Source organism: Nonomuraea wenchangensis (genome assembly GCF_900111685.1).
GTDB lineage: Bacteria > Actinomycetota > Actinomycetes > Streptosporangiales > Streptosporangiaceae > Nonomuraea > Nonomuraea wenchangensis.
This window is the reverse complement of record NZ_FOHX01000008.1, coordinates 1-55,568: the sequence shown is the minus strand read 5'-3', so window position 1 is coordinate 55,568 and position 55,568 is coordinate 1. Positions and strand designations below refer to the sequence as shown.

The 55,568-nt window shown below is 72.5% G+C and carries 56 protein-coding genes; 22 read left to right on the top strand and 34 right to left on the bottom strand.

Features of this window, described 5'->3' with window-relative positions:
• Positions 1-131: 131 nt before the first annotated feature.
• Positions 132-977 (top strand): helix-turn-helix transcriptional regulator, encoded by an 846-nt coding sequence (locus tag BMW85_RS24400; RefSeq protein WP_091085519.1) that lies wholly within the window; start codon positions 132-134, stop codon positions 975-977.
• A gap of 79 nt (positions 978-1,056) precedes the next feature.
• On the opposite strand, the gene BMW85_RS24395 is transcribed toward BMW85_RS24400, so the two are convergent.
• The 4 genes from BMW85_RS24395 to BMW85_RS24380 form a co-directional block, all read right to left on the bottom strand.
• The gene (locus tag BMW85_RS24395) at positions 1,057-1,572 is read right to left on the bottom strand and encodes a GyrI-like domain-containing protein (protein ID WP_091085516.1); all 516 of its coding nucleotides are present in this window, start codon (positions 1,570-1,572) and stop codon (positions 1,057-1,059) included.
• Positions 1,573-1,671: 99 nt separating this feature from the next.
• On the bottom strand, positions 1,672-2,520 hold the full coding sequence (locus BMW85_RS24390; protein WP_245775036.1) for a cytochrome c biogenesis CcdA family protein: 849 nt from the start codon (positions 2,518-2,520) through the stop codon (positions 1,672-1,674).
• A gap of 5 nt (positions 2,521-2,525) precedes the next feature.
• Entirely contained in the window at positions 2,526-3,107 is a 582-nt protein-coding gene (locus BMW85_RS24385) for a redoxin domain-containing protein (RefSeq protein WP_143082389.1), read from the bottom strand.
• Between the two features lie 73 nt (positions 3,108-3,180).
• Positions 3,181-3,534 (bottom strand): ArsR/SmtB family transcription factor, encoded by a 354-nt coding sequence (locus tag BMW85_RS24380; RefSeq protein WP_177240855.1) that lies wholly within the window; start codon positions 3,532-3,534, stop codon positions 3,181-3,183.
• Positions 3,535-3,586: 52 nt separating this feature from the next.
• On the opposite strand from BMW85_RS24380, the gene BMW85_RS24375 reads away from it, so the two are divergent.
• Together BMW85_RS24375 and BMW85_RS24370 are read left to right on the top strand one after the other, a co-directional pair.
• Positions 3,587-4,378, top strand: coding sequence for an SDR family NAD(P)-dependent oxidoreductase (locus BMW85_RS24375; protein ID WP_245775035.1), 792 nt, complete (start codon positions 3,587-3,589; stop codon positions 4,376-4,378).
• Positions 4,379-4,492: 114 nt separating this feature from the next.
• Positions 4,493-5,326 (top strand): alpha/beta fold hydrolase, encoded by an 834-nt coding sequence (locus tag BMW85_RS24370; RefSeq protein ID WP_091086306.1) that lies wholly within the window; start codon positions 4,493-4,495, stop codon positions 5,324-5,326.
• A gap of 25 nt (positions 5,327-5,351) precedes the next feature.
• Here the strand turns inward: BMW85_RS24370 and BMW85_RS24365 are convergent, their stop codons facing one another.
• From BMW85_RS24365 to BMW85_RS24335, 8 genes are all read right to left on the bottom strand, one after another.
• Positions 5,352-6,506: an NADH:flavin oxidoreductase gene (locus tag BMW85_RS24365; protein ID WP_091085509.1), complete on the bottom strand. Its 1,155-nt coding sequence runs from the start codon at positions 6,504-6,506 to the stop codon at positions 5,352-5,354.
• Between the two features lie 64 nt (positions 6,507-6,570).
• A complete protein-coding gene (locus tag BMW85_RS24360; protein WP_143082388.1) occupies positions 6,571-6,990 on the bottom strand; it encodes a hypothetical protein in 420 nt (139 codons plus the stop codon).
• An 89-nt stretch (positions 6,991-7,079) separates the two neighbouring features.
• A complete protein-coding gene (locus tag BMW85_RS52020) occupies positions 7,080-7,202 on the bottom strand; it encodes a hypothetical protein (RefSeq protein WP_281249599.1) in 123 nt (40 codons plus the stop codon).
• A 119-nt stretch (positions 7,203-7,321) separates the two neighbouring features.
• Positions 7,322-8,197: a neutral zinc metallopeptidase gene (locus BMW85_RS24355; RefSeq protein WP_091085502.1), complete on the bottom strand. Its 876-nt coding sequence runs from the start codon at positions 8,195-8,197 to the stop codon at positions 7,322-7,324.
• Between the two features lie 81 nt (positions 8,198-8,278).
• Complete coding sequence (locus tag BMW85_RS24350; RefSeq protein ID WP_177240861.1) at positions 8,279-9,265, bottom strand: LLM class flavin-dependent oxidoreductase; 987 nt, start codon at positions 9,263-9,265, stop codon at positions 8,279-8,281.
• Positions 9,266-9,384: 119 nt separating this feature from the next.
• Positions 9,385-10,605 carry a L,D-transpeptidase gene (locus BMW85_RS24345; protein WP_091085498.1) on the bottom strand — a complete coding sequence of 407 codons (1,221 nt, stop codon included), beginning with the start codon at positions 10,603-10,605 and terminating at the stop codon, positions 9,385-9,387.
• A 144-nt stretch (positions 10,606-10,749) separates the two neighbouring features.
• Positions 10,750-11,358 (bottom strand): dihydrofolate reductase family protein, encoded by a 609-nt coding sequence (locus BMW85_RS24340; protein ID WP_091085494.1) that lies wholly within the window; start codon positions 11,356-11,358, stop codon positions 10,750-10,752.
• Entirely contained in the window at positions 11,355-12,194 is an 840-nt protein-coding gene (locus BMW85_RS24335) for a metalloregulator ArsR/SmtB family transcription factor (protein ID WP_091085491.1), read from the bottom strand. Before BMW85_RS24335 ends, BMW85_RS24340 begins: the two co-directional genes overlap by 4 nt.
• A 91-nt stretch (positions 12,195-12,285) precedes the next feature.
• On the opposite strand from BMW85_RS24335, the gene tsaA reads away from it, so the two are divergent.
• The gene (gene tsaA / locus BMW85_RS24330; protein ID WP_091085488.1) at positions 12,286-12,687 is read left to right on the top strand and encodes a tRNA (N6-threonylcarbamoyladenosine(37)-N6)-methyltransferase TrmO; all 402 of its coding nucleotides are present in this window, start codon (positions 12,286-12,288) and stop codon (positions 12,685-12,687) included.
• Between the two features lie 123 nt (positions 12,688-12,810).
• On the opposite strand, the gene BMW85_RS24325 is transcribed toward tsaA, so the two are convergent.
• On the bottom strand, positions 12,811-14,973 hold the full coding sequence (locus BMW85_RS24325) for a TerD family protein (protein ID WP_091085486.1): 2,163 nt from the start codon (positions 14,971-14,973) through the stop codon (positions 12,811-12,813).
• 99 nt (positions 14,974-15,072) lie between these two features.
• Between BMW85_RS24325 and BMW85_RS24320 the strand changes: the two genes are divergently transcribed.
• The gene (locus BMW85_RS24320; RefSeq protein WP_091085484.1) at positions 15,073-16,302 is read left to right on the top strand and encodes an MFS transporter; all 1,230 of its coding nucleotides are present in this window, start codon (positions 15,073-15,075) and stop codon (positions 16,300-16,302) included.
• Here BMW85_RS24320 and hydA read toward each other — a convergent pair.
• The 14 genes from hydA to BMW85_RS24250 all read right to left on the bottom strand — a co-directional run bounded on the left by hydA (position 16,274) and on the right by BMW85_RS24250 (position 32,339).
• Positions 16,274-17,677: a dihydropyrimidinase gene (gene hydA / locus BMW85_RS24315; RefSeq protein ID WP_091085481.1), complete on the bottom strand. Its 1,404-nt coding sequence runs from the start codon at positions 17,675-17,677 to the stop codon at positions 16,274-16,276. The two genes, BMW85_RS24320 and hydA, sit on opposite strands and share 29 nt — an antisense overlap.
• Positions 17,678-17,697: 20 nt before the next feature.
• The gene (locus tag BMW85_RS24310) at positions 17,698-18,087 is read right to left on the bottom strand and encodes an allophanate hydrolase-related protein (protein ID WP_091085480.1); all 390 of its coding nucleotides are present in this window, start codon (positions 18,085-18,087) and stop codon (positions 17,698-17,700) included.
• Between the two features lie 11 nt (positions 18,088-18,098).
• Entirely contained in the window at positions 18,099-18,893 is a 795-nt protein-coding gene (locus tag BMW85_RS51295; RefSeq protein WP_245775034.1) for an ATP-binding cassette domain-containing protein, read from the bottom strand.
• Positions 18,890-19,735, bottom strand: a complete 846-nt coding sequence (locus BMW85_RS51290) for an ABC transporter ATP-binding protein (RefSeq protein ID WP_091085474.1) — start codon at positions 19,733-19,735, stop codon at positions 18,890-18,892. Before BMW85_RS51290 ends, BMW85_RS51295 begins: the two co-directional genes overlap by 4 nt.
• Positions 19,732-20,601, bottom strand: a complete 870-nt coding sequence (locus BMW85_RS24295) for an ABC transporter permease (protein WP_091085472.1) — start codon at positions 20,599-20,601, stop codon at positions 19,732-19,734. Before BMW85_RS24295 ends, BMW85_RS51290 begins: the two co-directional genes overlap by 4 nt.
• Positions 20,598-21,644 (bottom strand): ABC transporter permease, encoded by a 1,047-nt coding sequence (locus tag BMW85_RS24290; protein WP_091085469.1) that lies wholly within the window; start codon positions 21,642-21,644, stop codon positions 20,598-20,600. The genes BMW85_RS24295 and BMW85_RS24290 overlap by 4 nt, the downstream gene beginning before the upstream one ends.
• Positions 21,645-21,670: 26 nt before the next feature.
• Complete coding sequence (locus BMW85_RS24285; protein WP_177240859.1) at positions 21,671-23,266, bottom strand: ABC transporter substrate-binding protein; 1,596 nt, start codon at positions 23,264-23,266, stop codon at positions 21,671-21,673.
• A 124-nt stretch (positions 23,267-23,390) separates the two neighbouring features.
• Entirely contained in the window at positions 23,391-25,124 is a 1,734-nt protein-coding gene (locus BMW85_RS24280; protein ID WP_091085465.1) for a hydantoinase B/oxoprolinase family protein, read from the bottom strand.
• The gene (locus BMW85_RS24275) at positions 25,121-27,172 is read right to left on the bottom strand and encodes a hydantoinase/oxoprolinase family protein (protein ID WP_091085462.1); all 2,052 of its coding nucleotides are present in this window, start codon (positions 27,170-27,172) and stop codon (positions 25,121-25,123) included. Before BMW85_RS24275 ends, BMW85_RS24280 begins: the two co-directional genes overlap by 4 nt.
• Positions 27,169-28,458: an amidohydrolase family protein gene (locus tag BMW85_RS24270; RefSeq protein WP_177240858.1), complete on the bottom strand. Its 1,290-nt coding sequence runs from the start codon at positions 28,456-28,458 to the stop codon at positions 27,169-27,171. Before BMW85_RS24270 ends, BMW85_RS24275 begins: the two co-directional genes overlap by 4 nt.
• A gap of 8 nt (positions 28,459-28,466) precedes the next feature.
• Complete coding sequence (locus BMW85_RS24265) at positions 28,467-29,624, bottom strand: NAD(P)/FAD-dependent oxidoreductase (RefSeq protein ID WP_218155911.1); 1,158 nt, start codon at positions 29,622-29,624, stop codon at positions 28,467-28,469.
• Positions 29,621-31,111 carry an FAD/NAD(P)-dependent oxidoreductase gene (locus BMW85_RS24260; RefSeq protein ID WP_091085457.1) on the bottom strand — a complete coding sequence of 497 codons (1,491 nt, stop codon included), beginning with the start codon at positions 31,109-31,111 and terminating at the stop codon, positions 29,621-29,623. The genes BMW85_RS24265 and BMW85_RS24260 overlap by 4 nt, the downstream gene beginning before the upstream one ends.
• Positions 31,108-31,395, bottom strand: a complete 288-nt coding sequence (locus tag BMW85_RS24255) for a (2Fe-2S)-binding protein (protein WP_091085455.1) — start codon at positions 31,393-31,395, stop codon at positions 31,108-31,110. The genes BMW85_RS24260 and BMW85_RS24255 overlap by 4 nt, the downstream gene beginning before the upstream one ends.
• Positions 31,392-32,339 (bottom strand): dihydrodipicolinate synthase family protein, encoded by a 948-nt coding sequence (locus BMW85_RS24250; protein ID WP_091085452.1) that lies wholly within the window; start codon positions 32,337-32,339, stop codon positions 31,392-31,394. Before BMW85_RS24250 ends, BMW85_RS24255 begins: the two co-directional genes overlap by 4 nt.
• 217 nt (positions 32,340-32,556) lie before the next feature.
• On the opposite strand from BMW85_RS24250, the gene BMW85_RS24245 reads away from it, so the two are divergent.
• The gene (locus tag BMW85_RS24245; RefSeq protein ID WP_091085450.1) at positions 32,557-33,603 is read left to right on the top strand and encodes a LacI family DNA-binding transcriptional regulator; all 1,047 of its coding nucleotides are present in this window, start codon (positions 32,557-32,559) and stop codon (positions 33,601-33,603) included.
• Here BMW85_RS24245 and BMW85_RS24240 read toward each other — a convergent pair.
• The 3 genes from BMW85_RS24240 to BMW85_RS24230 form a co-directional block, all read right to left on the bottom strand.
• A complete protein-coding gene (locus tag BMW85_RS24240) occupies positions 33,557-34,957 on the bottom strand; it encodes a hypothetical protein (protein ID WP_091085448.1) in 1,401 nt (466 codons plus the stop codon). The genes BMW85_RS24245 and BMW85_RS24240 overlap by 47 nt on opposite strands.
• A gap of 160 nt (positions 34,958-35,117) precedes the next feature.
• A complete protein-coding gene (locus BMW85_RS24235) occupies positions 35,118-35,999 on the bottom strand; it encodes a hypothetical protein (RefSeq protein WP_091085446.1) in 882 nt (293 codons plus the stop codon).
• Entirely contained in the window at positions 35,999-36,553 is a 555-nt protein-coding gene (locus BMW85_RS24230; protein ID WP_091085444.1) for an RNA polymerase sigma factor, read from the bottom strand. Before BMW85_RS24230 ends, BMW85_RS24235 begins: the two co-directional genes overlap by 1 nt.
• A 102-nt stretch (positions 36,554-36,655) precedes the next feature.
• Between BMW85_RS24230 and BMW85_RS24225 the strand changes: the two genes are divergently transcribed.
• Positions 36,656-37,501 (top strand): pentapeptide repeat-containing protein, encoded by an 846-nt coding sequence (locus BMW85_RS24225; RefSeq protein ID WP_091085441.1) that lies wholly within the window; start codon positions 36,656-36,658, stop codon positions 37,499-37,501.
• Here BMW85_RS24225 and BMW85_RS24220 read toward each other — a convergent pair.
• Together BMW85_RS24220 and BMW85_RS50445 are read right to left on the bottom strand one after the other, a co-directional pair.
• Positions 37,467-37,859 (bottom strand): hypothetical protein, encoded by a 393-nt coding sequence (locus BMW85_RS24220; protein WP_091085440.1) that lies wholly within the window; start codon positions 37,857-37,859, stop codon positions 37,467-37,469. The two genes, BMW85_RS24225 and BMW85_RS24220, sit on opposite strands and share 35 nt — an antisense overlap.
• Positions 37,860-37,901: 42 nt before the next feature.
• Positions 37,902-38,303, bottom strand: a complete 402-nt coding sequence (locus BMW85_RS50445) for a phytase (protein ID WP_245775033.1) — start codon at positions 38,301-38,303, stop codon at positions 37,902-37,904.
• On the opposite strand from BMW85_RS50445, the gene BMW85_RS50440 reads away from it, so the two are divergent.
• From BMW85_RS50440 to BMW85_RS24140, 15 genes are all read left to right on the top strand, one after another.
• A complete protein-coding gene (locus BMW85_RS50440; protein WP_425434365.1) occupies positions 38,280-38,933 on the top strand; it encodes an ATP-binding cassette domain-containing protein in 654 nt (217 codons plus the stop codon). The two genes, BMW85_RS50445 and BMW85_RS50440, sit on opposite strands and share 24 nt — an antisense overlap.
• Positions 38,930-39,697, top strand: coding sequence for an HAD family hydrolase (locus tag BMW85_RS24205; protein ID WP_091085437.1), 768 nt, complete (start codon positions 38,930-38,932; stop codon positions 39,695-39,697). The genes BMW85_RS50440 and BMW85_RS24205 overlap by 4 nt, the downstream gene beginning before the upstream one ends.
• A complete protein-coding gene (locus tag BMW85_RS24200) occupies positions 39,685-40,497 on the top strand; it encodes an inositol monophosphatase family protein (RefSeq protein WP_091085435.1) in 813 nt (270 codons plus the stop codon). The genes BMW85_RS24205 and BMW85_RS24200 overlap by 13 nt, the downstream gene beginning before the upstream one ends.
• Entirely contained in the window at positions 40,494-41,099 is a 606-nt protein-coding gene (locus BMW85_RS24195) for an HAD family hydrolase (protein WP_218155910.1), read from the top strand. Before BMW85_RS24200 ends, BMW85_RS24195 begins: the two co-directional genes overlap by 4 nt.
• A gap of 148 nt (positions 41,100-41,247) precedes the next feature.
• Entirely contained in the window at positions 41,248-42,522 is a 1,275-nt protein-coding gene (locus BMW85_RS24190) for an ABC transporter substrate-binding protein (RefSeq protein WP_143082387.1), read from the top strand.
• A 157-nt stretch (positions 42,523-42,679) separates the two neighbouring features.
• Positions 42,680-43,066 (top strand): hypothetical protein, encoded by a 387-nt coding sequence (locus BMW85_RS24185; protein ID WP_091085429.1) that lies wholly within the window; start codon positions 42,680-42,682, stop codon positions 43,064-43,066.
• On the top strand, positions 43,063-43,959 hold the full coding sequence (locus tag BMW85_RS24180) for a hypothetical protein (protein ID WP_091085425.1): 897 nt from the start codon (positions 43,063-43,065) through the stop codon (positions 43,957-43,959). The genes BMW85_RS24185 and BMW85_RS24180 overlap by 4 nt, the downstream gene beginning before the upstream one ends.
• 120 nt (positions 43,960-44,079) lie before the next feature.
• Positions 44,080-47,595 (top strand): CHAT domain-containing protein, encoded by a 3,516-nt coding sequence (locus tag BMW85_RS24175; protein ID WP_091085423.1) that lies wholly within the window; start codon positions 44,080-44,082, stop codon positions 47,593-47,595.
• A 142-nt stretch (positions 47,596-47,737) separates the two neighbouring features.
• Positions 47,738-49,564 (top strand): serine hydrolase domain-containing protein, encoded by a 1,827-nt coding sequence (locus BMW85_RS24170; protein ID WP_177240856.1) that lies wholly within the window; start codon positions 47,738-47,740, stop codon positions 49,562-49,564.
• A gap of 18 nt (positions 49,565-49,582) precedes the next feature.
• Positions 49,583-50,719: a sensor histidine kinase gene (locus BMW85_RS24165; RefSeq protein ID WP_091085418.1), complete on the top strand. Its 1,137-nt coding sequence runs from the start codon at positions 49,583-49,585 to the stop codon at positions 50,717-50,719.
• On the top strand, positions 50,716-51,381 hold the full coding sequence (locus BMW85_RS24160) for a response regulator (RefSeq protein ID WP_091085416.1): 666 nt from the start codon (positions 50,716-50,718) through the stop codon (positions 51,379-51,381). Before BMW85_RS24165 ends, BMW85_RS24160 begins: the two co-directional genes overlap by 4 nt.
• A 78-nt stretch (positions 51,382-51,459) precedes the next feature.
• A complete protein-coding gene (locus BMW85_RS24155) occupies positions 51,460-51,792 on the top strand; it encodes an ArsR/SmtB family transcription factor (RefSeq protein ID WP_091085414.1) in 333 nt (110 codons plus the stop codon).
• Positions 51,792-52,259 (top strand): SRPBCC family protein, encoded by a 468-nt coding sequence (locus BMW85_RS24150; RefSeq protein ID WP_091085412.1) that lies wholly within the window; start codon positions 51,792-51,794, stop codon positions 52,257-52,259. The genes BMW85_RS24155 and BMW85_RS24150 overlap by 1 nt, the downstream gene beginning before the upstream one ends.
• Positions 52,260-52,285: 26 nt before the next feature.
• The gene (locus BMW85_RS24145) at positions 52,286-52,672 is read left to right on the top strand and encodes a DUF6069 family protein (protein WP_091085411.1); all 387 of its coding nucleotides are present in this window, start codon (positions 52,286-52,288) and stop codon (positions 52,670-52,672) included.
• A gap of 85 nt (positions 52,673-52,757) precedes the next feature.
• Positions 52,758-53,750, top strand: coding sequence for a hypothetical protein (locus BMW85_RS24140; protein WP_143082386.1), 993 nt, complete (start codon positions 52,758-52,760; stop codon positions 53,748-53,750).
• Between the two features lie 25 nt (positions 53,751-53,775).
• Here BMW85_RS24140 and BMW85_RS24135 read toward each other — a convergent pair whose 3' ends face one another.
• Positions 53,776-54,768 (bottom strand): aldo/keto reductase, encoded by a 993-nt coding sequence (locus tag BMW85_RS24135; RefSeq protein ID WP_091085405.1) that lies wholly within the window; start codon positions 54,766-54,768, stop codon positions 53,776-53,778.
• Positions 54,769-54,792: 24 nt separating this feature from the next.
• Positions 54,793-55,392, bottom strand: a complete 600-nt coding sequence (locus BMW85_RS24130; RefSeq protein ID WP_091085402.1) for an NADPH-dependent FMN reductase — start codon at positions 55,390-55,392, stop codon at positions 54,793-54,795.
• Positions 55,393-55,568 lie beyond the last annotated feature (176 nt).

Here is a 55,568-nt window from a genome sequence, read left to right as displayed (position 1 = left end):
AGCACACCACCCCGTGACCCCTCGCCAGAGGGCTCGGACGCGCCCTGACCAGGCAGGTTCCCGGGAGGCAGGTACTGACAGGGCCACCCGCGGCGCGGTCCGCCGGTCGCCGTCCGGCGACAATGGGAGGCATGGACCGTAGCCGCGAGCTCGCCGACTTCCTGCGCTCCCGACGTGCCCGGATCACTCCCGACCGGACGGGGCTCCCCGCCGACGGCCGGGCCCGGCGGGTGCCCGGGCTGCGCCGCGACGAGGTCGCCCGGCTGGCCGGGGTCAGCACCGAGTACTACACGCGCCTCGAACAGGGCCGCGCGGGCAACCCGTCGCCCGAGGTCGTCGAGGCGCTCGCGCGGGTGCTCGAACTCGACCTCGCCGAGCGTGAGCACCTCAGCGACCTGCTCACCCGGCCGGCCCGGCGGGCGCCGGTCAGCCCGCAGCGCGTCCGGCCTGGGCTTCACCTGATGTTGCGGACGCTCGACCATGTGCCCGCGTTCATCGTGGGGCGGCGTACGGACATTCTGGCCGCCAACCGCCTGGCCCGGACCGTCCTGACGGACTTCGACGCCCTGCCGGTCCCGCAGCGGAATCTCGCCCGTTACTACCTGCTGGATCCCGCCGCCCGGGAGCGTACGGGGGACTGGGAGCGCATCGCCGCCGAGACCGTCGCCATGCTGCGGCTCGAAGCCGGCCGTTACCCCGGGGACCGCCGGCTCGCCGACCTCGTGGGGGAGCTGACGTTGCGCTGCCCGGAGTTCAGCGCCTGGTGGAACGACCATCGGGTGCTGCGGCGCACGCACGGCTCCAAGCACTACCATCATCCGCTGGTCGGGGAGCTGCACTTCTCGTACGAGTCCCTGCAGCCTCCGGGGGACCCCGACCAGACGTTGTGCGTGTACAACGTGGAGCCGGGCTCATCGACCGAGCAGGCCCTGCGCCTGCTCGCCGACTGGACGACTCCTTATGAATCTACAATGTAAAGGCGTCGGGGCCGTACAAAAACCTAAAGATCAACAATGGAACGGGCTTCGCCCGTGCACATTCAACAAGAAGAAGGGCTTATCGTCGCGCAACCGGCTGCCTGAGCAGAGTCTTGGGCTCAGGGTCGGTGAAGTCGGTCAGATAGATCTCGTGGTGCAGGCCGTTGCGTACCAGGCCGTGCTCGGCCATGAAGGCGTCCATCACGTCGAGCGACACCTTCTCCTCGCTGTAGGGCCCTTCGTGGAGCAGCTCCACGCACTCGCCCTCGGTGAAGACGACCACCTGGACGCGGTCGACGGCGGCGCCGGACGCGCGGGCCTGCTCGCGCGCCGCCTCGACCGTTCCGGGTTCGGGTACGTCGGGCAGGGGCAGCAGTAGATGCCATCGCCACTGGTCGCGGGGCACTTCCAGTGGCGGCAGGGTGGTGTCCTCCACCCACCAACGGCCTTCGAGGGGGCCGGCTGGGCCGCCCATGGCGGCGGCGACGGCGTGGAGGGCTCGGATGGCCGAGAGGTGTTCGGTGCCGCCGGGTTCGCCCATGCCGGTGACGTTGAGGCAGGTGGTGGGGTCGTGGTGGACCAGTTGCGGTGTCATGGGTCCCTTCTGGGGGATCGTCGGCTGGCCGGGCGGGGATGGTTGCCCGGGTTGGAGTCCTCAGCATGGGGTCTCACTGTGTGGGGAGAGTCCAGTCGTTCAGCGGGCTGGGTCGCGGCGGCGTGCCGTGCGCAGGATGAGCGTCGCGAGGGCGAGCAGAAGGGCGAGCGCGAGGGCGAGCCGTCCTGGGCCGAGTTCGGTCACCCAGCCGGCGATGGTGGTCTGTGCTGTGGTCACGGTGCCCACGATCGGGTCGTCGGCGTTCTGGCCGGCGAAGACGCGTAGTTCGTACCAGCCGTAATACAGCACGTACAGGCCTGCGAGGGTGAGCAGGGCGCCGCTGGCTCTGGAGACGTATGGGAGCAGTCGCCGTAGCCGGGTCACGACGGCGGCGCGGGCCAGCGCGACCGCCAGCGACAGGATGGCGATGATCAGGCCCATGCCCAGCGCGTACGCGGTGAAGGCCGCGGCCCCGCCACCGATTCCTTGTCCGGACAGTGCGGCCGAGGTGACGGCCAGGAACGGTCCGGCTGTGCATGACAGGGAGGCGACGGCGTACGACAGGCCGTAGCCGTACAGGGACAGTGGTGAGGTGGTGGGGCGGCCGGTGGCGAGCCCTGGGAGGCGCAGCATGATCTCGCGGCCGGACAGCAACCACAGGCCCAGTGCGACCAGGATTGCGCCGATGGCCAGGGTCGCCCATGGCAGGTGGCTGCCTGCCGATACCGCCAGTATGGTCACGACCAGTCCGAACAGGCCGAAGACGGTGACGAATCCGGCGGTCATCGCGGCTGCCAGGACGAGTGCCCGGCGGATGGGACGGGTCTGCTTGTCGTTGATGAGGAGGGTGAGGTAGGCCGGGAGCATGGCGAAGCCGCATGGGTTGAAGGCGGCCACCATGCCGGCGGTGAGCGCCAGGGCCAGGGGCGTCTGGGTGAGGGTGGTCACGGCGTCTACTGGGTGGTCAGTGTGCGAAGGTGTTTCTCCAGCCCGTCCTGGCCGAGTGGTCCGGATGCCTTTTGGAGTGAGCCGTCCGGTTTCATGAAGACGAAGGTGGACTGTTGGCTGACTCCGAGTTTCGTCCAGACGGCGCCTTTGGTGTCGGACAGGTGGACGAGATCACTGGTGTCCGTGCGCTGGACGAATTCCTTCATCGCGGCCTCGGTGTCCAGGCCGGCGATGCCGATGAAGGTGACGTCTTTGTGCTGGGTGGCCGCTGCTTTGACGGCGGGTGCGTCGGAGAGGCATGTGGGGCACCAGGGTGCCCAGAACCAGAAGGCGATGGGCTTGCCGGCGAGGCTTTCCCCCTGGAAGGTTTTGCCGTCCAGTGTCTGGGCGGTGAAGCGCAGTGCGGCGGGCGTGGTGGCCTTGCCTGTCTCCTCGGTCCTGCCGTTGGGTGAGGTCGGCGGGGTTGCCGTGGACACGGAGGTGTCCGTGGCCGCGTGTTCCGGCTCGTCGCGGGTTGTGGTGCCGCATGCGGCGGTCAGCAGGGTGAGCGTCATCATGGCGGCGGCCGCGCTTCGCAGGTTGCTCATGCCGACCACCGTAGATGTGCTCGGCTGCGTCACTTCTTACGAGGTGATGATGGTCGCGGTGGTGCGGTGTGGTTCAGGTGGGTTGTGGGTCGCCGGCTACTGTGACGTGGGCGCCGACGTCGTCGTTGTGGGCCGCTTCCAGCACTGCGTCCAGGAGTCCGGGGAAGCGGGCGTTCAGGTCGTGGTGGCGTAGTTCGACGAAGCAGCGGGTGCCTTCCTGGCGGGTTCGGGTGAGGCCGGCGTCGCGTAGGACGCGTAGGTGGTGGCTGAGTGTCGATTTGGCGATGGGTGCGCGGAGTTCGCCCCAGCCTCGTTCGCGGCCGTCGGCCAGTATGCGTACTAGTCCGACGCGGATCGGGTCGCTGAGTGCGCCCATCACCGTGACGAGTGTCATCTCCTCGGGGCTGGGATGGCTTGCTTGCTTCACGATCACCCATGCTACCTTGTTCGATGTTTCACGAACAACGAACATAGGGGGCGTGGTGCACGATCGGCCGCACACGGATCTCAAGGAACACCTCGACGCGGACTTCACCGGCAAGGTGGTCATCGTCACCGGCGCCGGGTCGGGCATCGGCCGTGCTGCGGCCCGCGCCTTCGCCCGCGCCGGATCTCATGTGCTCGGCGTCGCCCGCCGCGGCCGATCGCTGGAGGAGACCGCCGCCGGCCATCCGCGGATCGCCGTGCACGCCGCCGACCTGCGCGATTCGTACGCGCCTCAGGGCGTGATCGACGCCGCGATCAGCTTGTGGGGCGGGGTGGACGTGCTGGTCAACAACGCGGGCGCCACCAAGGTGATGCCGCTGGGCGAGGTCACCGCTGACGGCATCGCCGACCTGTTCGCCCTCAACGTCACCGCGCCCAGCCTGCTCGCCGGGGCGGCTCTGCCGTACCTGCGGGTGAGACGCGGCACGATCGTCAACGTTTCCAGCACCTACGGTCACCGTCCGCTGCCCGGCGCCGCCCATTACGCCGCCTCCAAGGCCGCCCTCGAACAGCTCACGCGCAGCTGGGCCCTGGAACTGGCCGGTGAGGGCATCCGCGTCAACGCCCTGGCGCCCGGCCCCACCGAAAGCCAGGCTCTGGCCGCCGCCGGTCTGCCCGAGACCGTCGTTGCGCAGATCAAGCTCGACGAGGCCGCGCGCATCCCGCTCGGCCGCCGCGGCGAACCCGACGAGGTGGCCACGTGGATCCTGCGCCTGGCCGATCCCGCCGCGACCTGGCTGACCGGTCAGATCCTCACCGTCGACGGCGGGTTGGAGCTCACCTAGCACGCGGCCGACGAACGGCTTCGCCCTGAGGGAAAGGCGGACTCGTATGGCGGTACGCCGAGTGCGAACCCGGCCGGCGAGTGCGGGGTGCGCTCCTACGCTGGGGGCGTGGTGATGATCGATGGTCTGGCGTGTGAGGAGGCCGGTGAGGGGCCCGCGCTGGTGCTGATTCATGCGGGGATCGCTGATCGGCGTATGTGGAGGCATCAGCGTGAGGTGTTGTCCGCTCGTCATCGGGTGATCAGTTACGACTGGCGGGGGTACGGCGAGTCGGCTGATCCGGTGGGCGAGGTCGTTCATCACCGGGATCTGCTGCGGGTGATGGATGGACTCGGCGTGGAGCGGGCGGTGCTGGTGGGTGATTCGATGGGCGGCTCGCATGCGGTGGAGGCGGCGTTGGTGGCGCCGGGCCGGGTGGCGGGGCTGGTGCTGATCGCCTCGGGGTTGTCGGGTCATGTGTGGCCGGAGGAGATGCTGGCGCAGGCGCGGGAGCGGGTGCACGGGACGGTTCCGGCTGATCGGCTGGCTCGTTACCGGGACGGCACGGCGGAGAAGGTGCTGGCCGAGGATGTGGAGGCGTTCGCCCGTGCGCATGTGTTGTGGCAGGTGGCGGGGCCGGATCGGGGTGTGGATGATCTGGATCCGCGGGTGTGGGAGCTGGCGCTGGCGATGATGCGTCGGGTGTTCGAGCGCTCGTGGAGTGGTCCGCCGGTGCCGGAGCGGCATCTGCAGGCGAAGGAGCGGCTGGGTGAGGTGGGCTGTCCTGCTTTGGTGATCAATGGGTTGGCTGATGTGCCGGGGATTCAGGCGGTGTCGGGGTTGCTGGCGGAGGGGATCAGGGGTGCGGGGCGGCTGGATCTGCCGGGGACGGGTCATCTGCCGCCGTTGGAGCGGCCGGCGGAGGTCAATGCCGCGCTGACGGGTTTTCTGGCGGGTGTGGGCTGGTGAGGCGGTTCGTGGCGGGTCGTCGGGCTCAGGCCAGTACGCAGCGGGTGCCGGTGTAGATCGTCGGCATGCACTTGTTGCAGTGGACGCACAGTGAGCGGGTCGCGGGGTCGGTGCGCAGGCGGTTGACGAGGTCGGGTTCGCGCAGGAGGGCGCGGGCCATGGCGACGAACGCGAAGCCTTCGGCCATGGCGAGGTCCATGGTGGCGCGCTGGCTGATGCCGCCGAGCAGGATCAGGGGTGTCTTGAGGGTGGCGCGGAAGCGGCGGGCGGAGTCGAGGAGGTAGGCCTCCTGGTAGGGGTAGGCGCGGATGAAGCGTTCGCCGGCGAGTTTGATGCCGAGGCGGGCGGGTTGTTTGAAGTTCGCGGCGAACTCGCGGATCGGGGCGTCGCCGCGGAAGAGGTACATGGGGTTGAGCAGGGAGCTGCCGGCGGTGAGTTCGAGGGCGTCGAGGCTGCCGTCGCGTTCGAGCCATTGGGCGACCTGGAGGCTTTCCTCGATGCCGAGGCCGCCGCGTACGCCGTCGTCCATGTTGAGTTTGGCGAGGATGGCGATGCGGTCGCCGACGGCGTCGCGGACGGCGCGGGCGGTGCCGAGGGCGACTTTGGCGCGGTTGGTGAGGGGGCCGCCGTATTCGTCGTCGCGTTTGTTGAGTCTGGGGGAGAGGAAGGCGCTGGCGAAGTAGTTGTGGCCGAGGTGGATCTCGACGGCGTCGAAGCCGGCCTCGATGGCGAGCTTGGCGGCGGTGGCGTGGGCGGCGGTGATGCGTTCGATGTCGGCGGTGGTGGCGCGCCGGGTCATGGCGATGGCTTGTGGGTTGAACGCCGCGGATGGGGCGAGGGCGGGCAGGCGGTTGGATTTGCTGTTGGCGACGGGGCCGGCGTGGCCGATCTGGGCGGAGGCGGCGGCGCCTTCGGCGTGGACGGCGTCGGTGAGGCGGCGCAGGCCGGGGAGGGCGTCGGGGCGCATCCAGATCTGGCGGCGTTCGGTGCGGCCTTCGGGGGCGACGGCGCAGTAGGCGAGGGTGGTCATCGCGGCGCCGCCGGCGGCGTGGGCGCGGTGGAAGGCGATGAGGTCGTCGCTGACGAGGGCGTTCCTGGTCATGCCTTCGAAGGTGGCGGCCTTGATGATGCGGTTGCGCAGGGTGAGGGGGCCGAGCTTGGCCTGTTGGAACACGTCCATGTCGGGTCTCCGAGCGTCGGGGCCGTTTCCAGTCAAGCACTGACGGGGCGTTCCCTCGACCCCCTCACGGGGAGCGCGTGTGGTGTCCTTCGAGGTGTCCTCCGACCTGGGCCTGCAGTTCGGTCAGGAGGTCGGGTGCGGCGATGACGGTCCATCGGTCGCCGACGAGGTAGGTGCCGCCGTACGGTTCGGCTTCGTCGAGCCAGGCGCGGGTCCCGGTCTGGGTGGTGAAGGTGAGGATGGTGTAGCGGCCGGCGGGGGCGTGGCAGATGACCTGGCGTAGTTCGGCGGCGTCGACCTGGACCTGCGGGTCGGTGCAGGCGATGGCTCGCAGGAGTTGGTCGGCGCCGGCCTGGGGGAGGGGTTCGTCGCGGGGCGGCTGTGGGGGGTGCTGGTGTGCGGGCGCGCGGTGTGCGGTGGTGGCGTGGGCGGTCGCGGTGAGGGCCGGGTCGGGGGTGAGGAAGGTGGAGACGGCCAGGCTCACGCCGATGAGGATGAGGCAGGATGCCGCGATGGACCGTACACGTTGGAGCTGGCGCATGTGGCCAGGTACGCACGTGGCGGCCCTTTGGTTCAGTTCCCGCGTGTTTTGCTGTGGCGGATCGCGGTCCGTACGGCGGTGTAGATGACGACCCACAGGACCACGACGGGGATCAGGAACAGGAAGACGATCTCGTAGATGCCGATGTTGACCATGGCAGGACGTTAGGGCGTCGTGGTTGAGAAGAGCTTGATGATCGATGGATTGCCTGTTCGGGGGGCCGGGCCCGGCCGGTGAGGAGGGCCGGCCGGGCGCGGTTCGGGGGTGGTGCGGGTCAGGTGGTGGTGCGGGGGGAGGCCGCCCAGGTGTTGCAGGCTCCGGGGGAGCCGCTGTTGTAGCCGCGGGTCATCCAGGCGGCCTGGGTGGGGCCGCGGCCGTGGTCGTTCTGGGGCCAGGTCTTGGCGCCGTTCTTGCGGAACCAGTCCACGGTGTAGTCCCACTCGGCGTCGGTGAACAGCGAGCTGCCCTGCTGGGTGGAGATGAAGACGGAGGAGAAGCACTCGGCCTGCAGCTCGGAGTTGCGGGAGAGCTGGAGGCGCTGGGCCTTGCCGGCCCTGGCCTGGGCGGCGGTGTAGTAGGTCCAGATCTTGGAGATGTTCTGGACGTGGTGGCCGTATTCGTGGGCCATGAGCCGGGCGATGCCGAGGGGGAAGGGCTGCCGGAGGTCGTTCTTGGTGATCAGCATGTACATGGTGCGGTCGGCTGAGCAGTAGAAGCCGGCGGCGCCGGTGGCCCAGCCGCCGCAGGCGTTGCCGACTTTTCTGGTGATGATGCGCAGCCGCGGCTTGCTGAAAGGCATTCCGGCCTTGCGGAACTGTGTGCCCCATGCCCGGTTGAGGCAGTCGGTCACGCGGGTCAGGAAGCGCCGGTAGGCGTTGGTGCTTCCGGCGGGCAGGGCGCCGGGGGAGCAGTTGACCCGGGCCAGGCGGCCGGTCCGGTAGATCCGGTTGTTGGTGGCCAGCCCTTTGTTCATGGCCGTGGTGGTGCCTGCCGCGCCGGTGGTGGCCTGCTGGACCTGCGTCACCGAGCTGGTGGCTTGGGAGCTGGTCGAGGCGGTCGCGACGCCGGGGAAGGCGAGCACCTGGGAGGTCGCGGCAACCGTGAGTGCCAGAGCGGCAGTTTTGAGTCTTCTGTGGTGGTTGTGATCCATAGGACCCAAAAGACTAGGCCAAACGTTGACCAAGCGGTGCGCACTTCGTAAAAGTGACAGCCAACCCGAGGCCGCGCCGTGTCAGGTGGTGAGCTGGGGGAGGACCTTCTCGCCGAGCAGGCGGATCACGCCGAGCACCTCGTCGTGGGGGAGCCCGCCGATGTCGATCAGCAGCAGGTGCGTGTCGAGGCCCAGCAGCTTCTGCTGGGCGTTGAGCCGGTCGGCGACCTCGCTGGGGTCGCCGCAGATCGCCGCGCCGGCCATCAGCTCGTCGAGGTCGATCGGCGCGCCGTCGCCGCGCCAGCGGGTGGCGAAGGAGGCGTAGGCCCGCAGGTGGGGCCGCCAGCGTTCCCGGGCGTCGCGTTCGGCGACGAAGACGTGGCTGGGCAGTCCCACGCGGCCGGGGGCGTGGCGGCGGTAGTGGGTCACCAGGTCGAGGTGGACGGCGGGGTCGCGCAGGGTGCTGGGCAGCATGAGCGGCATGCCCAGGGTGGCGGCGAGGTCGGCCGAGGCCCGCGAGCCGCTGCCGATCCACACGGTGGGGTGGGGGCGCTGCACGGGCCGCGGCGCGGTGGTCACGTTCTCGAGGGGGCCGCGGTAGGTGCCGCGCCAGGTGACGTTCTCCTCGCGCAGCAGTTTCAGCAGCAGCCGCAGGTTCTCGTGGAAGCGCGGCCGTAACTCGGAGGGGGAGATGCCGAAGGCGGCGTCGGTCTCCCTGGAGACGCCGCGGGCCGCGATGAGCTCGGCCCGTCCGTCCGACAGCGCGTCGAGGGTGGCGAGTTCCTCGGCGACGCGTACGGGATCATGGTGGGCGAGCAGGGTGACGCCGGTGGACAGGCGCAGGGTGGTCGTACGGGCCGCGATGGCGGCGAGCAGGAGTTGCGGCGCGGAGACGATGTAGCGGGTGAAGTGGTGCTCGCCGATGGCGACGCCGGTGAATCCGGCCTGCTCGGCGGCGACGGCCTGCTCGACCACGGCGCGCAGGCGTTCCCGTTCGGGCGGTGAGACGCCGGTGCGCGGATCGGGCAGGTGGTCGCCGAGAACCAGCAGATAGACCGATGCGGTCATGGGAGCCCCCGTCAGCATGGGCGGTCGTCAGGCACCGGGACCGATCTGTGTGGATTGATCCCGGTGGGCCGCTGATTGTGACTATAAGAGCCGACGGGGCGGGTGTGCGGGCGTGGCGGTCAGGCGTCGCTCGGCCGGTGCGAGTCGTCCGGTGCGGCCGGCGTGGCCGGCGCGTCCGGGGTGTACAGGGCGCTGCCCGCCCGCCATTGGTCCCACGTCTTGGTCCACGGCGTCGGCCCGTTGCCGAACTGGAGCTTGTGCTTGGTTCCGACGATCTTGATGATGTCGCCGCGCTGGGTGAAGTTGTAGAACCAGTGGGCGTGGGAGGTGCTGGCGTTGACGCAGCCGTGGCTGACGTTGCGGTGGCCCTGGTCGCCGACGGACCAGGGGGCGGCGTGGAAGAACATGCCGCTGTAGGTCATGCGGATGTTCCACTTGGTGCGGGTCCGGTACAGCCCGGGCAGGCCGATGGTGGCGGAGTCCATGAGGATGTCGGGAGCCTTCTCCTGGGCGATCATGGTGCCGGACCAGCTCTCGAAGCCCGGTTTGCCGAGGCTGATGGGGATGGTCCTGACGACCTTGCCGTTCTTGCGCACGACGGCGCGGTGGGTGCCGTTGCGGATCTTGGTGATGTGCTCGGCGCCGACGGTGAAGGTCACCCGGCGGTCCTTGACGCCCCACGTGCCGCGGCCGACGCGCAGCCCGGCCAGGTGCGCGACCACGGTGACCTCCTCGCCGGACGGCCAGTACGACCGCGGCCGGTACTGCACCTCCCGGTCGCTCACCCAGCTCCAGGAGCCCTCGACGGGTTTGGACATCTCCACCGTCAGCGCGCGCTCGACCGCCGCGCGGTCCTCCCGCGCCGCCACCGGCTTCGTCAGTATGAGCTGGATGGGCATCCCGACGCCGACCCGCTCCCCGTCCACCGGTGACAGGCCGCTGTCCAGTACGCGCGCCGGTTTCAGGGTGGTGAACGTGGCCCGCTCGGTGACCTGCCGGCCGTCGGTGCCGACGGCCCGCACGCGCACGGTGTACGCCGTGGAGGGCTTGAGCGGCCACTGGGGCCGCCAGGTGCCGTCCGCGCCGGCGCCGCCGCTGATCTGGCGGCCGTCGGCGTCGGTGACGATCACGCCGGTGACCTGGCCGTCGGTGACCTTGACGCTGATGCCGGTGTCCGGGGCCACCTTCCGCGCGCCGTGGGCGGGCGTGATCAGGAGCCTGGCCGGTGCGCCCGGCTGCCCCTGCCGCTGCGGTGTGCCGGGCTCGCCCGGGGCGCACGCGGCGGTCAGGAGCAGCACCGCCGTGCAGGCGCTGAGGAGTAGGGTGCCGCCGGTCCGCATCGTGTGCCTCCAGTTCCCCGCAAGTAGGCATAAGTCGGGCTAGGTAGCCTCTTAGTGATACGGATAGCGGCATTCCCACTACTGACAGTAATCATGCCGAGATGTCGCAAACGACCAATGATCGTGCCTTATCGGCGGGCCCCTCTAGCGGATGCGGTCGTAGACCAGGGCGAGCTCGCCCAGCTCGCCGCTCTCCCGGTGGGCGAGCCTCCACCGGGAGGCCGGCAGGCCGTCGTCGAACAACCGCTGCCCGCCTCCGGCGATCTCGGGGAGGATCAGGAGGTGGAGCCGGTCGAGCAGGTCGGCCTTCAGGAGCGGTTTGATGACGCTGGCGCTGCTGTTGACGAGGATGTCGCCGGCGCCGGTGGCCTTCAGTTCGGTGACGACGTCGGCGGCGGGGGCGTTCACCACGCGGGTGCGCTCCCACGGCGCCTCGGTCAGGGTGGTCGACAGGACCACCTTCTCCGTGCCGATCAGCCACTGGGCGTATCCGCGATCGCGCGGGTCGGCGTCGTCGTCGGCGGCGACCGAGGACCAGTAGCCCATGAACCCCTCGGCGTTGACGCGGCCGAGCAGCGCCGTCGTCGCGCTCTCCCACATGCGGTTCATGTGGTCGCGCGCGACGTCGCTGGTCACGTAGGGGGCGAACGCCGCGAAGTCGCCCGGCCCGCCGGGGCCGTGGTAGCGCCCGTCGAGGGTGAGGCTGAGGTTCGCGGTCACCCTGCGGCCGGTCAGGCCGGTGGGCTGGGTCATGTCGTACTCCTGGTGGTGTGGGGGTCGGCGAGGGTCGCGGCGAGCTTGTCGAGGCTCTGGCCGAAGCCGATCTCGATGCCCGCGACGAAGTCCGCGGACTCGACCGCGCTGTCGGTGATCCGGAAGGTGACGTCGAGCTCCGTGCCGCCGCTGCCGGTGGGCCGGAGGCCGAGGTCGAGGTGGGCGGTGAAGGCGGGGGCGCCGTCGGGGAGCTCGGGGGAGAGCCGGTAGGCCAGGTGCTCGCCGGGCCGTACGTCGTCGACGACTCCCCGCGCCCGGCCGACGACAAGGTCGGAGCCGTCGACGTCCTCGGCGTCGCGGTACTCGTGGACGATCCGGCCGCCCGGCCGCGCCTCGAAGACGAGCTCGGAGACGCGCAGGTCCTGCGGCGTCCACCAGTGGGCGAGCAGGGCGGCCTCGGTCAGGTGCCGCCACACCTGCTCCGGGCTGCCCGCCAGGGACCGGTGGAAGGTGAACGAGCGGCCGTCGGCCCACCCCGGCTCCCGGGCGGCGAGCCGTTCGGCGTGGAGGTTGAGCCCGTAGCGGTCGTAGGTCTCGTGGGAGCCGCCGGCCTGGTCGGCGGTGTCGGCCAGGCGGGTGAGCGCGGCCGCCAGCTCCCGCAGCGGCCCGGGCCGTAGCGCGTAGACGCGGCGCTGGCCGGAGCGCTGGGAGGTGACGAGGCCGGCGCGTTCAAGGCTCTGCAGGTGCTTGGTCGTCTGGGGCTGGCGGGCCCCGGCGAGCTGGGCGAGGACTCCGACGGGCCGGGGCCGTTCGGCCAGCAGCGTGACGAGCCGCCGGCGGGCCGGGTCGGCCAGTGCGGTGAGGATCGCGTCCATGCCCGGAAGTATTCACCATGTAGAATATTCGTGTCAACGAATAACTCGGGGCGCATAGCGTGACGGGGACGGTCTGCGGTAAGGAGAGATCATGACGTACGAGATCCGGGCGATCGGAGCGGTCGAGTCGCCCCTGGCCGATCGCGCGAACGCCCCCAAGCAGGGCGCGGAGGGCGCTCCCGACGCCTGGCTGGCGTTCGACCCCGCGATGGCGGAGGGGATCGGCGACCTCGCGGCCGGGGACGAGGTGTTCGTCCTCACCTGGCTGCACCTCGCCGACCGGACCGTGACGGCCGTGCACCCGCGCGACGACCCGCGCAACCCGCTGACGGGCGTCTTCAGCACCCGCTCCGCCGACCGGCCCAACCCGATCGGACTGCACCGGGTGCGGGTGCTCGCGGTCGACGGGCTCCGGGTGCGGGTGGCCGGCCTGGAGGCCGTGGACGGCACGCCTGTCATCGACGTGAAACCGGTCCTGGACGCGGCACGCTAGAGGGCCGGCTCCTCCCGGCGCGGGAGGAACGAAAGAAGAGGGCGAGGAAAGCGGGAAGGCTGGAGGTTCTTTTCGAAGAAAGAGAAGGAAGCCCTCCCATGGCCTCGCGATCTTCACCCTATCTCAGGCGGGGATCAGCTCGTGCAGCGTCGCCGGCGTGTAGATCCGCGCGCCCTCCGGCGCGTCGGCGGGGGCCCGCAGCCCGAGGTACGTCGTGTGCTCGCCGGCCCCGCCCTTGCGGGCCAGCAGGTCGGCCAGGTGGCGCACGGTCAGGTACTCGCGTTCGACGATCGAGCGCACCAGCAGGCCCGTGCTCAGCCGGTTGCCCTCGACCTGGTTGAAGGCGGGGTGGCCCTTCAGGTAGAGGTGCAGCCACTTGGCCCGCCAGGCGCCGTCGCCGCCGCGCAGGAAGACCAGCGGCAGGGCGACGCGGCCCGCGCCGCGCAGGTCGGACTTCATCCGCACCGTACGCGGCTCGAACGGCAGGCCCTCCTGCGCCGCGTCCCTGGTCATGAACCCGAAGAACGCCTCGGCGGCCTCGTCGAAGGGCTCGCCGGCGTAGATGTTGACCTGCGGGATGACGACCGGGCGGGTGGCCCGGCGAAGGGCGAGGTCGATGAACTCGCTCGCGCCGTCGGCGGCCGTGGTCAGGTCACCGGAGTAGGTGGCGAAGTCATTGGTGTAGTTCGTCCAGGAGATGTACTCGGGGTCGCCGTAGGCGTCGTCCAGCATGAGCGCCGACAGGTCGTAGTCGGTGCGCCGCGCGGCCTGGCGCCAGTGGACGAAGAAGCGCAGCAGCTCCCCCTCGACCGGCGCCAGCGAGCCGCGCGGCAGCATGCCGAGGCCGGGCGCGACCGCCTTGCCCGACAGCGGCAGCGCGACGTCGAGCATGGCGGGCTCGACGACGAGCCTGCCGGGGTCGGGCAGCCGCCGCGCGATCTCCTCGTCCAGGAGGTCGGCCGCCTGCGCCAGCACGTCCGCGGCGAGCGGGGGGCGCGTGTCGGCGCTCGTCCAGGCCCGGCCGTGCCGGTTGACGAAGACGCGCCCGGCGGCCGGGGCGAGCCGGTTGTGCAGGTGCTCGCGCAGCGACAGCAGCACCCGGCCGGACGCGGCCCGCGCCGCCGTCCCGGCCGCCGCCAGCACCCCCGCCGGGTCGGTGCCGGCGCGCAGCAGGTGGTCCAGCCGGCGCAGCAGCGCGCCGGGGGAGCTCGCCAGCAGCTCGACCGCCTCATGGGCGCGCCCGGCCGCCAGCGCCGTCTCCACGCGGCTGCCGAGCCCGCGCGCCCGCCGCTCGCCGCGGGCGACGTCGAAGACGTGGGCCGCGCGCGGCAGGTGCGGGTACTCGTGCGGGTGCAGGCGTTCGCCGAGCCGCTTCCACTGCTCGCGGAAGCGGGGCACGTCGCCCAGGGCGGCGTCGGTGGCGACGGCGTCCAGGGCCCGCAGCAGGGCGCGGCGCTCGGCGCGGCGGAAGGAGCGGAAGCGGGTGGCGGTGGCGAGCGTGACGTCGCCGCCGGAGGCGCCGCAGGCCAGGCGGAGCACGTCGGTCACGGTGTCCACGAGCAGCGGCAGGCCGGCGGCCAGGCGCGCCTCGTTGACGACGGCGCGGTTCTCCCGCACGGGGATGTGCTCCGGCACGGGGATGTGCTCCGGCGCCCCGCCGGCGCCGAGCTCGGGCAGGTGCTGGGCGCAGAACGCGGCCAGCTCGCGCAGCGCCGCCAGGTCCTCGGCCGGCAGCGGCACCTGCGAGCCCGCGAGGGACAGGTACAGCTCGCGTGCCTCCGAGCGCAGGTCGCCGCCCAGGTCCAGGACGGTGACGCGGTCGCCGGCCAGCGGGACCAGCTCGGCGTGCGCGGCCAGCAGGTCGGCGTAGCTGTGCGGGTAGTCGCCGTAGCCGGGCAGGGTGAGCAGGTCCAGGGTCTGCGGCGTGACCTCCTGGACGGAGGCGTCCGGGCCGAGCAGCGAGCGCCGCATCAGGCCGGCCCAGAACTCGGCCGTGCCGGGGACGTTGCGCGGGAAGTCGATGAAGTACGCGTTGTGCCGGACGTGGTCGCCCACCAGGTGGCGGACGGCGGCCAGGACCCGTACGCCGAGGTCGATGACGTTCTCCACGCTCAGCCCCGACAGCCGTTCCAGCAGCGCCGGCGAGCAGGTGAAGCCGGCGCTCAGCAGCGCGGCGTCGAGCTGGCGGGCGGCCACCTCGCCCCGGCCCGGCCCGCCGCCCTCGGGGGCGGGGTCGAGGGGCACGCGTAACCTGCGGGTGATGACGAGGCTTTCCACGTTGTCCACCGGCGTACCTTATCGCCGTCATCGTGGGGGCGGATTGCCGCGCTGAGCCGCGAAAACCCGTTGCTGGTGGATGATCCGGGCTCGTATGGTTTTGCGCTCGTGATCACAGTGGTGGAGCGAGTCCTGCCCGCGAGCCTCGGGACAGGATTTCGATGGTTGCTGGCCTCCAGCTGGCTGACGAACCTCGGCGACGGGGTGGCCGCGGCGGCGGGCCCCCTGCTGATCGCGACGCTCACCCGCGACCCGCTGATGATCTCGCTGGCGGCCCTGGTGGCGTGGGCTCCGCCGCTGGTGTTCAGCCTGTACGCGGGCGTGCTGTCGGACCGACACGACCGGCGCGTGATCGTGCTCGTCGCCAACATGGCCCGGGCCGTGGTGCTGGCGGCGCTCGTCGTGCTCCTGATGACCGGCGGCCTGACCGTGGCGACGGCGCTGATCGCGCTCACGCTGCGGTCCGTCGCCGAGGTGTTCGCCGACAACGCGACCGCCACGCTGACCCCGATGCTGGTCGCCAGGGACGATCTCGTCGTCGCCAACGCCCGCCTGGGGACCGGGTTCATCACGCTCAACCAGCTCGCCGGGCCGCCGGTCGGGGCGGCGCTGTTCGGGCTGGGCCTGGCCTGGCCGTTCGCCGCGCAGCTGCTGCTGGTGGCGGCGGGGATCGTCCTGGTCTCCCGGATCACGCTGCCGCCGCGCGAGCGCCCGGCCGCGGAGCGCGGGCCGGACACCGTGCGGGCGCTGGTGGAGGGGTTCGGCTGGACCGTGCGGCACGCGGCGGTCCGCACGCTGGCGCTCACCATCCTGATCTTCAACTTCACGTTCGGCGCGGCCTGGTCGGTCCTCGTCCTCTACACCCAGGAGCAGCTCGGCCTCGGCGCCGTCGGCTTCGGGCTGATGACCACGATCGGCGGGATCGGCGGCCTGATCGGCACCGGCCTGTACGGGGCCGTCACCCGCAGGGTCAGCCTCGGCGCGCTGATGCGGATCGGGCTCATCATCGAGACGCTCACCCATCTGGGCCTGGCCCTGACCCGTTCGCCGTGGGTCGCCGGAGGCATCTTCCTGGCCTTCGGCGCGCACGCCTTCATCTGGGGCACCACCTCGGTCACCGTGCGCCAGCGCGCGGTCCCGCACGAGCTGCAGGGCCGGGTGGGCAGCGTCAACACCGTCTGCACCTACGCCGGTCTCGTGGTCGGCTCGCTGATCGGCGGTGTCCTGGCCACCCGGTTCGGCGTCGCGGCGCCCTTCTGGTTCGCCTTCGCCGGGTCCGCGGTGTTCGTGGTCCTGCTGTGGCGGCAGCTCATGAACATCGCCCACGAGCAGCGGTGATCGGGCGGGCGCGCAGGTGCCGGCCGCGCGGCTCGGGGTCGGTGAGCACGCCGTCGTGGACCACCACCCGGCCGCCGACCAGCACCGTACGCGGCCGTCCCGTCACCGCCCTGCCCTCGTACGGCGTGTAGTCGGTCGCCATGTGGAGCCCGCCGGAGGTGATCGTCCAGCGGGCGGAGGGGTCCCAGACGGCGACGTCGGCGTCGGCGCCCGGCATGAGGGTGCCCTTGCGCGGATAGAGGCCGTTGGCGCGCGCCGGGTTGGCCGCGGTGAGCTCGACGAACCGGGTGACGGGCAGGTCGCCGCCCGCCACGAACTCCGAGAAGATCACCGGCAGGCGGGTCTCGACGCCCGGCAGGCCGTTCGGCATGGCGCGTACGTCGGTGCGGCGCGACTGCTTCTGCGCCACGTCGTAGCAGCAGTGGTCGCTGCCGATCGTGGTGATCTCGCCGGTGGCCAGGTGGCGGGCGAGCCCGTCCACCACGGGGCGCGGGCGCAGCGGCGGGCAGCACACGAACCGTTCGGGGTCGGGCCCGGCGTAGAGGCCGTCGTCCAGGACCAGGTGGTGGGCGACGGACTCGGTCCAGGCCGGCAGGCCGCGCCGGCGGGCGGCGGCGACCAGCTCGACGGCCTCGGGCGTGGACTGGTGGACGAAGTAGACCGGCGCCTTCAGCGACTCGGCGATGGCCAGCACCTCGGCGACCGACGCGGTCTCGGCCAGCTCGGGCCGGGTCGCGGCCATGTGCTCGGCGCCGATCCTGCCGTCGTGGGAGCAGCGCGTCTGGGTGTCCTCGATGATGTGGTTGGCCTCGCAGTGGATCACCACCATGCCGCCCAGGTCGCGCAGCGTGGACATGGTCTTCAGGATGGTGTCCTCGTCGGCCATCGTCTCGCCGCGGTAGGTGGTGAACATCTTCACCGTCGGCATGCCGTCGGCGACCAGCGAGCGCAGCTGCTCGGGCACCGTGTCGTCCCATTGGACGACGCAGGCGTGCAGGGCGCTGTCGCACAGGCCGCCGGCCGCCTTGGCGCGCTGGGCGTGGGCGGCGTCGGCGGGCGACTGGCCGGGGCGGGGGATGGCGAAGTCGACGATGGTGGTGGTGCCGCCGAAGACGGCCGCCGTCGTGCACTGGCGGTAGTCGTCGAGCGAGGTGAACGCGCCGGAGGTGAAGCCGACGTGGCAGTGCGGGTCGACGCCGCCGGGCAGCACCAGCATGCCGGCGGCGTCGATCTCGGTCGTGCCGGGCGGCGCGGGGGTGCCGGGCTCGGCCAGCGCCGTGACCTTACCGCCGGCGATGAACACGTCCGCCGGTGCGCTCCAGGCCGCCTCGGCGACCGTGCCGCCGCGGATCACCACCGGCTCGGGCCCGCTCATCGGCCCGCTCGTCGGCCCGCTCATCGGCCCGTTCCGGCCAGGTGCGCCCGCCAGCCGCCGGCCTCGCTGATGTCGGTGACGCCCGGCGCCCGCAGCGCCTCGGCGCGCATCCGCATCGACAGCGTGCCGCTGCCGTCGGCCAGCTCGATCACGCCCAGCTCCAGCTCGGGCGGCTCGCCCGGCAGCAGGTGCTCGCGCAGGATCTCGTAGGTGACCTCGTACAGCTCGCCGGGCACCGCGTGGCCGCCCGCGCCGACGGGGTGCAGGCCGGGGAACTCGTCGCGTACGGAGTAGAACCGGTAGAGGGGCGCGGTCGTCGCCGGGCCGAGGAAGCGGGCGCCGGCCAGCGCGGTGTTCAGGCTGCCGCCGGACATGGCCTGGCCGTTGACGAACATGCGCAGATTGTCCATGGGGTGCTCCTTCAGGTGCTGGAGGGACGCTGCCGGGCGAGCGCCGGGTCCGGGACGGGCACGGCGTCGAGCAGCGAGCGGGTGTAGGGGTGTGCGGGGTCGCCGTAGATCTGCTCGCGGGTGCCGATCTCGGCGAGCTCGCCGCCCAGCATGACGGCGACCCGGTCGCACAGGTAGTAGACGACCGCCAGGTCGTGGGCGATGAACAGGATCGACAGGCCCAGCCGTTCGCGCAGGTCGCGCAGCAGGTTCAGCACCTGGGCCTGGACCGAGACGTCCAGCGAGGAGACCGGTTCGTCGCAGATGAGCAGCCGCGGCTCCACCGCGAGCGCGCGGGCGATGGAGATGCGCTGGCGCTGCCCGCCGGAGAACGAGCGCGGGTGGCGGTCCAGGTGCTCGGCCGTCATCCCGACCGTCTCCAGCAGCTCGGCGGCCCGCTCGCGGCGGCGCCGCCGGTCCGGCTCCAGCCCGTGCACGAGCAGCGGCTCGCCGATGAGCTCGGCCACGGTCATGCGCGGGTTCAGCGACGCGTACGGGTCCTGGAAGACCATCTGCATGTCGGCGCGCAGCGCCCGCAGCTCGCGCCGCCCGGCGGCCAGCACGTCCCGGCCGCCGAGCAGGATCTGGCCGCTGTCGGGGCGGGTGAGGCGGGTGACGCAGCGGGCGGTGGTGGACTTGCCGGACCCGGACTCCCCGACCAGGCCGAGGACCTCGCCCGGCGCCACGTCGAAGGAGACGCCGGCGAGGACGGGCCGCCCGCCGAACGTCTTGACCAGGTCGCGGACCTGGAGCAGCGGCTCGCTCACGATCCCTCCTTCTCCTCGCCGGCGGCGCCGATGACGGCGAGCGGCCGGGTGACGTCGCCGCCGATGCGGGGGACGGCGGCCAGCAGCGCCTTGGTGTACGGGTCGCGGGGCGCGGTGTAGATCTGCTCGACGGTGCCGGTCTCGACGGGCCGGCCGTGGCGCATCACGACCGCCCGCTGGGCGAACCCGGCGACGATGCCCAGGTCGTGGGTGATGAGCAGGATGGACATGCCGCGCTCGTCGGCCAGCTCGCGCAGCAGCTCCAGCACGCGGGCCTGGACGCGTACGTCCAGCGCGGTCGTGGGTTCGTCGGCGATGAGCAGGGCGGGCTCGGCGATGACCGCGATGGCGATCACGACGCGCTGCCGCATGCCGCCGGAGAACTGGTGCGGGTAGTCGTCGGCGCGGTGCTCGGCGTCGCGCACGCCGAGCCGTTCGAGCAGGTCGACGGCGCGGCGGCGGGCGACCTTCCTGGGCACGCCGCGGATGAGGAGCGGCTGCATGACCTGGCGGCCGATCGTCATGACGGGGTTGAGCGAGGCGAGCGGGTCCTGGAAGACCAGGCCGACGCGGCCGCCGCGGATCTCGCGCATCCTGCGCGGCGGCAGCTTCAGCAGGTCGACGCCCTCCAGCTCGATCCGGCCGGACAGGCGCGCGTCGGGGTCGAGGCGGAGCACGGCGCGGGCCGTGACGGACTTGCCGGATCCGGACTCGCCGACGAGGGCGACCCGTTCGCCGGGGGCGAGGTCGAGGTCGACGCCGTGGACGACCTGCGCGGGGCCCGCCGGCGTCGGGTAGGACACCCGCAGGTCGCGGACGCGCAGCAGGGGATCGGTGCTCATCGTGCCTCCCGGCGGATCGTCGGGTCGTTGCGCACCCGCAGCCAGTCGCCCACCAGGTTGAAGGCCAGGGCGGTCAGCAGCAGGGCCAGGCCAGGGAAGGCGACGGCCCACCAGGCGTTGGTGAGGTTGTTGGCCTCGCCGGCGATCATCGCGCCCCACTCGGCGGAGGGCACCTGGGCGCCCACGCCGATGAAGGACAGGCCGGAGATCACCAGCATCACCGCGCCGACGTCCACGGTCGTCTGCACGTAGAGGGTGTTGAGCGCGTTGGGCAGGATGTGCCGGAAGATCAGCCGGCCCTGGGGGACGCCCAGGACGCGGGCCGCGTCGACGTACTCGGCGTCCTTGACCTCGCGCACCAGCGTGCGGGCCAGGCGGGCGTAGCCGGGCCACCAGGTGACCGACAGGGCGATGACGGCGGAGGACAGGCCGGGCCCGAGCGCGGCCGACAGCCCGAGGGCCAGGATGATCGCCGGCAGCGACAGGCCGATGTCGGTGATGCGCATCAGCACCTCGTCGACGACCTTGCCGCCGAGCGCGGCGACGGTGCCGATCAGCACGCCGATCACGGTGGAGGCGGCGATGACGACCAGCGTGGCGGGCAGGGTGACGCGGGCGCCGTGAAGGACGCGGCTCAGCACGTCCCGGCCGTTGGCGTCGGTGCCGAACCAGTGCTCGGCCGAGGGCGGCAGCAGCGCGTCGGTCAGGTTCACCGCGTACGGGTCGTGCGGCGCGACGAGCGGCCCGACGGCCGCCATCGCGACGACGACGACGGCCACCGCCAGTGCGGCGCCCTCCACGAAGGGCACCCGGTGCCGGATCCGGGCCGCCACCCCGGTGGCGATCCCGGTCGTGGTGGCGCTCATGCGGGCACCTCCGTCCTGGCCGTCCGGCGGGCGCGGCCGCCGGTATGGCGCAGCCGCGGGTTGAGCCAGAGCTGGACGAGGTCGACGGCGATGTTCGCCAGCACGAAGACCACTCCGATCACGAGAACGGTGCCGATCACGGCGTACAGGTCGTTCTGCAGGACCGCGGTCACCGCGTAGGCGCCGATGCCGGTCCTGCCGAAGACGGACTCGACCAGGACGGTGGAGCCGAGCATCCAGCCGAGCTGCATGCCGAGGATGGTGCTGGCCGGCACCAGCGCGTTGCGCAGGCCGTGCAGCACCACCACGCGCAGCTCCGACGCGCCGGTGGCGCGGGCGAGCTGGATGTAGTCGGAGCTGAGCGCGGTGAGCATCGAGGAGCGCACCGTCCTCGCCACCACCGCCACGAACGACGCGGCGAGCGTGATCGCCGGCAGCACCAGGTGCGCGACGGCGTCGCCGAAGGCCGCCAGGTCGCCGCCGAGCAGCGCGTCCACCGACGTCATGCCGGTGATGGCGGGCACCTGCTTGCCGAAGGAGAGCTGCCCGGTGAGGGGCAGCACCCTGAGCTGGGCGGCGAACAGGAGCTGGAGCATCAGGCCGAGCCAGAAGACCGGCATGGCCGCGCCCAGCAGGGTGATGAGCCGGGCGGCGGCGTCCGCCGCCCGGCCGTTGCGCCAGGCGGCGTAGGTGCCCAGGGGCACCGCCACCGCGATGTTGATCACCATGGCGGCGAGGACCAGCTCCACCGAGGAGGGCAGCATGGCCGCGACATCCTCCAGCACCGGCCGCTGGGTGAACACCGACGTCCCGAGATCCCCCTGGAGCAGCCGCCCCATGTAGGCCAGGAACTGGTCCCACAGCGGCCGGTCCAGGCCCAGCCGGGCGGCGACGGCGGCGACCTGCTCGGCCGTCGCGTTGCGCCCGGCCGCTGCCCGGGCGGGGTCGCCGGGCAGCACCTGGGTCATCAGGAACGTGACGACGGCAAGGCCGAGCAGCACGACGACGCTCGTGACGAGCCGCCGGAGCAGCAGACGGGCCATGCGGGGTCCCTCCTCGTGCGGGTGGCTCAGCCGACCTGGACCTTGTAGACGTCCACGGTCTGGTGGTGGGCCGGCTGGTAGGTGTAGCCGGTCAGGCCCTTGCGCAGGACCGTCACGTACTGCGCGTTCGACATGTTGATCGCGTAGTGGTCGGCGGCGATGAGCTGCTGGGCCTTGCCGTAGGCGGCGCACCGCTCGCTGTCGTCCGTCGCGCGCTGGCCCTGCTCGACGAGCTTGTCGACCTCGGGGTTGTCGTAGCCGCCGCTGTTCTGGCCGTTGTTGATGAAGGTGGAGTGGAACTGCACGTACAGCACCGCGTCCGGGTCCGGGTAGGCCGGGAAGCCGTAGATCATGCCGAGGTCGGGCGTGGTCTCGTTGGTCTTCATGCGGTCCACGTACTGCGGGTAGGTGATGGCCTCGAGGTTGAGGGTGACGCCGATCTCGGCCAGGTTGGACTGCAGCAGGGTGGCGGCCTGCTCCATCTCGGCGGTGGCCTTCAGGTACGTCATGGTGAGCTTGACGCCGCTCAGCCCGGCGTCGGCGAGGATCTGCTTGGCCTTGGCCACGTCGCGGGCCGGCTGCGGGGTGGAGGAGTCGAAGCAGGTCATGCCGCTCGGCAGCACGCCGACGGCCTTCTTGCCGGCGCCCTTGAGGATGGCGCTGATGTGCTGGTCGTAGTCGTAGGCGTGGCTGATGGCCTCACGCAGCTTCGGGTTCGACAGCGGCGAGTCCTTCATCTTGGCGAACACGTACAGCTGCACGTTGGTGTCGGCCTTGTCGACGGTGAACCCGGAGCTTTCCATGCCCGCCCAGTCGGTGGGCGCGATGTCCATGGCGATGTCGATGTCGCCGGAGGCCAGCGCCGTCTTCTGGGTGGCGGCCTGCGGCAGGTAGCGGAACACCACGTCCTTGGCCTGGTTGGTGAAGCCGCCCCAGTAGCCGTCGTGGCGGGTGAAGCGGGCCTCCTGGTTGGCGGTGTAGCCGGTCAGCTTGTAGGGGCCCGACCCGGCGTCGTTGGAGGCGAGCCACTTCTGGCCGTCGTCGCCGCCGGCGTTGGCGGTGACGAGCTTGGAGTTGAGCAGGTAGACGCGGGTGAGGGCGGAGGCGAACGGCGCGTACGGCTGCTTCAGCTTGATCGTGGCGTGGGTGTCGTCCGTGACCTCGGTGGAGTCGTAGGCCTTCACCAGGGAGGCGACGCCGATGCCGAGCCGGGCGATGCGGTCCAGGGTGTACTTCACGTCGGCGGCGGTCAGCTTGCTGCCGTCGTGGAAGGTGACGTCGTCGCGGAGGGTGAGGTCGAGCGCGGTGCCGTCGTCGTTGAACTTCCACTCGGTGGCGACCGACGGCGACAGCTCGCTGCCCTCGTAGCGCAGCAGCGTGTCGTAGGCGGGCACGGCCACCTCGTCCACGGTGGAGTTGTCCGCCTGGACGGGGTCGAAGGTGGCCGGGGGCTCGTTCTCGGCGATGATCAGCGTCTGCTTGCGGGCGTCCGTGCCGCCGCCGGCGGCGGAGCCGCCGCCGCACGCGGTGAGGGCGAGGGTGGCGGCCACGGCGGCCGCGACCAGGCGCGAGGGACGGACCCGGCGGGACCGGCCCGCCGGTGGGGGGATGGGGTGGGACATGGATCTTCTACCCTTCATGAGTACGCCGTTGCGGCGAACACCTGCTCCTGGTCACGGCGGCGTGCCGTGCCCGGTGGCCGGGTCCCGCGCCGGGCCCCGCAGCGGGGGCCGGCGCGGGACGCGGTCAGGAACCCGGGGCGGCCGATCGCGACGCCCTGGCGGGCGTGGGCCGCCAGGCGCCGGAGGGGTCCACGACGACGCCGTAGACCCGCTCCGCCGCCTGCGCGCTGACGTAGCCGTCGAGCACGTCGGCGACCACGGCGGCCGGGTCGCGGTCGAGCGGGTCGCCGTAGCCGCCGCCGCCCGCGGTGCGGTTGACGAAGCGGTCCCCCGCCCGCATCGCCGCCCGGTACATGCCGACCCGCTTGGCCCGGTCGGTGCCCGGCCAGAGCACCATCTCGCTCGGCTCGGGCTCCTGGCCGCCGTCCAGCGCCCAGGGGCGGGTCTTGCTCTTCTTCTTCATCGACAGCACCTCGCCGTCGGCGAGGTAGCGGACCTGCCGCAGCACGCCGACGCCGCCGCGGTGGCGGCCGGCCCCGCCGGAGTCGGGGATCAGTTCGAGCCGCTCGTGGAAGACGGTCGACTTGTGCTCCAGGACCTCGATCGGGGTGTTGCGCACGACGCTCTGCGACGGGTGCTGCTGGGCGTTGGCGCCGTCGTGGTCCTTGTGCGCGCCCCAGCCGATGCCCTCGTTGTTGCTGATGACGAAGTCCGACCCGGTACGCGGGTCGTGGCCGAGCGCCATGAAGCCGGGCTCGTCGCCGCCGGAGGACGCCGGGATGTCGTCGAGCACCTGCGCCAGCGCCTTGTGCAGCAGCTCGAAGGCGACGATGCCGCTCCACTGCGTGAACGTGGCCACCGGGTACTGGGCGTTGAAGAAGTTGCCGGGGTCGGCCTTGACGGTCAGCGCCCGGTAGTGGCCGGCGTTGGACGGCTCGCGCGCCGTCGTCAGCTCCTTGAACGTGGCCTTGGCCAGGCTCTCGGTGGCGCCGATCGGCAGGTTGACCGGGCCGAGCACGGCGCCGTCTGAGCCGTTGAAGTCGACCTCCATGCGGTCGCCGTCGATGGTGACCTTGACCTCCATGCGGATGAGGTCGTCGGTGATGCCGTCGTCGTCGCAGTAGTCCGCGGCCGTCCACGACCCGTCGGGCAGGGCGGCCACGGCCTTGCGGGCGACCCGCTCGCCGTGCTCGATGATCTGCCTGATGGCCTGGTCCACGGTGTCGCCGCCGAACTTCTCCCACACCTGGGCCAGCCGGTTCTCGCCGGTGCGCAGCGCCGCGAGCTGGGCGTGGAAGTCGCCGATGGTCAGGTCGGGCAGGCGCGAGTTGAAGCGGATCAGCTCGATGATGTCGCGCACCACCTCTCCCCGGCTGACGATCTTCGTGCCCGGGAAGATCAGGCCTTCCTGGTGCATGTCGGTGGAGTCCAGGACGTAGCCGGGGGCCTTGGCGCCCAGGTCCATCCAGTGCGCGCGGACCGCCAGGTAGGCCGCCGGGCCGTCGTGCCCGTCGCGGAACACCGGCGCGAACAGCATCGCGTCGTAGGAGTGGGCGCCGCTCCAGTACGGGTAGTTCAGCAGGTAGACGTCGCCGGGCGCGAGGTTGTCGCGGCCGACGTACTCCACGCCCTTGACGATGGCGTAGTCGTTGGCGCCCAGGAAGGACGTGATGCCGGCCGCCTCGGCGGTCAGGTCGAGGTCGGCGTTGTAGATCGAGATGCCGAAGTCGAGCACCTCGTAGATGACCGGGTTGAACGCCGCCCGCACCAGGGTGCGGCGCATCTGCTCGCCCACCGAGACCAGGTAGTTCCTGATCACCTCGACGGTGGCGCCGTCCAGCCGCTCGCCCGTGCTCATGCCTGGCCTCCCGTGATCACCAGTTGCCCGTATCGGTCGACGGTGAGCTGCTGGTCACCGAAGATGACCGTGGTGGAGGTGCCTTCCTCCACGATGGCCGGCCCGCTCACCTCGTGGCCGGCGCCCAGGGCGGCGCGCGCGTACACCGGGAAGGCGACCGTCTCGCCGGAGGCGACGTCGAACGCCGGGCGCTCGCCGACCGGCTCCGGGGCGGCGCTGGCGGCGGGCGGCAGCTCGCGCAGGCCCGGCTTGGACAGCCGGCCGACCGCGCGCACCCGCAGCGTCAGGATCTGGCCGGGCTCCGGCATGGCGTGGCCGTAGCGGGCCTCGTGCTGCCGGCTGAAGCGGTCGAGGACGGTGGCCGCGGTGTCGCCGGGCACCAGGTCGATGCCGAGGCTGTGCTCCTGGCCGTGGTAGCGCACGTCCAGGCGGCGGATCAGGGTGCGGTCCTCGGGCTTGACGCCCTGCGCGGACAGCACCTCCTCGCCCTGGCCCTCCAGCTCGGCGAACGCCTCCTCCAGCCCGGCCAGCGTCTCGTCGCTGAGGGGGCGCAGGACGGTGGTGGCGAACTCGTACTCCAGGTCCGACATCAGCATGCCGAAGGCCGAGAACGCGGCCGGCACCTGCGGCACGATCGTGGTCGCGATGCCCATCTCGCGGGCCAGCATGGGCGCCAGCAGCGGCCCCGCCCCGCCGAAGGCCAGCAGCGCGAACTCGCGCGGGTCCAGCGCCCGCTCCACGGTGATCTCGCGCAGCGCGCCCACCGTGCGGGCCAGCAGCACCTGGAAGACGCTGGCCGCGGCCCTGGTCACGTCCACGCCGAGCGGCTCGGCCAGCTTGGCCGCGACGGCGGCGCGGGCGGCGTCGGCGTCGATCGTCATGTCGCCGTCCAGGAACCCCGACGGGTCGAGGTAGCCGAGGACGAGCGCCACGTCGGTCACGGTCGGCTCGGTGCCGCCCGCCCGGTAGGCGACCGGGCCCGGCACCGCGCCGGCGCTGTGCGGGCCGACCTTCAGCAGGCCCTCGTCGATCCAGGCGATGGAGCCGCCGCCGGCGCCGACGGTGCGGATGTCGAAGATCGGGATGAGCAGCGGGAAGCCGTCGATGCCGGCCTCGTGCACCTCGCCGGGCTCGCCGTCCTCGATCACGCAGCAGTCCAGGCTCGTGCCGCCCACGTCGAACGTGATCACCTTGGCCAGGTTCTGCTCGCGGGCCAGGAAGGAGGCGCCGACGACGCCGCCCGCCGGTCCGGACAGCACCGTCATCAGCGGCGCCTGCCGGGCCAGCTCGGAGGTCATCGCGCCGCCGCCCGAGCGCATGATGTGCAGCGGGTGGGTCAGCCCGGCGTCGTTCAGCCGCGACTCCAGCGTGGCGATGTAGTCGTTGAGCACCGGCCGGATGTAGGCGTCGAGGGTGACGGTGCTGGTGCGCTCGTACTCGCGGTACTCGCGGGTGATGTCGGTCGAGGTCGAGACCGACACCTCGGGGTAGGCCTCGCGCAGGATGCGCGCCGCCAGCCGCTCGTGCTCGGGGTTGGCGTAGGAGTGCAGGAAGCAGACGGCCAGCGAGCGCAGGCCGTGCTCCTCCACCAGCAGCCGTCCGGCCTCGCGGACCGCGTCCTCGTCCAGCGGCTCGATCACCGTGCCCTGGGCGTCGATGCGGCCCGGCACGCCGGTGCGGTGGCGGCGGGGGACCAAGGGCGGCGGCGGGGCGTAGGAGAAGTCGTACATGTACTGGGCGGGCACGTTGGCGCGGGCGATCTCCAGCAGGTCGCGGAAGCCCTCGTTGGTGATGATCCCGACGTCGGCGCCGCGCCGCTGCAGGATCGCGTTGAGCCCGAGCGTGGTGCCGTGGACGAACGCCTCCACGTCGTCCAGCCGGCCGGCGAGCCCGCCGACGGCGTCGAGCACGCCGCGCGCGGGGGCGTCGGGGGTGGTGGAGGCCTTGTGCAGCCGCAGCTCGCCGGTGGCGTCGTCGTAGGAGATGGCGTCGACGAACGTGCCGCCGATGTCGACGGCGAAGCGGGTGCGGCCGGGGTCCTGGCTCACTGGGCGCCCTCCGTGGGGTGGGTGTCGGGAACGGCGGGCAGGTCGTCGCGGACGATCCGCCCGGCCTGCATGACGAAGGCGATCCGGCGCAGCGCGGACAGGTCGCTCAGCGGGTCGCGCTCGGTGACGATGAGGTCGGCGAGGTGGCCCTCCTCGACGGCGCCGGCCTGCCCCTGCAGGCCGACCAGCCGGGCCGCTTCGAGGGTGCCGGAGCGCAGCGCCTGCTCGGTGCTGAGCCCGGCCTCGGCCAGGAACTCCATCTCCCGGACCGCGACGACCGTGTCCTCGATCGGCTCACCGGGCGGGTAGTCGGTGCCGGCCAGGAACGTGATGCCCGGCCTCTCCGGGTCGTCGGGGTCGGCGACGCCGGCCGCGATGGCGGTGCGGATGCTGGCCAGGTGGCCGGGGCCGACCTCCAGGGCCCGCTCGATCTGCCAGGGGGTGAAGGAGTGCTCGGCCATCCACTCGGGGCAGCGGGTCACGCACAGCGTCGGCGTCAGGTACACCCGCTGGGCCGCCATCTGCCGGGCGGTGTCGGCGTCGAGCTCGTAGGCGTGCTCGTAGCCGCGCACGCCCGCGCTGAGCGCCTCGCGGATGGCCGAGCCGGCGCCGGCGTGGGCGGTCACGTACGTGTTGTGCTCCTCGGCGGCGCGGACCACGGCACGCATCTCGTCGATCGTCATCTGCGCGCCGGTGAACGACTCGCCCTGGTGGGCGATGCCGCCGGTGATGAAGATCTTGATGAGGTCGGCGCCGGCGGCCAGCTCGGCGCGGGCGGCCCGCAGGAAGGAGTCATAGCCGTCGGCGTAGACGCAGGCGCTGCCGTGCCCGTGGCCGCCGGTCGTGGAGATGGCGCGGCCGGCGCCCACGATCCGCGGCGCCTCCACCCAACCCTGGCCGGCGGCGGTGCGGACGAGGAGGTCGGCGCGGTTCTGCTCGTGCACGGAGCGGATGGTGGTGACGCCCGCGTAGAGCGCGTCACGGGCACGCGACAGGGCGCGCAGCGCCGTGATGCCGGAGTCCTCCGCCTCGTCGGTGGCCGAGAACGGGTAGACCACCGACAGGTGCGTGTGCACCGAGATCAGCCCGGGCAGCAGGTAGCGTCCGCCCAGCCGCACGGTCCGCGCCCCGGGAGGCGGGGCGTCGGCGGTGATCCGGTCGATCCGCCCGCCGCGCACGACGACGTTGGTGTCGCGCCGGACCTTGCCCGACCGCACGTCCACGACGTGCCCGCCGGACAGCCACACCGGCTCGTTCGCGGGCGCTCGCCCGTCTGTCGCTGTCACCTGTCTCCTCATCTCTTCTTCTCGGGGAGGTCTTGCATGAGCCGCTCCGGTCCCAGGTCGGAGATGTCCACGGGCGGCTCGGCGCCGGCCACGAGGCGGCGCAGGGTCTCCGCCCACAAGGGGGCGAAGGTGAAGGCGTACGTGCCGCCCGCGACGAGGAACCCCGGGCTGCCCGGCACCTCGCCGATCACCGGCATCTCGTCGGGGGTGGCGGCGAGCGGCCCGGCCCACGCCCGCAGCAGGCGCAGCCCGCGTACGAACGGCAGGATCCGCACGGCCAGCGCCAGGTTGCCCACCATGCTGTCCACGCCCGCGTCGCTGCGGCCGTCGAGGTCCAGCCGGCGGGCCGGCCAGCCGCCGCCGACCAGCAGGTTGCCCGCGCTGACCTGCTTGACCGACAGGCCCTCGCCGATGTGCTGCACCAGGTGCGGCAGCCCGGCGGGGGAGCGGACGGTGGCGTGCATCTGGATCGCCACCGGGGCCAGGTCGAGCGTGATCCCCGCCAGCGCGGCGATCCGGTGCAGCCACGGCCCGGCCACGTCGATCACCACCGGCGCCACCACCTGACGGGCGCCGGCCGTCACCCGCCAGCCGCCGCCGTCGCGGGCGACGCCGGTGACCGGCGCGAACGGCACCAGCTCGGCGCCGTGCCGCACCGCGTCGGCCAGGTAGGCCGGGGTGACCTTCAGCGGGTTGGCGTAGCCGTCGAGCGGGCACCAGGTGGCGGCGGCGACGCTCGGACCGAGCTGGGGCAGCGCGGCGCGGGCCGCGTCGCCGTCGAGGATCTCGGTGGTGATGCCCGCCGCGTGCTCCCACGCCTGCTTGTCGTGCAGCTCGCGTACCTGGGCGGGGGTCTCGGCGACGGTGAAGCCGCCGCTGCGGCGCAGCTCGACCGAGGCGTCCAGGTCGTCCTCGACGTCCTGCCACAGGTCGCTCGCGGCGCGCTGCAGCGGCGTGAAGCGGGCGCTGTCCAGGGGGACGGCCTGGCCGGGCCGCCGGGTGTGGACCGCCTGCACGTGCAGGTTGCCCGCGGTGGTGCCCGAGCCCTCGCGGCCGGGGGCGCCGCGTTCCAGCACCACGACCCGGTGGCCGTCGCGGGCGAGCCGGCTGGCGGCCGACGCGCCGAGCACGCCGGCGCCGATGATCACCACGTCGGCGGTCGTCACGCGGCCTCCCCTTCGCCGGCCGGCTCAGGCCCGACAGGTTCGGGCCGGGCGGCTTCAGGCCGGGCCGCTCCTGCCCGGGTCGCTTCCGTCGGGGCCACTTCCGTACGGGTCGCTTCCGTACGGGCCATTTCCAGGAGGGTCGTCACCGGGACGGGGCGGACCGGGAGGCGGGACGGGAAGACGTCCGGGGACGTCCTGGCCACGGCGGAGACGGCGAAGCCGCACTCGCGGCCCTGGCAGGGGCCCATGCCCGCGCGGGTCCACGCCTTGGTGGCGTTGACGTCGCCGGCGGTGGTCCGGGCGACCCTGCGGACCTCGCCCGCGGTGACCGCCTCGCAGCGGCACAGCGTGGCGGCGTCCGGCAGCGTGGCCGGCAGCAGCCTCGCCAGCTCGGCCGGAGCCGGGTAGAGGGCGTCGGTCAGCTTCTTGAAGCGTTCCAGGCGGCGTCCGGCCCTGGCCGGCCGCCGCAGCTCGGCGGCGGGCACGTCGTGTCCCTCGCGGGCGAGGATGTCGAGAGCGGCCGTGAGGCCCCGGGCCGCCGCGATGGGCGCGCCGCCGATGCCGGCCGCCTCGCCGATGACGTACACGTCGTCGCGGGTGGAGCGGCCGGAGGCGGTGAGGACCGGCGTCGCGTCGCCGGTCGCCGGGTCCGTACGCACCGCGCAGCCCAGCATCCTGGCCAGGTCGGACTGCGGGCGGAACCCGTAGCCGACGCAGAGTGCGTCCACGGCGACCGTGCGCACCGCCCGCGTGGGAGCGGCGGTGGCGGCCAGCGTCACGGACGTGACGCGCTCGCCGCCGTCGGCGCGCACGACCACGGTGTCCTGCCAGAGCGGCACGCGGGCGCGGGCCAGGCGGGCGGCGTAACCGGCCAGCTCGCGCAGCCGCGCGGGATGCCGTACGGCGCCGAGCGCCCGCAGGCCGGGCCGGTAGGGGTGGCCGGCCTCGGCGATCCCGGCGACGTTCACGCCGAGTGCCAGCAGCGAGCAGGCGACGGGAAGAAGGAACGGTCCAGAGCCGGCCAGCAGCACGCGCTCGCCGATCGGCGTGTGGTCGGCGGCGGCCAGGTGCTGGGCGAAGCCGGGCGTGGTCACGCCGGGCAGCTGCCAGCCGGGGAAGGGGAAGGGGCGTTCGTAGGCGCCGGTGGCGACGATCACGTACCGGCCGCGCAGGCGCACCGGGTGCTCGGCGGGGTCGGAGACCAGCAGCGTGCGGCCGTCGTCGTCGACGCCCCACACCAGGTGGCCGGTGCGGCACTCGACGCCCGCCGCGCGTACGGCCTCGACCAGGCGGCGGCCCTCGGGGCGGTGCTCGCCCCAGACGCGGGCGACCTCGGGGGCCGGCCGGCGGAAGTACTGGCCGCCCAGCTCGGGCTGCTCGTCCAGGACGGTCACGCGCAGTCCCGCGGCCGCGAGCCGGCGGGCCGCGGCGAGCCCGGCGGGGCCGCCGCCGACGATCACGACGTCCCGCTCCTCGTGCCTGGTCATGGGCGTTCCTCCGTGCCGGCCGTCTCGACGCGCATGCCGGGCCGCACCGGGGTCAGGCAGGCCCGTACGCCGGGACGCCCGTCCACGGTCACCTCGCACTCCAGGCAGATCCCCATGCCGCAGAACGGGCCGCGCGGCTCGTCGCTGACCGGGTTGCGGCGGAAGGTCCAGACGCGGTCGCCGACGAGCGCGGCGGCCAGGCTGACGCCCTTGACGGCGTTCACCGGCCGGCCGTTCACCTCGAAGGTGACCGTGCTCGGGGTGGCCGGCGCCTTCGCGCTCATCCCCGGGCTCCCAGCGCGGCCTTCAGGCCCGACTCGGTGAGCACGGCGTCGATCGCGCGCAGCCTCGTCTCGTCCTCGATCGGCAGCAGCGGCGGCCGTACGTGGCCGCCCGGCTGGCCGAGCAGCCGCATGGCGGCCTTGAGCTGGGCGATGGGGGAGCCGAACACGCCGCTGTAGTCGGGGTTGATCAGCCGCGAGGACAGCGCGGTGTAGCGGTCGGCCCAGGCGCGGGCGGTGCCGGCGTCGCGGGCGGCGACCGCCTCGTAGTAGGGGACGGCGAACGGGGCGCCCATGCCGCCGCCGTCGATGTTGCCGTCGCCGCCGAGCTCCATGAGCACGGCCAGGCCGCGCCGGTGCAGGAAGCTGCCGAACACCCGGACCCGGTCGCTGACCGCCTCGACCGTGCCGAGCATGCGCAGCCAGTCGCCGGTGCTGTCCTTGATGGCGACGACGTTGTCCAGGTCCGCCAGCCGCGCGGCCAGCCCAGGATGGGCGGAGATGTCCACGGCGACGCCGCGCGGCCAGTTGTAGACCATGAACGGCAGGGCGGTGGCCGAGCTGACGCGGTCGTAGAAGTGCACGATCTCGTCCGGCCCCGGGTGGACGTACGGCGGGGGCGTGGCGAGCAGCCCGTCGGCGCCCGCCTCGGCGGCGTGGCGGGCCAGGGCGATCGCCTCGTCCGGGGTGTAGGCGGTGACGCCGGCGATCACGGGGAAGCGGCCGGCGACCTCGTCCACCGCGATCTCGACGACCCGGCGGCGCTCGTCGGCGCTCTGGCTGAACCACTCTCCGGTGCTCCCGTTGACCAGGACCCCGTGCACTCCCTGCTCGGCGTACAGGCGCAGGAGCGCGCGCCAGGCATCCTCGTCGAGGAGCCCGTCGGCGGTGAAGGGTGTGGGGGCGGCCGGCCAGTAGCCGTGCCAGGTGACGTCGTCGCGGTCCATGCGGTTCTCGACCTCGTGGGGGTTGGTTTGGGATCGATTGCACAAGGTTGTAGCACCGCCTCGATTCCGGTCAAGAGGGAATTTGGGTTTTTACGCGGCGAAATATCGCCGTTACATCGACGCACTGACGATCTTCTGGCAGGATCCACGTGCATAATGGGATCGATCCCAAAGATCCACACCAGACGGCACCGGACAGCACCAGACAGGGGAGACGATGCGGATCGGACTGAAGGAGGTCGCCGCGGAGGCCGGAGTGTCCCGCAGCACCGCCTCGCGCGCCCTCAGCGGATCCCCGCTGATCTCCGCCGAGACCCGCGCGGCCGTCGAGCAGGCCGCGGCCCGGCTCAACTACCAGCCCAACCGGCTCGCCGGCGCCCTGCGCTCCAAGCAGTCCCACCTGGTGGGCCTGGTGCTCAACAACCTCATCAACGCCTCCTTCCACACGATCGCCGAGGTGGTCCAGCGCCGCGCCGCCGACGAGGGCTACCAGGTGATGCTCGGGATCACCGACGCCGACCCCGCGCGGGAGAAGGAGTTCCTGCGCACCCTCGCCGCGCACGGCGTGGACGGCCTCATCGTCATCGGCACCGGCAAGAACGGCGCCACCACCAACGCCCTGCTCGCCGAGGGCACCGGCGTGGTCAACGTGATACGCCGCCCGGCCGACAGCGCCGCGCCGTCCGTGCTGGCAGCCGACCGCGAAGGCGCCCACGCGGCCACCTCCCACCTGCTCGACCTCGGCCACGAACGCATCGGCTTCATCGGCGGCGAGCTCACCGCCGACTCAGGGCGCGAACGCTTCGCCGGCTACGAGCAGGCCCTGCGCGAACGCGGCCTCGCCGTGGACGAGTCCCTGGTCGAACGCGGCCCCTTCGCCCCCGGCTTCGGCACCGAGGCCATCACCCGGCTGCTGCGCCGCGCCCCCCGGATGACCGCGCTGTTCGCGGCCAACCACGAGGCGGTGTTCGGCATCCTGCCCACGCTGGCCAGCACCGGCGTCTCCGTGCCCGGCGACCTGTCGCTGGTGTGCCACGAGGACATCTCCTGGCTGCGCTACTGGTCGCCGGCGATCACCGTCGTCGACAACGGCGCCGCCGAGTTGGGCGAGCTGGCCATGAACCTCTTACTGCAGCAGATGAAGCACGGCGACGGTGGGCGCGACGGCGCCCAGGAGGCGCGCAACGGCCGGGCCTACCGGGTGGGCGCGCAGCTCGTCATCCGCGACTCCACCGCGCCCCCGGCGACCCGTCGCGACGGGTGAACGCCAGGGCCGCCGCGAGGCAGGCGACCGGGACCACCGGCAGCACGTAGCGGTGGTCGAAGTCCAGGACGGCGACCGGGCCGATCAGCAGGCCCGCCGCGACCGCCCACGGCAGCAGCGCCACGGCGGGCCGCCGCACCGCGGCCACCCCGCCGAGCAGCAGGATCGCGCCCAGCAGGGGGCCCCGCAGGTAGGCGGCGTACTGGTAGGCGACGAGGAAGTCCGCGTACGGCGACACCGACTCCGCGCCGCGCAGCTCCGGGTCGTACTCCCGCTGGACCTTCGCGACCAGCGGCTGGTCCGGCAGCGGCCAGCGGCCGTGGCCGAAGCCGAAGGCGGGCGTGGTGCGGGCGGGATGGGCGATCGGGGTCCAGGAGAAGGCGATGGCGGTGTCCCGCGCGACCTCGCCCAGGTAGTCGAGCGGCTGGGCGGCGATGGCGCGCAGCGCGAACGAGCGGGCCAGGTCGTTGTGGGCGAAACGGTCGCCGGGCAGGAGGTTGAGCGAGGAACCCGAGGCCCACACGTACTCGGAGGCGGCGTCCACCTTCGTGCCGTTGGGGCAGAGCCGGGCCTCGGCGGGCGGCGGCTGGACGCGGGCGCAGTCGGCGAAGGTCATCGTCCGGGCCCACAGCGCGACGCCGTCCGCGCCGCTGAGCGCGAACCTGCCGTGGTGCTGGGCGTACCAGGCGGCGTACGCGGCCAGGGGCAGCGTCCCCGCCAGCGCCAGCGCGGCCAGCCGGCGCCACCCCGCACGCCGCACGGCCAGCACGAGCACGACGAGCAGGAGCAGCGGGAGCGCGATCGTCCGCGTGAGCGCGGCCAGCGCGAACAGCAGGCCCGCCGCGGTCGCCGCCCGCACGGACAGGCGCGGCGACCACATCAGCACGGCCAGCCCCGCCACGACGAGGAAGATGAACTGGGTGTCGGACAGGACGGCGTGCTCCAGCCGCAGGAACGAGGCGTCGAACAATGGCGGCACGGTGGCCGCTGCCGCCGCCCAGGCGGGCGCCGACCTGCGCCGCAGCACGGCGTACACCAGCACGGCGATGCCCAGGCCGAGCGCGTGCTGCACGGCCGCGACCAGCTCGACGCTGTGGAACGGCAGCAGCGCCCGCAGCAGCAGCGGGTAGCCGATCGGGTGGAAGGCCGCCGACGGGGCGAGGTGCGCGGCGGTGTCGAGGTAGGTGTAGGAGTCGTACCAGTAGAGGGTGGCCGGGCGGTAGCCGAGCATCGTGACCACGCGCAGCGCCGCCGCCAGGGCGAGCAGCACGGCGAACGCGCGGTGACCGGCGAGGAGGCGGGCGAGGGCAGCGCGCCGCGAGGGCAGCACGGCAGGAGGGGTGTCGACGAGCACGAGAGATCCGATCGGCGGGGAACGCGGGGAGGTCCGCGCACGCGGCAGCGGCACGCATGGCGGTGAGAAGAGCCGGCACGGCAGTGAGAAGAGCCGGCGCGGCGGCATCGGGCGCCGCGCCGGTAGGAGGAGCCCCGTCTACGAGGCTTCCGGGGACGGGTCAGCAGCGAGGCTTCGCGTGCTGGTCCACGGCGCGCGGCTCGGGGCCGACCAGCAGGAGCGCCTCGCCGTCGGCGCTCATGACGCCTTCGTGCACGTACCAGCCGGCGGGGGCAGAAGGCTGCGCTCGTTGCCAGTCGGCGACGTACGACGGGGTCACGCCACGCTCGCGCAGCATCGCCCCGACCTCGGCCACCGACTTGTTGACATAGGCCACGCAGTGCAAGGGCTCGCCGGGCATGGCGATGCCGGGCGGCATCCGGTACTTCTCGCCGGGTCCGGCCGGCCTGCCGAGCGTGATCTGGGCCTTCTTGTCGAAGTCGGCCGGCACCTTGACGCCGATCGGGCAGCCGGCGGATCGTGCGCAGGTCCCGGGCGCGTCGATGGTGGTGATCGGGCCCTCGGCGGACACCGCATGACCGGCCCGCAGCCGGTCCAGGTCGTGGAGCACGAAGATCCCCCCGGCCTGGCTCGCGGAGGTCGGCACCACTTCGAGCGTGATGTCCAGGCCCCGGGCCTTGAGCTCGCGCTGGTACACCTCGGGCTCGGCCATCAGGTCCTTGACCGTGATCACGTAGGCGCCGTCCACGAGCCGGATGTCGAGGGCCGCGGAGGCGGGCGCCTGGGCGACTCCGAAGGACAGCAGGGTCGCCAGCGCGGCCAGCGCCGGCACGGTCACCCACGTCCGGCGCCGGCGGGGCACGCGGGCCTGCTCGGTGGCCGGGCTCACGGTGTCCGGGCTCGCGATGGCCGGGCTCACGGTGACGCTGTGGGCGGCGACCGGGTGCGCCGTGATCTCCTCCAGCAGCTCCTTGGCGATCGGCGTCATGCCGGGGCCGGGGTCGGGGGCGAGGCTCGCCACCAGGCGGTCGAGGTCGTGCATCAGATCGCTCCCTTCGCCAGCTCCATGGCACGCAGTCCGATGGCGGCGACATCGACGCCCGCCGCGCGCAACTCCCTCGCCAGGCGTTTACGGGCGCGGTGCAGCCGCAGCCGGGCGGCGCCGCGCGAGCATCCCAGGACCGTGGCGACCTCGTCCGAGCCCAGCCCTTCCCACCCGACCAGCGCGAGGATCTCGCGATCGTCGGGGCTCAGCCGCGCGAACGCCTCCCGCACGCCGGGGAGCACGACGCCGGGCCGGTCCGGCTCCGCCCATGCGGCCAGCTCCCGGCCGAGCCGTTCCACCAGCTCGCCGCGGCGCGACTCGGCCCGGCGGCCGTTGGCCAGCACGCGGCGGGCCACGCCGAACAGCCACAGACGCGCGTCCCGCCCCTCGGGGATGTCGTCGAGGCGGCGCCAGGCCGTGGTGAACGTCTCGGCGAGGGCGTCGGCGGCGTCGTCCGATGAGTCCGTACGCCGCCTGACATAGGCGAGGATGTCGGCATAGTTGGCAACGTAGATCACCTCGAAGCGCCGCTTGCGGTCAGGGGGAGTCACGCTGCCTTCTCTCGTCCGGGGTCCCGACATCCTGTACCTGTCCGGACCGTCCGGATCGTTTCACCCCGATTTCTGTCGGTGTCGGATGCGAGACTCCGCGCCATGAATTCCCTACTCCCGGGCGGGCCGGAAGCGACGAGCATCGTTCGCGGGGAGCTCCGTGACCAGCGGTTCCAGCTGCCTGCCGGGGTGAGCGAGGTGGACTTCGACCGGGCGCGGCTGACGAACGTGGACTTCACCGGGACGCGCTTGCGCTGCTTCGTCGCCCGCGGCAGCGCGTTCGACGGCTGCGACTTCTCCGGCGCCGGCTTCGAGCAGCTGCTGATGGGCATCCCCGACCCCGGACGGGAGCGGGAGCGCCTCACCTGGCCGCAGACCGTCTTCCGCGACTGCACCTTCCGCCGCACCCGCTTCGCGGAGCAGACCTTCTTCGGGAACGTACGGTTCGAGCGGTGCGTGTTCGACCGATCCCGGCTGCGGCAACATACGTTCACCTGCGAGGCCGAGTTCGTCGACTGCGTCTTCATCGGCCGCGTACGCGACATGAACTTCTGGGGCCGCCCGCACGATCACGACCGGGCCGCGCTCGGCAGAGACCACAACGACTTCACCGGCAACGACTTCACCGCCGCCGAGCTCGACGGCGTCTCCTTCAACCACATCGACCTGCGGGCCCAGCGTTTCCCCGGCCTGCCCGGGTACGCGCTCCTCGACCGGATCGCCGAGCGGGTGCGTGCGGTGCTGCCGCTGGTGGACGGCTGGCCGGACGACAAGCACCGTCAGGAGGCCCGTTTCGCGCTGGAGTTCCTCGCGGACTCGGCGCACGTCCGGAACGACGATCAGGCTCTGGTGACCCCGGCGAGCATGGGCCGCAAGCTGCCGCCCGCCCTCCGGGAGGAGCTGTTCGCCGCGTTCAGACGCACGTCCAGCGATACATCCCGTGGCTGAGCCGCACCGCCTCGCGGGCCAGATCGCGCAGGGCGGTGACGCGTTCGATCTCGTACTCCTCGAGCAGCTCGTCCTCGGCGTACTCACGTAGCCGCGCGTCCTCCACGGCGGCGAGCGCGGCGACCGTCTCCGGCATCAGCCGGTCCACGCCCGCCGCCTCACCGTCGTCGGCCACGACCTCGCTGCCGCCGAACTCGCTGACGTCGCGCCCGCTGAGCTCGGCCACCAGGTCGTCGAGCTCGTTGATCCAGCCCTTGCAGTCGACGAACGGCAGCTTCGACCAGCCCGGCCCGCTGGCCATGGCCCGCTCGGCCGACTCGTCGGAGTCGGCCACGAAATAGTCCACCAAGACGCCCATGGTCGAACATCTTATCGATAAGCCTGGCGCCCTGTCTTGCGGTCAGTCGCGCGGGCGCCAGCCGCCGGTGTCCACCTCCAGGTCCAGCTCGTCGGCGATGTCGTCCCAGTCCACGAGCTTGAAGTTGGTGTTCTCCCGGTCGGCCGTGGCCGGTGTGTTCTCGCCGTCGTGCGCGACGAACAGGCCCTTGTCGAAGTCGCCGAGCGGCACGTTGAGCACCGTCGAGCCGTCGCTGTGCTCGGCTCCGTCCAGGCCGTCGCCGGCGCCGATCCGGAACTGGCCGAGGTAGGCGTTGGAGCCCTCGCGCCGGTAGACGGCGAACGTGCTGTCGCCCTGGCTTGAGGCCAGCAGGTAGCCCTTGCCGTCCCGGCGGTAGTAGATCGTCAGTCCCTCGGCGTCGGCGGCCAGGTGGGTGCCGCCGTGGCCGGGGTCGGCGCCGGGCACGCACTCGTCGGTCGCCGGGTCGTAGGTGCCCGGCACCCCGTACTCGCGGACCCGGACCGCTACCCGTCGCAGCTGTCCGGCGGGCAGCAGCAGCGCGTGGCGCTGGCCAGGATGCTCGCCGTCAACCCGTCGGTGCTGCTGCTCGACGAGCCCCTGTCCAACCTCGACGCGCGGCTGCGGCTGGAGACGCGCGCCGAGCTCAAGCGCATCCACGAGGAGTCCGGCGCGACCATCGTCTTCGTCACCCACGACCAGCTCGAAGCCCTCACCATGGCGACCGGCATAGCGGTCATGAACGCGGGCGAGCTGCAGCAACTCGCCGCCAGAGACCCGGGGACGGCGCCCGCGGCCGTCGGCGTCCGCCCGGAGGCGCTGCGCCTCGGCGCCGTGCTCGGGGCCGCCCCCGGGGCGGTCTGGCGGGAGGAGGCGCTGGTCGAGGCGGTGCTGCCGGCCGGGTCCTCGTGGACGGTGCGGCTGCGGGTCCTCGGCACCGAGCTGTTCGCGGTGTCGTACACGCCGGTCGAGGCCGCGCCGGGCGACGTGCTCGACTGCTGGAGCGACCAGCTCCACCTGTTCGACGCGGACGGGGCCCGCATCACCTCCTGGGACCGCGCGGGGGTGCGCGCGTGATCAGGCCCAAGGCGCTGCTCCTGGACTTCGGCGGCGTGCTCGTCGAGACCGCCCGGCGGCCGTCATGGGCCGCCGAGCTGGCCGCCGAGGTGCACGGCCTGCTCGCGCGGGCGGGCTTCGACGGCCTCGGCGTGGCGGAGGTCGAGGCTGACGTCCGGGCGGGGGCCCGCGCGGACTCGTACTGGAAGGACTCCACGTCCCGGCTGCCGGCCCCGCGGGAGATGACGCACCGCGAGTTCTGGGCCGACTACGTCACCGCCGACTGGCCCGAGCAGGCCCGCGCGCTGGTCGCCGTGGAGGCGACGCCGCTGTGCCGGCGCATGGGGGAGCTGCGCAGCGGCCGCGAGCTCCGGCCCGGCACGGAGGAACTGCTGGCCGCCTGCCGGGAGCGGGCCATCCTCCCCGCGGTCGTCAGCAACGCCCTGTGCGGCGCGGTGCACCGCGACTTCCTGGCCCGCGCGGGCCTGGACCACCTGTTCGCCGCGCAGGTGTACAGCGACGAGGTCGGCGTGCGCAAGCCGAACCCCGAGATGATCCGGCTCGCCTGCCGTGCCCTAGGCGCGGACCCCGCCGAGACCTGGTACGTCGGCGACAACCACGACCGCGACGTGGTCTGCGGCGTCCGCGCGGGAGCCGGGGCCACCGTCCTGATGGTCTCCCGCAGCACCGCCGAGATCCCCTACCGCGTGCGGCAGCGCCCCGACGCGACCGTCGACGACCCGCGTGACCTGCTGAACTTCCTGGAGACGACATGGACGACATGACCCCGCGCGAACTGGCCGCGGTCGCCGCCGAGGCCGCCCGCGCGGTCGGTGACCGCCTCAGGGCCGCCTTCCGCTCCCGGCCCGAGATCCGTACGAAGAGGGACTTCCACGATCCGGTGACCGAGCACGACAAGGCGGCCGAGGACGACATCCGCGCCCTGCTCGCCGCCCGCTGCCCCGGCGGCGTGGTGGTGGGGGAGGAGGGCGGGGTCCAAGGCAGCGCCGGCGGAGGCGTCCGCTGGTACGTCGACCCCATCGACGGGACCGCCAACTTCGCCGCCGGGCTGCCGTTCTTCTGCACCTCCATCGCCGCCACCGTGGCCGGCGCGGTGGTCGCAGGGGTGGTCTACGACCCGTTGCGCGACGACGAGTTCAGCGCCTGGCTCGGCGGCGGCGCCCGCTGCAACGGCGAGCCCATCCGCAGCGCAGGTGCCACGACCGACCGCGAGGCCATGCTCCTGTCCGGATTCCCCGGCCCCCGTGACCTGGCGGCGGAGGGCGAGGAGGCGCTGCGCCGCTTCGCCCGCATGGTCGGCGCGTTCGCCTCCACCCGCCGCTCCGGCAGCGCCGCGCTGAAGCTCGCCCACGTCGCCGCCGGCTGGTCCGACGTCGCCTACGGCACCCACGTCAACGCCTGGGACGTCGCGGCCGGCGCCCTTCTCGTCAGCGAGGCCGGTGGCCGCTACCTCCCCCTGTCCGGGGACATTCTCGCCCCCGGCGGTTACCTGGCCTGCGTCGGCGGCTACGACCTCGACGGCTCGGTGATGGCCGAGGTGGCCGGGGCGGGGCGGGCCTCGTGATCCGCTGGATCGTCACCGACCTGGACGGCACGCTCGTGGGCCGCGACCTCGCCATGGTGCCCGCCGGCCGGGAGGCGCTGCTGGCGCTGTTCGCCGAGCCGCCCGACGGCGCGTACCCGGTCGGGTTCTGCGGCGGCGAGGCGTGGGCCGTCCACGACGTGCCCGAACTGCGGGAGTACGCCCGCCGCGACGGCATCGCCCTGCGCCACCCCGGCCACTGGACGGCGCTGCCGTCCGACCGGATCACCACGTGCATGCTGATCGGCTCCCGTCCGGCCGCCCCGGACATCCCGGGCACGGTGACGACGCGTTCGGAGGCGACGTACCTGGAGATCCTGCCGGCCGGGGCCACCAAGGGCGCCGCCCTGCGCGCCCTGGCCGCCGCCGAGGGGGTGCCCCTGGAGGAGGTGGCCGCCGTCGGCGACAACCCCAACGACCTCGACATGATCGCCGCGGCCGGCCTGGGCGTCGCCGTGGGCGACGGCCACCCCGACGTACGCGCGGCCGCCGGCACGGTGGTGCGCTCCTGCGCGGACGGCGCCGTCGCCGACGTCGTGGACCTGGCCTTCCAGGCCAACGGCTGGGCGACATCCGGCCGCTGACGTCCCGGTGGTGGCGCGGACGAGACGCGGAGATCACCCCGTCGTTGTAAGCTCCGACGTTCACGATGCCGATCTTCACGATGCCGGTCATCGTGCTGTGCGATCACCGGACCGGAACAGGTCCTCCATCCCCCCAGGAGGCGAACCCGTGGGCTCTGGCAAGAAACCGCTGATGGCGATGGTGCTGGCCACCGTCGTGCTGGCGACCACCGTGGCGTGCGGTGGTGAAGGCGCCGGCGGCGGAACCGAACTGCGGTTCTTCTACTGGGGCAGTGAGGCGCGGCGCAAGATGACGGAGGAGGCGATCAGGAAGTTCGAGGAGAAGCACCCGGACATCAAGGTCGTGGGCGAGTTCTCCGGCTTCGCGGACTACTACGAGACGCTGGCCACCAAGGTCGCCGCCGACGAGGCGCCGGACGTCATCACGATCGAGATCCGCGGCCTGCGCGAGTACGCCGAGCGCGGCACGCTGGCCGACCTCACCGACGCCGTCGACACCGCCGACATCGACGCCAAGGTGCTGGCCACCGGCACCATCGGCGGCAAGCGGTACGCCATCCCCACCGGCGTCAACGCCTGGTCCCTCGTCGTGGACCCGGAGGCGTTCCGCAAGGCCGGCCAGAAGCTGCCGGACGACACCAAATGGACCTGGGACGAGTACGCGTCCCTGGCGGCGGCGATCACCGCCGGGACCGGCGGCCGGATCTACGGCGCGCAGCAGGCGTTCAACCCCGCCTTCCTGCAGATCTTCGCCGCCCAGCGGGGCGAGCGCTTCTACGACGGCAACAGGATCGGCGTCTCGCCCAGGACGTTGAAGGCGTGGTGGGCCCTGCACCGCAAACTGGTCGACACCAAGGGCTCTCCCGGTGTCGCCAGGACCGTGGAGCTGGCCGCCCAGAACGTGGACCGTTCGCTGTTCGCCACCGGCAACGTCGCTATGGGCATGTGGTGGAGCAACGAGCTCGGCGCGATCAGCAAGGCGGCGGGCGGCAAGCAGCTCGGCCTGCTGCGCATGCCGAAGGCGGGTGACGCCGCGTCGGGCGGCATGTTCCTGCAGCCCGCGATGTTCTACACCGTCGCGGAGCGGTCCCCGCACCGGGCGGCGGCGGCCACGTTCATCGACTTCATGGTCAACGATCCGGACGCGGGCGGCATCGTGCTCAGCGACCGCGGGTTGCCGGCCAACGCCAAGGTGCTGGCGGCGGTCACCGGCAAGCTTCCCGACGTGGACAAGAAGACCGTGGCGTTCCTGAAGGAGGTCGCGGGCGAGCTCACGGACCCGCCCTCCGCGCCGCCGAAGCTGGCCAGCGCCATGGAGGACATCCTCCGGAGGTACACGCACGAGGTGCTGTTCGGCCGGATGAGCCCGGACGCCGCCGCCCAGAAGTTCGTCACGGAGGCCAACGCCTCGATCGCCGGCTGAGCTCCGGAGGCGCGTGATCACCGCTCGCGGCGCCTGGCCTCCGGGTCCAGGACCTCGAGCCGGCCGGTGCCCGGTTGTTCTACATTGGCGCTGCTGATGCAAGACCTCGACAAGAGTCCCCTCGCAGGAGGGGGACGACCGGAACTGAGGAGGCCGTGTGGCCGTCGGCGTCGATGTCAAGATCGCGAGCTTCTGCCGGGAGCTCGGCGACGACACCCTGGAGGGGATCGCCCGGGAGGAGAACGCGCTCGCGGCCTACCTCCGGGCCCGTTCCGCGATCCAGGCGGGCCGGGTCGACCAGGAGCTGGAGGCGGATCTCGACGCGCTGGACGAGGCCGTCCTGTCCGCCACCGGCCAGGGGCTCTTCCCCTCCGGCAGCCGCGCCTTCCAGCCGCTGCCGGGAGCCCAGGAGACGGGCGGCGCCCGGTTCTGGGAGTGCCCCCGCGGGCTGTGCTCCGGACGCGGCCGGGTCAGGCCGGGACAACCGGCTCCGTCGTGCGGCGCGTCGGGAGAGCCGCTGAAGTCCGGGCCCCTGCCGCGGTGAACGGTTTCCTCGGCGAGATCGGCAAGAAGCTGGCCGAGCGGTGGGCGGCGCTCCTGGCCCTGCCGGGTCTGTTGTTCCTGGCGACCGCGGCCACGGCCGACACCCTGGGCTGGGCACATGCCCTCGACCTCGCCCGGCTCCGCGCGCGCATCGAACTGTGGGCCGCGGAGCCCGTCCTGCGCTCGGTCGGGGGCGCGGTGCTCACCGTCGCCGCCGTACTCGCCGGGTCCGTGGCGGCCGGGCTGGTCGCGGCGGCCCTCGGCCGGCTCCTGTCGCGCCTGTGGAACCTGCCCGGCCGCCGACCGCCGGCGAGCGTGCTGGCGGGCGTGCGCCGCCGCAGGTCGCGGCGGGCCAAGAGCGAGGCCGACGACCCCGCGGCGACGGCGCGGCAGGTCAGCGGGGCGATCGCCAGGGCCGACCGCGTCAGCCTGGTGCAGGCCGAGCGGCCGACCTGGATCGGTGACCGGCTGCACGCGTGCCGGGTGCGGGTCGAGGCGAGCTACGGGCTGGACCTCGACGCGGCCTGGCCCCGGCTCTGGCTGTTGCTGCCCGACACGGCCAGGACGGAGATCCTCGCTTCGCGCGAGGCGTACGACGCCTCGGCCCGGCTGATGGGGTGGGCGCTGCTCTACCTCCTGTTGACCGGCTGGTGGTGGCCCGCCGCCCTGATCGCCGCGGCGACGGGGGTCACCGCCTGGAGCAGGGCGCGGGCGAGCGCCGCCGGCTTCGCCGACCTCGTCGAGTCCGCCGTCGACCTGTACGGCAGGGAGCTCGCGGCCCGTCTCGGCCATTCCGTTCGCGACGACGGCCCGCTGACCGTCGCCGAAGGCGAGGCGATCACCACGATGACGCGCAAGTCGCGGTGGGATCCGCACTCGCCGCTCGCGGACTGATCCGGGCAGCCCGACGGGCGAACGGGCCGAGCCGCCCCGGCCCTGGCATCGGCCCTGGCTCCGGCTTCGGCTTCGGCGAAAGCCGGGGCGGAGCGGCCGGGCACGGCGTACGTTCGGGTCGTGCGCCAGGACCTCCTGTCCGTTGTCGCCGCCCGGGTGCTGGAGATGAGCGCCACCGGTGACCTGTCCGCGACCTCGGACCCCGAAGCCACGCGGCAGGCCCGGGCCCTGGCCGACTCCCTGGCGGCCGAGGACCTGCCCGAGGTCCGGGTCGTCCTGGGCTGGTGGCACTGGCTCCGCTACGGGGGCACCGGGGATCCGGGCGAGTTCCACCGCGCGGTCGAGCTGCTCGTGCCGTGCTTCCTCCTGGAGATCGACGCGCTGCCCGAGCCGATGCTTCCCGCGATCGCCGTGGCGGCGGTCGTACCCGCCGTGGACCTGCTGCGCCGTTCCTTCGAGGACGGGGCCGATCCCCAGCACCTGTCCGCCGTCGTCCGGCTGTGGCGGCGCATCACGGCGGCGGTGCCCGCCGGCGGCCGGGAGCAGGGCCTCTACCAGTCGCTGCTCTCCTCGGCGCTGCTCGAACGGTTCCTGCGCGCAGGCGACGACGCCGACCTGGAAGCCGCGCTCCAGGCGTCGGAGGGAGCGCTGCGGGCCGGCGCCGAACACGACCCGAGCAATCCCCGCCCCCTCTTCGACCACGCCCAGCTCCTCCTGGTGAGGCACCGGCGGTCGGGCCGCCGCGAGGACCTGGCCGCCGCGGCCGCCTGCGTCAGCCGCGCGGTCGAGATCGCGCCGCCCGGCGAGGTCCGCGCATCCGTCCTCTTCGAGCTGGGCCAGGCCCTCCAGCTGTGCTACCTCGCCTCCGGCGAGCGGGACGACCTCGACGCCGCGGTCGCCACGCTCAGCCTCGCCTTCTCCGCCGGGTCGCCCGGCGACGACTGGTGGGATCCCTGCGTGGTGAAGCTCGGCGGCCTGCTGGCCGCCCAGTACGAGCACTTCGGCGACGTCCCTGCCCTGAACCTGATGATCGAGGTGTACGGCAAGGCGTCGGCGGCCGACCCGGACGACCGCTGGCGGGGCCTGCTCGCGATGGCCCTTCACCACAGGTTCAAACGCACCGGGCAGCCGGAGGACCTGGACGAGGCCGTACGGCTCGGCGATCCAGGACCCGGGTACGTGCCGTCCGACGGCGCCGACGCCGAAGGGCTGGCCCAGTGGGCCGCCATCCTCCAGACCCGCTTCGAGGAACACGGCGACCCGGCGGTCCTCAACGCCTGCCTCGACGCCCACCGCCGGGCTTTGCGGGTTCCCGGCCCGCACCCGGCGCACCGGCACTCCGGCTACGCCAACTCGCTGCGCGCCCGCTACCAGCAGACGGGGGATCTCGCCGATCTCGACGAGTCCGTCTCCGTGCACCGGCAGGCTCTGGAGCTCGCCCAGGGGTCGCCGGGGAACGATCTGCCCATGTTCAGCTCCAACCTCGGGCTGGCGCTGGTCGCCCGGTTCGAGCGGACCGCGCGGGAGGACGACCTGGACGAGGCGGTCGAGCTGCACCGGCAGGCCGCGTCCACGGGCAGCCGGGACGACGTGCGCTGGGGTCTGCTCCACGCGAACCTCGGGGGCGCGCTGATGAGACGCGTCGAGCTGCGCGCCACGGCCGGCGAACGCGCCGAGAGCGGCGGTGACCCCGGCGCGGCCGACGACGACCTCGGCGAGGCGATCGAGGCGTTGCGCGCCGCCGTGGCCGCGGCGCCTCCCGGCCACCGGGACCGGGGACGCTACCTGGTCAACCTGAGCAGCGCGCTGGTGCTGCGGCAGCAGCGCACCTCGGAGCACGCCTTGCTCGCCGAAGCGGAGGACCTGCTGCGGGAGGCCGTCACCTGCCAGCCGGACGGCCATCCCGACCAGGCGTCCGTCCGCCTCGCGCTCGGGCAGGTCCTGCGCGCGCGCTTCGACCGGGAGGGCGGTGAGTCGCGGCGTGCCGAGGCGGTGTCGGCCTTCGTACGGGCAGCCGAGAACACGGCGGCGCCCCTCACCCTGCGCATCCAGGCCTATCAGGCGGCCTCGTCGCTGGTCGCGGAGTCGGCGCCGGGCCGGGCCGCGGATCTGCTGGAGGCCGCCGTACGGCTGCTTCCGCACCTGGCCGCCCGCCAGCTCGGCCGGGACGGGCAGCAGGACCTGCTCAAGGAGTTCAGGACGCTGACGGGGGAGGCCGCCGCCCTGGCCCTGACCCGCCCCGAGTCCGGCCCGGCGCAGGCTCTGCGGCTGCTGGAGACCGGCCGGGCCGTCCTGCTCAGCCAGGCGCTGGACGTCCGCGCCGATCTGAGCGCGCTGCGCGAGCGCGATCCCGAGCTGGCCCGCCGCTACCTCGAACTCAACGACCGCCTCTCCCAGCCGCAGGGGCCGGCCGTCCCCGGGCCGAGGCCGCTGTCCGCCGCCGACCCGCACCACACCGCGCAGGAGCTGTCGGAGACGGTGGCGGCCATCCGGAGACTCGACGGCTTCGCGACCTTCCTGGAGCCGCCGACGCTGGAGGAGCTGCTGGACGAGACCGCGCAGGGCCCGATCGTGACCTTCAACCTCAGCCGCACCCGTGGCGACGCGCTGCTGCTGACCTCCGACGGCGTCCAGGCACTGCCGCTGCCGGGCATGGACGCCACGGCGACGCTCGAGAAGGTCATCGAGTTCTACGGCGCGCTCCACATCACGCAGACGGGGACGACCCTGTCGGAGCGGGCGACGGCCCAGGCCGCCATGAACGAGGTCCTCGAATGGTTGTGGCGGGCGGCGGCCCGTCCGGTCCTCGACGCCCTGCGGCTCGGCCCCGTCGCCGGCGGCGGCGGCGCATGGCCCAGGATCTGGTGGGCGTCCGGCGGCATCCTGTCGCTGCTTCCCCTGCACGCCGCCGGCGTACGCGGCTCCGAGTCCGACGCCGTGCTCCACCGGGTCGTCTCCTCCTACGTCCCCACGGTCCGCGCCCTGCGGTACGCCCGCCGCCCGCTCCCGCCCGGCGACGGACGCGGCGGCGCCCTGGTCGTGGCGATGCCCACGACTCCCGGCGGGCCGGATCTGGAGCACGCCTCCGCCGAGGCGGCCGCCGTGGCCGGGCACCTTCCGCATGCCGTCGTCCTGGCGCCGGGGGAGCCGCGCGAACCCACCCGTGAGACCGTGCTCTCCCACTTGGCCACCAGTTCGATCGCCCACTTCGCCTGTCACGGGGCGATCCACCCGACGGACCTGTCCCGCAGCATGCTCGTCCTGCAGGACCACGCCACCGACCCGCTCACCGTGGCCGCCCTGAACGCGGTACGCCTCGAACACGCCGAGCTGGCCTATCTGTCCGCGTGCGTGACCGCGACCGGTCCCTCCGCCCAGCTGGCCGACGAGGCGATCCACCTGGCGACCGGGTTCCAGCTGGCCGGGTTCCGGAACGTCGTCGGCACCCTGTGGGAGATCCAGGACGAGTTCGCCGTCGACCTCGCCGACGCCTTCTACCGTGGCCTGACCACGGGGGCGGGAACGATCGACCCGGCGCGGTCCGCGTTCGCGCTGCACCACGCCGTACGGGAGCGGCGAGCACGACATCCCCGGACCCCGTCCCTGTGGGCGGCCCACATCCACGTGGGAGCGTGAACCGCCGAGCTCCTCGGCTGCGGGCGACGCCGTCGCGGCGGGCAGCTTGGCGCCTTGACCCGTCCCTCCCCCGAGCGGTGGAGGGACGGATGGGTGGCGTCGGCGATGTGTCGGCAGGGACGGGTGCATGACCCTTGACGGCATGTTGCTGAAACTCATGACCGCTCTGGCCTTGATGGCCGCCCCGGCTCAGGCGGTCGGGCCGCCGGCCTTGCCAGGGCTCGGCACCTTGGTCGATGAGCACGTCACCGCGGTGATGGCCGAGGACAAGGTCCCAGGCGTGGCGGTGACCGTGGTGGCCGGCGGCGAGCGGGTGGTGCACCAGGGGTACGGCTGGGCCGATGCGGAGCGGCGGGTGCCGGTGGATCCCGAAAGCACCCGCTTTCTCATCGGCTCGGAGACCAAACTGTTCACCGCCCAGGCCGCCCTGCAACTCGTGGACGCGGGCCGGCTGGATCTGGACGCGGACGTGAACACCTACCTGAAGTCCTTCCGGATCGACGACGCCTACCCGGGCCACCCGGTCACGTTGCGGCACCTGCTCACGCACACGGCCGGGTTCGACGAGGACTACGTCGTGGGCAGCGGCGCGGACGTGCTGCCGCTGGGCGAGGCGCTGGCCGCGCACCAGCCGGCGCGGGTGCGCCCGCCCGGCACCGGGGTGTCCTACAGCAACTATGGTGTCGCCCTGGCCGGATACCTCGTGCAGGTCGTTTCGGGCATGCCATTCGAAAAGTACGTGGAGCGGCAGGTGTTCCAGCCGCTCGGCATGGACGACTCGGTCATCGCCTGCGGCGGACTGCACGGCACCAAGGCCTACCTGGTGGACGGCACGCCGACGGCGGTCGACTGCGCGGACTTCGCCGCCTCCGGCGCGGGGCCGGCCTCGACCGCCGCCGACATGGCCGTCTACCTGCAGGCGCAGTTGTCGCGGGACGCGCGGCTCGGGCCCGGAGCGGCGGCCGAGATGCAACGCCGCCAGTACAGCGAGCATCCCAGCCTGGCCGGGATGGGATTCATGTGGGAGGAGCGGCCGTACAAGGGGCATCGGCTGCTGTTCAAGGGCGGCGACATGCCCGGCATGCACTCCTACATGTTCCTGCTGCCCGAGCAGGGCATCGGTGTTCATGTGATGTCCAACGGGGACGGCACGGGGCGGCACGGGCTGGACGGGTTCGCGCTGGTGGAGAAGATCATCGACCGGTACCTGCCGGGATCGGCGCCGCCGGAGGTCACGGCACTGGCGGGCGCGTCCTCGCGCGCCTACGAGGGCTGGTACCGGAGCAGCGGCGTCAGCCGCGGCAGCCTGCTCAAGGTGCGAGCGCTGACGGACACCCCCGTGCAGGTCACCGCCGCCGCCGACGGCAGCGTGGTCACCACGGGGCTCGGCGGCGGGGAGAAGCGCTGGATCCAGTTCGAACCGGGTGTCTTCCTGCAGGAGGGCGGATGGAGCCGCATCGCCTTCCCCGAGCCCGGTCAGCTCGCACTCGGCGGCCAGACCGTCGTGTTCGACCGGATCGGCTGGCTGGAGCACTCGTGGCTGCATCTCGGGCTGCTGGCGTGGGCGGTGCCGGCGTCGGTGATCGCCGTGATCGCGTATCCCGTGGCGCTGGCCGTACGCAGGATGCGTGGGCGGGTGATGCACGGGCCATGGGCGTGGCGGCTGGCGGCCTGGCTCGGCGGCGTCGCGGTGACGGTGTTCGTGGCCGGGTTCGGCTCGTTGCTCGCCGACGAGGGCCGGGCGTTGCCGCTGGTGCTGCGGGGGGCGCCCGTGCTGATCGGGTTGCTGGTCCTGGCGACGCTGACCGTGGCGCTGGCCGTCGCCCTGCTCGCGGGTGCGGTGCTCGCGTGGTGGCGGCGCTGGTGGTCGCCCTGGGCCAGGGCCGGCTACACGCTGGTCACGACGGGCGTCGTGGCGTTCGCCGTCGTGGCGGTCCTCTACAACTTCGTCGGCCCGCCGTACACCTGAGTAGGATTTCGCCCCGATATGTCAGTTATCGTCCGATCGTTCCGTCGGGTTTCCCCGCTGGCTGTGGACCTCGTGATCGCCCTGGTGGCGCTCGCCGCGCATGCGGCACCCTTCCTCCTGACGACCCGGGAGGCCGACCCGGCGGCGGGCTACACGCTCGGGCAGTACCTGCCCGTGCTCGGCCTGGCGCTGCCGCTGATCTGGCGGCGGCGTGCGCCACTGGCGGTCCTGGCGGCGGTGACGGCCGCGACGGGCGCGTACCTGCTCAACGACCCCGACACCGCCCCGCAGCCGATCCCCTACGCGCTGCTGATCGCGATCTACACGGTGGCCGCGTACGGCTCGCGCCGGGTCAGAGTCTGGGCGGTCACCCTGCTCGTCACCGGCGCCGGCGCTCAGCTCGCCGGGCTGGTGCTGAACCCGCCCAGCGCGGACACCACGGTGCGGGCGCTGGTGATGTACGTCGCGGCCTGGGCCATGGGCCGGGCCACGGCCAACCGGCGCACCCACGCCCGCCAGATCGAGCGCGACAGGCAGCGTGAAGCGGAGCGGGCCGTCGAGCGGGAGCGGACGGCGATCGCCCGGGACATGCACGACCTCCTCGGCCACGCCATCAGCCTGATCGTGGTGCAGGCGGAGGCCGGGCCCCTGGCCGTGCGCCCGGCACCGGAACGGGCCGAGGCCGCCTTCGACGCCATCGCCGCGACCGGGCGCGAGGCGATGGACCAGCTTCGCCGCCTGCTCGGGCTGCTCGGCACGTCCTCGCCCGGCGCTCCACCGACCGTGGCCAGGATCGAGGCGCTGGTGCACAGCGTGGACCGGGCCGGGCAACGGACCACGCTGACCGTCCACGGCACGCCGCGCCCGCTGCCCGCCGACGCGGAGGCCGCCGCCTACCGGATCGTGCAGGAGGCGCTCACCAACGCGGTCAAGCATGCCCAGGCGGTCGCGGTGGCCGTCGAACTGCACTGGAGGCAGGACACGCTCATGATCGGAATCACCGACGACGGCCGAGGTCACACCGGCGGCTCGGGTCACGGGCTGATCGGCATCCGCGAGCGGGCGGCGGCCTGCGGCGGGTCGGCGGCCTTCGGCCCTGGGCCGGACGGGCGCGGCTTCGCCGTCACGGTGCACCTGACGGGAACCGCCTCGTGACGATCCGCGTGGTGGTAGCCGATGATCATGAGCTCATGCGCAGCGGCTTCGCCCTGATCCTGGACACCCAGCCGGACATCACGGTCGTGGCCGAGGCCGCCGACGGCGCCCATGCCCTCGCGGCGGTCCGCGCGCACGCACCCGACATCGCCCTGCTCGACATCCACATGCCCGTCATGGACGGCATCGAGGCCGCCAGGACGATCTGCGCCGAGACCGGCACCAAGGTCGTCATCCTGACCGTCTTCGACCAGGACGAGTACGTCTACGAGGCCCTGCACGCCGGAGCCAGCGGCTTCCTGCTCAAGGACGTGCGGCGCGACGACCTCGTGCACGCCGTCCGGGTCGTGACGGCCGGGGAATCGCTGCTGGCGCCCGCCGTGACCAGAAAGCTGATCGACGACCTGGTCCGGCGCTCGGCCCGCCCGCCGATCGCGATACCGGGGATGGACACCCTGACCGGCAGGGAACGGGAGACCCTCGCCCTGCTCGGGCAGGGGTTGTCCAACCCTGAGATAGCCGCGGCCCTGGTGGTCAGCGAGCACACCGTGAAGACCCACGTCAGCAACGTGCTGTCCAAGCTCGGTCTGCGCGACCGCATTCAGGCGGTCATCTGCGCCTACGAATCCGGCCTCGTTCATCCGGGCCGCTGGCGCCGTTGAGGAGCGGGCCCCGTCGGTCCACCTACCGGTCACTCCTACTTGTTGAACCTTTTGGTTCAGTGTCGTACACTGAACCATATGGTTCAGCAAGAGGTCCTTGACCGGACGTTCGCCGCCCTGGCGGATCCGACGCGACGACAGATCCTCGTCCGGCTCGGCCAGGGTCCCGCCACGATCGGTGAGTTGGCCGAGCCGTTCGACATGTCGCTCACCGGCATGAAGAAGCACGTGCACGTCCTGGAGAACGCCGGGCTCGTCACCACGGAGAAGGTCGGGCGATCACGGCGATGTCGCCTGGGCGCCGAACGACTGGAGGACGCCATGTCCTGGATCAGGTTCTACCAGCGGCTCTGGGAGCGCCGGCTCGACGGCCTCGACGCCTACTTCACTCTCAAGAAGGAAGACGACTGATGACCCAGAACATCGACACCGCCCAACTGCGCCTCAGCCGGGTCCTGCCCGCGACCCCGGAAGAGGTCTTCGACGCCTACACCGACGCCGAGAAGCAGAAGATCTGGTTCAGCATCCTCGACGAGACGCCCGGCTTCGTGGAGATCGAGGTGGACCTGCGCGTCGGAGGCCGGCAGACGGCCGTGTGGGGACCCGACGCCGACACGTTGTTCCGGGAGACCCAGACCTTCCTGGTCATCGACCGTCCGCACCGCCTGGTCACCGAGTCCACCGGCGTCAGCCCGGACGGCATGACCATGACGACCACGGTCGAGGTCACCTTCGCGGAGCACGACGGCGGGACCCTCCTCAGCGTGGTGCAGTCCGGATTCCCGGCGGCCGAGATGCGCGACTTCTTCGTGCGGGAGGTCTGGGCAGGTGCGCTCGACCGCATCGAGACGTACCTGCGCCGCGAACGGCGGCTCTGACGGACGCGCAGAGCGCGGAGAGCCGGATGAACACCTCGAAGACCGTCGTCGCCACGGTGACGGCCGCGCTGTTGCTCAACCTCGCCATCTACGGGCTCGGGCGTGCCGCCGGCGGCGGCTTCCGGTTCACCGCCGCCGGCCGGCCCGCCGAGGTCGACGCGCTCACCGTCGCCGGCTTCACCGCCCTGCCGTTGCTGGCAGGGATGACCGTGGTGGCGGTGCTCGCCCGCATCTGGCCATGGGTGGTGCCCACGGCGTTGGTCGTCGCCCCGGCGATCGCGCTCGGGACCATCCCGGTCATGACGATTCCCGCAGATTTCGACGACCCCAGCAAGATCGCGTTGGCGTTGTGCCATGTCGCCCTCGCGCCCGTGACCGTCGCCGGTCTACTGAGACTACGGCGCCGTAGGTAAATCGGAATGGGCAGGGAACTGGTACGCTCCGGGCTGCCGTGGATCATCATCCCGTTGCTTTGCCAAGTCCCGGAGGCACCTTTCCATGCGCCGTTTTCCAGCCCTCTTATCCGCCCTGATCGTCGGCCCGGCGGCCATGCTCGCGGTTCCGTCCGCGGCGGAGGCCGCCGTTCCCGATGTCGTCCGCGCGGTACGCGAGCGGCTCGCCACCGGCGCGAGCGTGCAGTTCACACAGTACGGCTCCGTGGAAATCAACAGCCGGAACAAATACACCAATCACACGGCCAGGGTATTCCGCTACAACCCGATGCAGGAAGGGACGCTGGTCCTCGGCAGAGGCGGGGTCGTCGCGGCGAGCATCACGCGGCGAGTGGATTTCAACCGTCACCTCCTTCCGCTCGCCAAGGAGCGCGCGGCCGAAGGCGACCCGGTCTCCCGGAGCCTGCTCGCGCAGACCCGGCCGCACCGCTGGATCAACACCAAGGGCCGTTTCTACACCACGGGACGGCTGTGGACCGCGGACCTGCCCCAGGGAAAGACCTGGGCGCGGCGCGGCAACCGTGGAGCGGGCGCCACGGCCTTCGGCGACCACGTCATCAACATCTTCGAACTCGGGACGCTGAAAGCGCTCATCGCCGACGCCGACGAGAAGAAATTCAATCTGCCGAACCCCGCGGGTAAGACCGCGGACCTCAAGCGGACCGGTTATTACCGCGGCAGCCTCACGTTCGCCGAACTGTACGCACTCTCGCCCACTTTCCGGCAGGTCGCAGGGAAGCGGCCCGACGCGAGTTACGCGAACAAGGTCGTGAGCTGGACGCTCTACTTCGACGCGAAAGGGCTGCCCTTCAAATTCGGCTCGGGCTTCTCCACGCAGGAGAAGGAGAAGTACTACACCCAGGGAGGCGCCACGACGGACATCGTGAGCTGGGGCCCGCCCAGGAACATCGCGCCGCCCAGGCCGAATCAGGTCGGTGTCGTCCGCGCGCCTGCCGACGGTCTGCCGGAATTCGACGACCTCGCGGAACTCGCCCAGGTGAAGGCGCCGACTACGGAGCCGGCGTGGGAATCGAGCTGAGCTGAGACGCCGGCCTGGTGCCGGGTCAGCGGCCGTCGAGGTGGGGGAGTGCGTCGCCGTAGATGTCCGGGCTGCGGTCCGCCGCGCCGACGAAGTCACCCGGGAAGCCCAGCTCGAACGGCACCGCCGACTCCAGCCGCCGCATCGCCTCCTCCGGCAGGTCCCGCGCCACGGCCGAGGCGCCCAGGTTGTCCTTGAGCTGCCCGGCGCCGCTCGTGCCGAGGATGGGGTGCACGCCGCGCCGCAGCGCCCACGCGAGCGCGACTTGTGAGGCCGTCACGCCGAGCTCGCCGGCCACGTCCAGCACGGCCCGGACGGCGGCCTGGTCCCGCTCGCCGACGGACTCGGGCGACACCCGTGAGGCCGCCGCGCCTGGCTCGGCGTACCGGCCGGACAGCACGCCCCGCGCGAGCACGCCCCACGCCGCCACGCTGATCCCGGACGCCTGCGCCATCGGCAGCAGCTCCCGCTCGATGTCGCGCTGCAGCAGGCTGTAGGGCACTTGAAGGCCCGCGAACGGTGTCCACCCGCGCCACTCGGCGAGCGTGTTGGCCCGGCTGACCACCCATGCCGGCGCGTCGGAGATGCCGACGTAGAGCACCTTCCCCGCGCGGACCACGTCGTCCAGCGCCCGCATCGTCTCCTCGATCGGCGTGTGCCGGTCCCACACGTGCACCCACAGCAGGTCGAGGTAGTCGGTGCGCAGCCGCCGCAGGCTCCGCTCCAGCGACAGGACGAGGTTCTTGCGGTGGTTGCCGGCCGCGTTGAGGTCGGTGCGGTCACGGGTCGGGGTGTACTTCGTGGCCAGCACGTAGCGGTCGCGGCGGCCCCGCAGCAGCTCGCCCACGACCTTCTCGCTGTCGCCGTACATCGAGGCGGTGTCCACCACGTTGCCGCCCGACTCCTCGTACAGGTCGAAGATCCGCCGCACCTCCGGCGTCACCTCGTGGTAGATCATCGCGCCGAGGAACAGCTCCGACACTCTCAGGCCGGTACGGCCCAGCAACCGATAACGCATCACATGTCCTCCTATGTCGCCCGGTCAGGCCGCGGCCGGCTCGCGCAGCGTGCGCAGCGCCCTCGACCAGGCGATGACCTCGTCCAGCAGCTCCGTCAGGGTGGGCTCCTGGTGCGGGCCGGGTGCGATCACGCCGGGCTCTGCGGGGCCGCTGAGCTCGAAGTCGGTGAACGCCGACAGCGCCACCTGGGTGCGTACGTTGGCCGCGCCGACCTCGGTCATGACCTGGCGCAGGTGCTCGACCGCGCGCACGCCGCCGTGCACGCCGTGGCTGACGAAGCCGGCCGCCTTGTCGGCCCATTCGGCGTACAGGAAGTCGATGGCGTTCTTCAGCGCGGCGGGGGCGGAGTGGTTGTACTCCGGGGTGACGAACACGAACCCGTCGAAAGAGGCGACGGTCTCGGCCCAGCGCCGGGTGTGCGGGTGCCGGTAGTGGCCGAACAGGGCGGGTGCCGGCTCGTCCAGCACCGGCAGCGCGTACTCGGCGAGGTCGACGACCTCGAAGCCGGCCTCGCCGGCGACGGCGGCCCGGTGGCGGGCGGCGACCTCGGCGACCCAGCGGGCGGCGACCGCGCTGCGGCGGCGGGGGCGGGTGCTGCCGACGACGATGGCGATCCTGATCATGTGGTGTCTCCTCACGCTCCAGGCCGGACGTCCAGTAAAGTACAACGAGCGTGGCAAAAAGTAAAACGAGCATTGCACTTTGGGAGGACGTCGCGGATGACCAGGGAAGACAAGCGCAGGGCGATCCTGGCCGGCGCGCTGACGGTGTTCGCCCGCGACGGCTACACCCGTGCCGG

What these genes read in the sequence shown, in the direction of transcription:
- BMW85_RS24400 (WP_091085519.1), top strand. Translation starts at nt 132, where the DNA reads ATGGACCGTAGCCGCGAGCTCGCCGACTTCCTGCGCTCCCGACGTGCC.
- BMW85_RS24395 (WP_091085516.1), bottom strand. Translation starts at nt 1,572, where the DNA reads ATGACACCGCAACTGGTCCACCACGACCCCACCACCTGCCTCAACGTC.
- BMW85_RS24385 (WP_143082389.1), bottom strand. Translation starts at nt 3,107, where the DNA reads ATGAGCAACCTGCGAAGCGCGGCCGCCGCCATGATGACGCTCACCCTG.
- BMW85_RS24370 (WP_091086306.1), top strand. Translation starts at nt 4,493, where the DNA reads ATGATCGATGGTCTGGCGTGTGAGGAGGCCGGTGAGGGGCCCGCGCTG.
- BMW85_RS24365 (WP_091085509.1), bottom strand. Translation starts at nt 6,506, where the DNA reads ATGGACGTGTTCCAACAGGCCAAGCTCGGCCCCCTCACCCTGCGCAAC.
- BMW85_RS52020 (WP_281249599.1), bottom strand. Translation starts at nt 7,202, where the DNA reads ATGGTCAACATCGGCATCTACGAGATCGTCTTCCTGTTCCTGATCCCC.
- BMW85_RS24355 (WP_091085502.1), bottom strand. Translation starts at nt 8,197, where the DNA reads ATGGATCACAACCACCACAGAAGACTCAAAACTGCCGCTCTGGCACTC.
- BMW85_RS24350 (WP_177240861.1), bottom strand. Translation starts at nt 9,265, where the DNA reads ATGACCGCATCGGTCTATCTGCTGGTTCTCGGCGACCACCTGCCCGAT.
- BMW85_RS24345 (WP_091085498.1), bottom strand. Translation starts at nt 10,605, where the DNA reads ATGCGGACCGGCGGCACCCTACTCCTCAGCGCCTGCACGGCGGTGCTG.
- BMW85_RS24340 (WP_091085494.1), bottom strand. Translation starts at nt 11,358, where the DNA reads ATGACCCAGCCCACCGGCCTGACCGGCCGCAGGGTGACCGCGAACCTC.
- BMW85_RS24335 (WP_091085491.1), bottom strand. Translation starts at nt 12,194, where the DNA reads ATGGACGCGATCCTCACCGCACTGGCCGACCCGGCCCGCCGGCGGCTC.
- tsaA (WP_091085488.1), top strand. Translation starts at nt 12,286, where the DNA reads ATGACGTACGAGATCCGGGCGATCGGAGCGGTCGAGTCGCCCCTGGCC.
- hydA (WP_091085481.1), bottom strand. Translation starts at nt 17,677, where the DNA reads ATGAGCGGGCCCGAGCCGGTGGTGATCCGCGGCGGCACGGTCGCCGAG.
- BMW85_RS24310 (WP_091085480.1), bottom strand. Translation starts at nt 18,087, where the DNA reads ATGGACAATCTGCGCATGTTCGTCAACGGCCAGGCCATGTCCGGCGGC.
- BMW85_RS51290 (WP_091085474.1), bottom strand. Translation starts at nt 19,735, where the DNA reads ATGAGCACCGATCCCCTGCTGCGCGTCCGCGACCTGCGGGTGTCCTAC.
- BMW85_RS24295 (WP_091085472.1), bottom strand. Translation starts at nt 20,601, where the DNA reads ATGAGCGCCACCACGACCGGGATCGCCACCGGGGTGGCGGCCCGGATC.
- BMW85_RS24290 (WP_091085469.1), bottom strand. Translation starts at nt 21,644, where the DNA reads ATGGCCCGTCTGCTGCTCCGGCGGCTCGTCACGAGCGTCGTCGTGCTG.
- BMW85_RS24285 (WP_177240859.1), bottom strand. Translation starts at nt 23,266, where the DNA reads ATGTCCCACCCCATCCCCCCACCGGCGGGCCGGTCCCGCCGGGTCCGT.
- BMW85_RS24280 (WP_091085465.1), bottom strand. Translation starts at nt 25,124, where the DNA reads ATGAGCACGGGCGAGCGGCTGGACGGCGCCACCGTCGAGGTGATCAGG.
- BMW85_RS24260 (WP_091085457.1), bottom strand. Translation starts at nt 31,111, where the DNA reads ATGACCAGGCACGAGGAGCGGGACGTCGTGATCGTCGGCGGCGGCCCC.
- BMW85_RS24255 (WP_091085455.1), bottom strand. Translation starts at nt 31,395, where the DNA reads ATGAGCGCGAAGGCGCCGGCCACCCCGAGCACGGTCACCTTCGAGGTG.
- BMW85_RS24250 (WP_091085452.1), bottom strand. Translation starts at nt 32,339, where the DNA reads ATGGACCGCGACGACGTCACCTGGCACGGCTACTGGCCGGCCGCCCCC.
- BMW85_RS24245 (WP_091085450.1), top strand. Translation starts at nt 32,557, where the DNA reads ATGCGGATCGGACTGAAGGAGGTCGCCGCGGAGGCCGGAGTGTCCCGC.
- BMW85_RS24235 (WP_091085446.1), bottom strand. Translation starts at nt 35,999, where the DNA reads ATGCACGACCTCGACCGCCTGGTGGCGAGCCTCGCCCCCGACCCCGGC.
- BMW85_RS24225 (WP_091085441.1), top strand. Translation starts at nt 36,656, where the DNA reads ATGAATTCCCTACTCCCGGGCGGGCCGGAAGCGACGAGCATCGTTCGC.
- BMW85_RS24220 (WP_091085440.1), bottom strand. Translation starts at nt 37,859, where the DNA reads ATGGGCGTCTTGGTGGACTATTTCGTGGCCGACTCCGACGAGTCGGCC.
- BMW85_RS24200 (WP_091085435.1), top strand. Translation starts at nt 39,685, where the DNA reads ATGGACGACATGACCCCGCGCGAACTGGCCGCGGTCGCCGCCGAGGCC.
- BMW85_RS24170 (WP_177240856.1), top strand. Translation starts at nt 47,738, where the DNA reads ATGTTGCTGAAACTCATGACCGCTCTGGCCTTGATGGCCGCCCCGGCT.
- BMW85_RS24165 (WP_091085418.1), top strand. Translation starts at nt 49,583, where the DNA reads ATGTCAGTTATCGTCCGATCGTTCCGTCGGGTTTCCCCGCTGGCTGTG.
- BMW85_RS24155 (WP_091085414.1), top strand. Translation starts at nt 51,460, where the DNA reads ATGGTTCAGCAAGAGGTCCTTGACCGGACGTTCGCCGCCCTGGCGGAT.
- BMW85_RS24150 (WP_091085412.1), top strand. Translation starts at nt 51,792, where the DNA reads ATGACCCAGAACATCGACACCGCCCAACTGCGCCTCAGCCGGGTCCTG.
- BMW85_RS24145 (WP_091085411.1), top strand. Translation starts at nt 52,286, where the DNA reads ATGAACACCTCGAAGACCGTCGTCGCCACGGTGACGGCCGCGCTGTTG.
- BMW85_RS24140 (WP_143082386.1), top strand. Translation starts at nt 52,758, where the DNA reads ATGCGCCGTTTTCCAGCCCTCTTATCCGCCCTGATCGTCGGCCCGGCG.
- BMW85_RS24135 (WP_091085405.1), bottom strand. Translation starts at nt 54,768, where the DNA reads ATGCGTTATCGGTTGCTGGGCCGTACCGGCCTGAGAGTGTCGGAGCTG.
- BMW85_RS24130 (WP_091085402.1), bottom strand. Translation starts at nt 55,392, where the DNA reads ATGATCAGGATCGCCATCGTCGTCGGCAGCACCCGCCCCCGCCGCCGC.